The sequence below is a fragment of the Puerhibacterium sp. TATVAM-FAB25 genome (assembly GCF_046535855.1).
Taxonomy (GTDB): domain Bacteria; phylum Actinomycetota; class Actinomycetes; order Actinomycetales; family Cellulomonadaceae; genus Puerhibacterium; species Puerhibacterium variabilis_A.
In genome coordinates this window covers 452,773-499,238 of sequence record NZ_JAXUAK010000001.1, presented here as the reverse complement: position 1 = coordinate 499,238, position 46,466 = coordinate 452,773, and the positions used below count along the sequence as shown (strand labels likewise).

41 protein-coding genes (1 of these 41 running past the window's edge) are annotated in these 46,466 nt (G+C 76.2%); 25 read left to right on the top strand and 16 right to left on the bottom strand.

Annotated elements, in window-relative coordinates:
* Window positions 1-103: 103 nt before the first annotated feature.
* Together U5M74_RS02320 and U5M74_RS02315 are read right to left on the bottom strand one after the other, a co-directional pair.
* Window positions 104-1,204 (bottom strand): polyprenyl synthetase family protein, encoded by a 1,101-nt coding sequence (locus tag U5M74_RS02320; protein WP_410905748.1) that lies wholly within the window; start codon window positions 1,202-1,204, stop codon window positions 104-106.
* A gap of 50 nt (window positions 1,205-1,254) precedes the next feature.
* Complete coding sequence (locus tag U5M74_RS02315) at window positions 1,255-1,833, bottom strand: hypothetical protein (RefSeq protein WP_410905746.1); 579 nt, start codon at window positions 1,831-1,833, stop codon at window positions 1,255-1,257.
* A 155-nt stretch (window positions 1,834-1,988) separates the two neighbouring features.
* Between U5M74_RS02315 and U5M74_RS02310 the strand changes: the two genes are divergently transcribed.
* From U5M74_RS02310 to U5M74_RS02300, 3 genes are all read left to right on the top strand, one after another.
* Window positions 1,989-3,158, top strand: coding sequence for a DUF4192 family protein (locus tag U5M74_RS02310; protein ID WP_410905744.1), 1,170 nt, complete (start codon window positions 1,989-1,991; stop codon window positions 3,156-3,158).
* Window positions 3,159-3,168: 10 nt separating this feature from the next.
* Complete coding sequence (locus tag U5M74_RS02305; protein ID WP_410905742.1) at window positions 3,169-3,552, top strand: universal stress protein; 384 nt, start codon at window positions 3,169-3,171, stop codon at window positions 3,550-3,552.
* A gap of 369 nt (window positions 3,553-3,921) precedes the next feature.
* Window positions 3,922-5,607: an RNA polymerase sigma factor gene (locus U5M74_RS02300; RefSeq protein ID WP_410905740.1), complete on the top strand. Its 1,686-nt coding sequence runs from the start codon at window positions 3,922-3,924 to the stop codon at window positions 5,605-5,607.
* A gap of 253 nt (window positions 5,608-5,860) precedes the next feature.
* On the opposite strand, the gene U5M74_RS02295 is transcribed toward U5M74_RS02300, so the two are convergent.
* On the bottom strand, window positions 5,861-6,067 hold the full coding sequence (locus U5M74_RS02295; RefSeq protein WP_069982410.1) for a hypothetical protein: 207 nt from the start codon (window positions 6,065-6,067) through the stop codon (window positions 5,861-5,863).
* Window positions 6,068-6,242: 175 nt separating this feature from the next.
* Here U5M74_RS02295 and U5M74_RS02290 point away from each other — a divergent pair, with 175 nt between their 5' ends.
* The 4 genes from U5M74_RS02290 to U5M74_RS02275 all read left to right on the top strand — a co-directional run bounded on the left by U5M74_RS02290 (window position 6,243) and on the right by U5M74_RS02275 (window position 10,378).
* On the top strand, window positions 6,243-8,375 hold the full coding sequence (locus U5M74_RS02290) for a type IIA DNA topoisomerase subunit B (protein ID WP_410905738.1): 2,133 nt from the start codon (window positions 6,243-6,245) through the stop codon (window positions 8,373-8,375).
* A gap of 68 nt (window positions 8,376-8,443) precedes the next feature.
* The gene (locus tag U5M74_RS02285) at window positions 8,444-8,926 is read left to right on the top strand and encodes a DUF4430 domain-containing protein (RefSeq protein WP_410905737.1); all 483 of its coding nucleotides are present in this window, start codon (window positions 8,444-8,446) and stop codon (window positions 8,924-8,926) included.
* Window positions 8,926-9,531 carry a DUF6580 family putative transport protein gene (locus U5M74_RS02280; RefSeq protein ID WP_410905735.1) on the top strand — a complete coding sequence of 202 codons (606 nt, stop codon included), beginning with the start codon at window positions 8,926-8,928 and terminating at the stop codon, window positions 9,529-9,531. The genes U5M74_RS02285 and U5M74_RS02280 overlap by 1 nt, the downstream gene beginning before the upstream one ends.
* 61 nt (window positions 9,532-9,592) lie before the next feature.
* Window positions 9,593-10,378, top strand: coding sequence for a phosphatase PAP2 family protein (locus U5M74_RS02275; protein ID WP_410905786.1), 786 nt, complete (start codon window positions 9,593-9,595; stop codon window positions 10,376-10,378).
* Window positions 10,379-10,381: 3 nt separating this feature from the next.
* On the opposite strand, the gene metH is transcribed toward U5M74_RS02275, so the two are convergent.
* Window positions 10,382-13,978, bottom strand: a complete 3,597-nt coding sequence (metH, locus tag U5M74_RS02270; protein ID WP_410905733.1) for a methionine synthase — start codon at window positions 13,976-13,978, stop codon at window positions 10,382-10,384.
* Window positions 13,979-14,068: 90 nt separating this feature from the next.
* Between metH and U5M74_RS02265 the strand changes: the two genes are divergently transcribed.
* Window positions 14,069-15,208: a GNAT family N-acetyltransferase gene (locus U5M74_RS02265; RefSeq protein ID WP_410905731.1), complete on the top strand. Its 1,140-nt coding sequence runs from the start codon at window positions 14,069-14,071 to the stop codon at window positions 15,206-15,208.
* 78 nt (window positions 15,209-15,286) lie between these two features.
* Window positions 15,287-16,021 (top strand): alpha/beta fold hydrolase, encoded by a 735-nt coding sequence (locus U5M74_RS02260; RefSeq protein WP_410905729.1) that lies wholly within the window; start codon window positions 15,287-15,289, stop codon window positions 16,019-16,021.
* A 69-nt stretch (window positions 16,022-16,090) separates the two neighbouring features.
* Here U5M74_RS02260 and U5M74_RS02255 read toward each other — a convergent pair whose 3' ends face one another.
* The gene (locus U5M74_RS02255) at window positions 16,091-18,580 is read right to left on the bottom strand and encodes a DNA topoisomerase (ATP-hydrolyzing) subunit A (protein ID WP_410905727.1); all 2,490 of its coding nucleotides are present in this window, start codon (window positions 18,578-18,580) and stop codon (window positions 16,091-16,093) included.
* A 230-nt stretch (window positions 18,581-18,810) separates the two neighbouring features.
* Between U5M74_RS02255 and U5M74_RS02250 the strand changes: the two genes are divergently transcribed.
* The 4 genes from U5M74_RS02250 (at window position 18,811) to U5M74_RS02235 (ending at window position 24,202) form a co-directional block, all read left to right on the top strand.
* Window positions 18,811-21,546 (top strand): GNAT family N-acetyltransferase, encoded by a 2,736-nt coding sequence (locus U5M74_RS02250; protein ID WP_410905725.1) that lies wholly within the window; start codon window positions 18,811-18,813, stop codon window positions 21,544-21,546.
* Between the two features lie 123 nt (window positions 21,547-21,669).
* On the top strand, window positions 21,670-22,266 hold the full coding sequence (locus tag U5M74_RS02245; RefSeq protein WP_410905723.1) for a DUF5998 family protein: 597 nt from the start codon (window positions 21,670-21,672) through the stop codon (window positions 22,264-22,266).
* A complete protein-coding gene (locus U5M74_RS02240) occupies window positions 22,263-23,552 on the top strand; it encodes an alkaline phosphatase family protein (protein ID WP_410905721.1) in 1,290 nt (429 codons plus the stop codon). The genes U5M74_RS02245 and U5M74_RS02240 overlap by 4 nt, the downstream gene beginning before the upstream one ends.
* A 2-nt stretch (window positions 23,553-23,554) precedes the next feature.
* Window positions 23,555-24,202: a thymidine kinase gene (locus U5M74_RS02235; RefSeq protein WP_410905719.1), complete on the top strand. Its 648-nt coding sequence runs from the start codon at window positions 23,555-23,557 to the stop codon at window positions 24,200-24,202.
* Between the two features lie 59 nt (window positions 24,203-24,261).
* Here the strand turns inward: U5M74_RS02235 and sepH are convergent, their stop codons facing one another.
* Window positions 24,262-25,680 carry a septation protein SepH gene (sepH, locus tag U5M74_RS02230; RefSeq protein ID WP_410905717.1) on the bottom strand — a complete coding sequence of 473 codons (1,419 nt, stop codon included), beginning with the start codon at window positions 25,678-25,680 and terminating at the stop codon, window positions 24,262-24,264.
* Window positions 25,681-25,882: 202 nt separating this feature from the next.
* Between sepH and U5M74_RS02225 the strand changes: the two genes are divergently transcribed.
* The 3 genes from U5M74_RS02225 (at window position 25,883) to U5M74_RS02215 (ending at window position 28,013) form a co-directional block, all read left to right on the top strand.
* Window positions 25,883-26,557, top strand: coding sequence for a trimeric intracellular cation channel family protein (locus tag U5M74_RS02225; RefSeq protein WP_410905715.1), 675 nt, complete (start codon window positions 25,883-25,885; stop codon window positions 26,555-26,557).
* Complete coding sequence (locus U5M74_RS02220; RefSeq protein WP_410905713.1) at window positions 26,554-27,435, top strand: inositol monophosphatase family protein; 882 nt, start codon at window positions 26,554-26,556, stop codon at window positions 27,433-27,435. Before U5M74_RS02225 ends, U5M74_RS02220 begins: the two co-directional genes overlap by 4 nt.
* Before the next feature lie 278 nt (window positions 27,436-27,713).
* A complete protein-coding gene (locus tag U5M74_RS02215; RefSeq protein ID WP_069984273.1) occupies window positions 27,714-28,013 on the top strand; it encodes a DUF4193 domain-containing protein in 300 nt (99 codons plus the stop codon).
* Between the two features lie 109 nt (window positions 28,014-28,122).
* Here U5M74_RS02215 and U5M74_RS02210 read toward each other — a convergent pair whose 3' ends face one another.
* Window positions 28,123-28,590: a DUF3093 domain-containing protein gene (locus U5M74_RS02210; RefSeq protein WP_410905711.1), complete on the bottom strand. Its 468-nt coding sequence runs from the start codon at window positions 28,588-28,590 to the stop codon at window positions 28,123-28,125.
* A gap of 111 nt (window positions 28,591-28,701) precedes the next feature.
* Between U5M74_RS02210 and dut the strand changes: the two genes are divergently transcribed.
* From dut to U5M74_RS02190, 4 genes are all read left to right on the top strand, one after another.
* Window positions 28,702-29,184, top strand: coding sequence for a dUTP diphosphatase (gene dut, locus U5M74_RS02205; protein ID WP_253181410.1), 483 nt, complete (start codon window positions 28,702-28,704; stop codon window positions 29,182-29,184).
* 200 nt (window positions 29,185-29,384) lie between these two features.
* Window positions 29,385-30,128: a DUF3710 domain-containing protein gene (locus U5M74_RS02200; protein ID WP_410905709.1), complete on the top strand. Its 744-nt coding sequence runs from the start codon at window positions 29,385-29,387 to the stop codon at window positions 30,126-30,128.
* Window positions 30,129-30,144: 16 nt separating this feature from the next.
* The gene (locus U5M74_RS02195) at window positions 30,145-30,513 is read left to right on the top strand and encodes an OB-fold nucleic acid binding domain-containing protein (RefSeq protein WP_410905707.1); all 369 of its coding nucleotides are present in this window, start codon (window positions 30,145-30,147) and stop codon (window positions 30,511-30,513) included.
* Between the two features lie 17 nt (window positions 30,514-30,530).
* The gene (locus U5M74_RS02190; RefSeq protein ID WP_410905705.1) at window positions 30,531-31,268 is read left to right on the top strand and encodes a DUF3159 domain-containing protein; all 738 of its coding nucleotides are present in this window, start codon (window positions 30,531-30,533) and stop codon (window positions 31,266-31,268) included.
* Between the two features lie 26 nt (window positions 31,269-31,294).
* Here U5M74_RS02190 and U5M74_RS02185 read toward each other — a convergent pair whose 3' ends face one another.
* Together U5M74_RS02185 and U5M74_RS02180 are read right to left on the bottom strand one after the other, a co-directional pair.
* Window positions 31,295-32,059, bottom strand: a complete 765-nt coding sequence (locus U5M74_RS02185) for a potassium channel family protein (RefSeq protein ID WP_410905703.1) — start codon at window positions 32,057-32,059, stop codon at window positions 31,295-31,297.
* Window positions 32,059-32,712 (bottom strand): potassium channel family protein, encoded by a 654-nt coding sequence (locus tag U5M74_RS02180; RefSeq protein WP_410905784.1) that lies wholly within the window; start codon window positions 32,710-32,712, stop codon window positions 32,059-32,061. Before U5M74_RS02180 ends, U5M74_RS02185 begins: the two co-directional genes overlap by 1 nt.
* 83 nt (window positions 32,713-32,795) lie before the next feature.
* Between U5M74_RS02180 and U5M74_RS02175 the strand changes: the two genes are divergently transcribed.
* Together U5M74_RS02175 and U5M74_RS02170 are read left to right on the top strand one after the other, a co-directional pair.
* Entirely contained in the window at window positions 32,796-34,799 is a 2,004-nt protein-coding gene (locus tag U5M74_RS02175) for an APC family permease (protein WP_410905701.1), read from the top strand.
* 47 nt (window positions 34,800-34,846) lie between these two features.
* Window positions 34,847-36,154 carry a class I SAM-dependent RNA methyltransferase gene (locus tag U5M74_RS02170; protein WP_410905699.1) on the top strand — a complete coding sequence of 436 codons (1,308 nt, stop codon included), beginning with the start codon at window positions 34,847-34,849 and terminating at the stop codon, window positions 36,152-36,154.
* A gap of 49 nt (window positions 36,155-36,203) precedes the next feature.
* Here U5M74_RS02170 and U5M74_RS02165 read toward each other — a convergent pair whose 3' ends face one another.
* The 3 genes from U5M74_RS02165 to U5M74_RS02155 are packed head-to-tail and all read right to left on the bottom strand — an operon-like array spanning window position 36,204 to window position 37,866.
* Entirely contained in the window at window positions 36,204-36,407 is a 204-nt protein-coding gene (locus U5M74_RS02165) for a hypothetical protein (protein WP_069984111.1), read from the bottom strand.
* Window positions 36,408-36,457: 50 nt separating this feature from the next.
* Window positions 36,458-37,141, bottom strand: coding sequence for a hypothetical protein (locus U5M74_RS02160; protein WP_410905697.1), 684 nt, complete (start codon window positions 37,139-37,141; stop codon window positions 36,458-36,460).
* Window positions 37,138-37,866 carry a DUF5701 family protein gene (locus U5M74_RS02155; RefSeq protein WP_410905694.1) on the bottom strand — a complete coding sequence of 243 codons (729 nt, stop codon included), beginning with the start codon at window positions 37,864-37,866 and terminating at the stop codon, window positions 37,138-37,140. The genes U5M74_RS02160 and U5M74_RS02155 overlap by 4 nt, the downstream gene beginning before the upstream one ends.
* Window positions 37,867-38,088: 222 nt before the next feature.
* Here U5M74_RS02155 and U5M74_RS02150 point away from each other — a divergent pair, with 222 nt between their 5' ends.
* A complete protein-coding gene (locus tag U5M74_RS02150) occupies window positions 38,089-40,908 on the top strand; it encodes an aconitate hydratase (RefSeq protein WP_410905693.1) in 2,820 nt (939 codons plus the stop codon).
* A 176-nt stretch (window positions 40,909-41,084) separates the two neighbouring features.
* Here the strand turns inward: U5M74_RS02150 and U5M74_RS02145 are convergent, their stop codons facing one another.
* Window positions 41,085-41,534, bottom strand: a complete 450-nt coding sequence (locus tag U5M74_RS02145; RefSeq protein ID WP_410905691.1) for a DUF1801 domain-containing protein — start codon at window positions 41,532-41,534, stop codon at window positions 41,085-41,087.
* Between the two features lie 106 nt (window positions 41,535-41,640).
* Between U5M74_RS02145 and U5M74_RS02140 the strand changes: the two genes are divergently transcribed.
* A complete protein-coding gene (locus tag U5M74_RS02140) occupies window positions 41,641-41,994 on the top strand; it encodes a DsrE family protein (protein ID WP_410905689.1) in 354 nt (117 codons plus the stop codon).
* A gap of 60 nt (window positions 41,995-42,054) precedes the next feature.
* On the opposite strand, the gene U5M74_RS02135 is transcribed toward U5M74_RS02140, so the two are convergent.
* The 3 genes from U5M74_RS02135 to U5M74_RS02125 all read right to left on the bottom strand — a co-directional run bounded on the left by U5M74_RS02135 (window position 42,055) and on the right by U5M74_RS02125 (window position 45,280).
* Window positions 42,055-43,011 (bottom strand): phosphotransferase, encoded by a 957-nt coding sequence (locus tag U5M74_RS02135; protein WP_410905687.1) that lies wholly within the window; start codon window positions 43,009-43,011, stop codon window positions 42,055-42,057.
* 46 nt (window positions 43,012-43,057) lie between these two features.
* Window positions 43,058-43,759, bottom strand: coding sequence for an NUDIX hydrolase (locus U5M74_RS02130; RefSeq protein ID WP_410905685.1), 702 nt, complete (start codon window positions 43,757-43,759; stop codon window positions 43,058-43,060).
* Between the two features lie 72 nt (window positions 43,760-43,831).
* On the bottom strand, window positions 43,832-45,280 hold the full coding sequence (locus tag U5M74_RS02125; RefSeq protein ID WP_410905683.1) for a GuaB1 family IMP dehydrogenase-related protein: 1,449 nt from the start codon (window positions 45,278-45,280) through the stop codon (window positions 43,832-43,834).
* Window positions 45,281-45,530: 250 nt separating this feature from the next.
* Between U5M74_RS02125 and dxs the strand changes: the two genes are divergently transcribed.
* On the top strand, window positions 45,531-46,466 hold the 5' end (the start) of the coding sequence (gene dxs, locus U5M74_RS02120; protein ID WP_410905681.1) for a 1-deoxy-D-xylulose-5-phosphate synthase. Its footprint extends 957 nt past the window's final position; the window shows 936 of its 1,893 coding nt (coding positions 1-936); the start codon lies at window positions 45,531-45,533; its stop codon lies off the right edge, out of view.

Genomic DNA, 46,466 nt, shown 5'->3' with positions numbered 1-46,466 from the left:
ACCGGGAGCCGAGCCGGGCACCAGGGCCGTCCACCAGGGCCGTCCGCCAGGGCCGTCCACCAGGGCCGTCCGCCAGGGCCGTCCGCCAGGGTCGGGCCGGGTGTCAGGCGGCGCGGTCGACCGCGGCGCGGGCGAGCCCGAGCAGCACGCCGCGCCCCGGCTCCTGCAGCCCGGCCGACTCCAGCGCCGTCGTCGCGCTGCCGGCGAGCTCGTCGATGAGGCGCTCGACACCGGCGAGGGCGCCGGAGTCGACCACCACCGCGCGCAGGGCGGCGACCGCGGCGTCGTCGAGGTCGGGGTCGCCCAGCCGCTCGGACAGCAGGCGGCGCTGGGCGTCGTCGGCCCCCGCCATCGCGCGGGCCATGAGCACGGTGCGCTTGCCCTCGCGCAGGTCGTCGCCCGCCGGCTTGCCGGTGACGCCCGGGTCGCCGAACACGCCGAGCACGTCGTCGCGCAGCTGGAAGGCCTCCCCGAGCGGCAGCCCGGCGGCGCGGACGGCCCGCACCTGCTCGGGCGTGGCGCCGGCCAGGAGCGCACCGACGACGAGCGGCTTCTGCACCGAGTAGCTGGCCGACTTGGCCCGCAGCACGGCCCGCGCGCGCTCCTCGTCGGCGGCCGGGTCCTTGCCCCACGGCTCGGCCTGGACCAGCACGTCGAGGTACTGGCCCACGATGACCTCGCTCTGCATGCGGTCGAACTCGGCGCGCGCGGCGGGCGCCACCTCGGGGCCGGTCAGCTCGAGCGCCTGCGACAGCTCGCGCTGGCAGGCCACGAGGCACAGGTCGCCCAGGAGGATCGCGGCGGAGACGCCGAAGTGTCCCGCGTCGCCGGACCAGGCGCCGTCCGCGTGGCGGGCCTCGAACGCCCGGTGCGCGGTCGGGTGGCCCCGGCGGGTGTCGGAGTTGTCCATGACGTCGTCGTGCAGCAGCGCGGCGGCCTGGAAGAGCTCCAGCGCCGCGCCGGCGCGCACGGCCGCGTCGCGCCGCGGCCCGTCGGCGGGGCCGCCGTGGGCGCGGAAGGACCAGTACGCGAACGCGGCGCGCAGGCGCTTGCCGCCCGACAGCAGCACGGCGGCCTGGTCGGTCAGCGCCCGGGCGGCGTCGCCGTGGCCGGAGATCTCCGCGGCGAGGCCGTCGAGGTGGCGTCGTACCGCGGCGTCGACGTCGGAGCGGAGGTTCTCGAGGTCGACCAGCGGTGCAGGCATGTCCGCAGCCTACGCGGAAGCGGCCGCGCGCTCCCGGCCGGGACGCGCGCTCAGCCCTCCGGGACCACCACCGAGCCGCTGACCGTCACCAGGCGCCGGTCGCCGTCGTCGAGCACGCCCACCAGCAGCGTCTCGACGAGCGGGTCGCCCTCGCCCTCGGCCTCCTGGGTGCGCCGGGTGAACGCGGTCTGGGCGGTCAGGCCCGTCGGCACGCCGGGGTCGGCGCGCGCGAAGCCCTGCGCGTCGAGTTGGTCCTCGAGCTGGCCCAGGACCTCGTCGGCCGGGCGGGTGGAGGCAAGGTTGAGCGTGACGTCGGTGAGCGGCGCGGTGCCCGGCGCCGCGGAGCTCGCCACGACCGTGGCGTCGTCGGGTGCCGACAGCAGGTCCCGCGGGAACCCCGGCGCGTAGCCGGCGACCGCCGTGGCCGGGTCGAAGGACGGCAGCGGCGCGAGCGGGCCCGGCTCGGCCGTGGGCAGGTCCTCGTCGGTCGCGGTGCCGAGGCGTCCCGAGGGTGCGGGCGTGCACGCGAACGCCAGCCCGCCGGCCACCAGGGCGGCCACCGCGCTCGCGGCCAGCGCTCGCAGGCGCGGTCGCGGGGGACGTTCGACGAGGTCCGGGGCGTGACGCACGGGCACACGGTAGCGGCAGCGCGCGGTCCCCCCTGCCGCCGCCGTGCCGCCGCCGTGCGGTCGCGACGCTGCGCACAGGCGGGCGTACGGCGCCTCCCCGCACAGGACCCCGGAGGAAGGCGCCGCCCGCCCCGCGCCCGGGCTGGGATCGACGCATGACCACCGCCACGATGCGGGTGCGCGGCGCCCGCGAGCTGCTGTCCGCCGTCCCCTACGCGCTCGGCTACCGGCCCACCGCGTGCGTCGTCGTGGTGTGCGTGCGCGACGACGGCGCCCTGGGCCTGGTCGCGCGGGCCGGCCTCGACGACCTCGCCGACGCCCCGCGCCGGGACGCCGTCGCCGACCTGCTCGCGCACCGGGCCCACGAGGACGGCGCCCGGGTCGCCTTCGTCGTGGGCTACGCCGCCGAGACCGGGCCCGGCAGCGACGTCGTCGCCGCGGTCGACGTCCTCGCCGCCGCGGTCGGCGCGCTGGTGCCGGGCTGCGAGCGCTGGGTGGTGGGGGAGCGGAAGTACCGCAGCCTGGACTGCGCCGACCCGGCGTGCTGCCCGCCCGGTGGCTCGCCGACCCAGGAGCTGGAGTCCACCGCGGTGCGCGCGCGGCTGGTCGTCGACGGGTGGTCGCCCGCGGCGTCCCGCGACGACCTGTACCGCCTCGGGCGGGCCCCCGAGGCCGCGCGGAGCCTCGCGGGCAAGGCCGCCCGCCGCTGGGAGCGTGCCGCGGCCGAGGACCGGGTCGGGTGGCGCGGCGCGTCGTACGACGCCTGGGTCGGCGCGGCCCGCACCGGCGCCGACGCGCTCGGGCCCGCGGCGCTCGGACGCCTGGCCGCGGCGCTCGCGGACGTGCCCGTGCGCGACGCCGTGCTGCTGTGGTGCGTGCCCGGGCACGAGGACGCCGCACGGCGCACCGCCCGCGGCGACGCCGGGCCGGGGCTCGAGGACGCCACGGCCGCCGCGATCGCCTCGGTGGTGGACGCCGGCCGGGCGGCCGCGCCCGACCCGGAGCGGACCGCGGCGGCGGTCGCCGTGCTCGAGGCCGTGGCCGCGCACGCCCCGCGGCGGCTGGCCGCGCCCGCCCTCACGCTGCTCGCGTTCCTCGCGTGGTGGTCGGGCGACGGCGGGCGGGCCGGGTACCGGCTGGACGCGGCGCTCGCCGCCGAGCCGGGGCACCGGCTCGCGCGGCTCCTCGACGCAGCCCTGCGGGCGGGCCTGCCGCCCGGCTGGCTGCGGCGGCGCACCTCCGGCGCGGGTGGAGGAGGCCCGCACCACGCCGGTGGCGGGCGGCGGCGGACCTTTGACCAGGGCGAGGAGGCCGACCTCCGGTAGCGTGCGGTCCATGACGGTCGTGGTCAGCCATCTGAGCAACCCTGAGGGCCGGCAGGCCCTGGCGACGGCGATCGGCGAGGCCCGCTCCCGCGGCACCGGGCTCGTGGTCGTCGAGCCCCCGGCGACGAGCGCCGCGGCCGCCGGCGCGCCGGCCGGCGCCGAGGGCGGCGAGACGCTCGCCGAGCGCCTGGCCGCGGCCGGCGTGGAGCACGAGGTCGTGGTCTCCGACGGCGACCTGCCGGAGTCGATCGTGCAGACGGCCGCCCGCGTCGGTGCCGAGCTCATCGTCATCGGCCTGCGCCGGCGCAGCCCCGTCGGGAAGCTCATCCTGGGCGCCGGTGCCCAGCGGATCCTGCTGGAGTCGCCCTGCCCCGTGCTCGCGGTGAAGCCATGACGACCTGACCCCGGCGGCGCGTCCGGCGCCGGGCCTGCGACGGTGCGGCCCGGCCCGGCCCGCTCGCGCCGCGCGTCGGGGCCGGGCGGGCGCCGTGCCCGGTGCGCGTCCCGTGGCGTCGGCCACGCCCGCACGAGCGGGTGATTCGTGGGAATCCTGCGGCGCCGTGGTGCGTTGACCCATCAGTACGGGAGCGAACCGGCACACGACGTGCCGGTCCAGCCAGTGCCGGAGCACCCCCGACGTGGCGTGCGACGGTACAATATCCAGGTCCGCCGGAGCGACGACGGTCCGATGAAGCAAGGCCCTCGGGCCCGCACACCTCACCCCGGCGGGACACCGCCCCCTCGATTGCCGAAAGGTCGGTTTGTGGCGTCCACCACCCAGTCCACCGCACCGCAGAACATCACGCTGCCCCGTGAGTTCGAGCACCCTGCGCTGAAGGAGCTGCTCGCGCAGGGCACCGCCACGGGCCGCGTGGACGCCGAGGCGTTCCGCACGGCCTGCGAGACCGCCGGCGTCGGCGACGCCAAGCGGCTCAAGGCCGTGCTCAAGGGGCTCTCCGTCGCCGGTGTGGAGGTGGGCCTGCCGACGGCGACCAAGGTCGCCGCCGCCTCGTCCGCCACGCGCACCCGCGCCACCGCCAAGGCCCCCGCCGCGACCAAGCCGAAGGCCGCGCCGGTGACGACCACCCGCACCGCCGCCGCCGACGCGGTGGACGGCGAGGCCGCCGAGGAGACCGCCAAGCCCGCCCGCAAGGCCGCGAAGCCCGCCGCCAAGAAGGCCGCCGCCAAGCCCGCCGCGAAGGCGACCAGGGCCAAGGCGTCGAAGGCCACCGCGTCCGACGACGAGGAGAACCTCGACGACGACGAGGTGGAGATCGACGACGTCGAGATCGAGGTGACCGACGAGGGCGACGTCGCGGGCGTCGCGAGCGCGGACGACGACGGCGCCGAGGAGGCGTCCGAGGAGGCCGCGGGCGACGAGGAGGAGACGGTCGAGGCCGCCCCCGCCGCTGCCGCCGCCAAGCCCGCCAAGTCGGACGACGAGGACACCGGCTTCGTCGTGTCCGACACCGACGAGGACGACCAGCCCGCGCAGCAGGTCGTCACCGCCGGCGCCACGGCCGACCCGGTCAAGGACTACCTCAAGCAGATCGGCAAGGTCGCGCTGCTGAACGCCGAGCAGGAGGTCGAGCTCGCCAAGCGCATCGAGGCCGGCCTGTTCGCCGAGGAGAAGCTGGCCAAGGAGTTCCCCGGCTACGACCGCACCAAGGCCGACGCCGACACCCGCCGCCTGGTGCGCGACCTGCAGTGGATCGCGCACGACGGCAAGCGGGCCAAGAACCACCTGCTCGAGGCCAACCTGCGCCTGGTCGTCTCCCTGGCCAAGCGCTACACCGGCCGCGGCATGCTCTTCCTGGACCTCATCCAGGAGGGCAACCTCGGTCTGATCCGTGCGGTCGAGAAGTTCGACTACACCAAGGGCTACAAGTTCTCGACCTACGCCACGTGGTGGATCCGCCAGGCCATCACGCGCGCCATGGCCGACCAGGCCCGCACCATCCGCATCCCGGTGCACATGGTCGAGGTCATCAACAAGCTCGCTCGCGTGCAGCGCCAGATGCTCCAGGACCTGGGCCGCGAGCCCACGCCGGAGGAGCTGGCCAAGGAGCTCGACATGACCCCGGAGAAGGTCGTCGAGGTCCAGAAGTACGGCCGCGAGCCGATCTCGCTGCACACCCCGCTCGGCGAGGACGGCGACAGCGAGTTCGGTGACCTCATCGAGGACTCCGAGGCCGTGGTGCCGGCCGACGCGGTGTCGTTCACGCTCCTGCAGGAGCAGCTCCACCAGGTGCTCGACACCCTGTCGGAGCGCGAGGCCGGCGTGGTCTCGATGCGGTTCGGCCTGCAGGACGGCCAGCCCAAGACGCTCGACGAGATCGGCAAGGTCTACGGGGTGACGCGCGAGCGCATCCGCCAGATCGAGTCCAAGACGATGTCGAAGCTGCGTCACCCGTCGCGCTCCCAGGTGCTGCGCGACTACCTCGACTGACGTCGACCGCCCGCGGCCACCGGCCGCGGCACGACGAAGGGCCCGACCCCCGCGCGGGGGCCGGGCCCTTCGTCGTGCCGGGGAGGCCGTCCTGCGCCGCTCCGGCAGGCGCTCGGCGACCGCAGCTCGACGACGGCAGGCAGTCCGACGACGGCAGGCACCCGCAGGACGCACGAAGGCCCGCTCCGCGGTGGCGGGAGCGGGCCTTCGGGAGGGTGGAGGTCGCCGGCGCACCGCGCCGGCGACTGCGCGCTCAGCGCGCGCCGTGCTCGGCCAGCAGGCGGTCGGTCTCGTCCTGGACGTGGGTGGCGACGTCGGAGTAGGCGGGGGCGTGCTCGCGTGCGTGGTGACCGCAGAAGAGCAGCTCTCCGGCGGGCAGGACCACGCGAACGTACGCCTGGGCGCCGCAGCGGTCGCAGCGGTCGGCGGCGGTGAGGGGTGCGGTCGTCGTAGTGGTCACGTGATAATCCAACCATCACGCACCGACAGAATTCCCCAGGGGCGGGGGTGGTTCGCTCCCGGCATAGTCGCGGGCGGGGCGGCGAGGGCGGCCGTACCGTGCCGCGGCGTCGTGCGGCCGGACCGTCCCGCCGCGTCGGTGCGGCCGTGTCGGTACCGTCGTCTACCCTCGTTGCGTGACCGCCACCGCCTCCCCGGAATCGAGCTACACCGCACGGCACCTCTCCGTCCTGGAGGGGCTCGAGGCGGTCCGCAAGCGGCCCGGCATGTACATCGGGTCCACCGACTCGCGCGGTCTGATGCACTGCCTGTGGGAGATCATCGACAACGCGGTCGACGAGGCCCTCGGCGGGTTCGCCACGAAGATCGGCATCGTCCTGCACGCCGACACCTCGGTCACCGTGAGCGACGACGGGCGCGGCATCCCGGTCGACGTCGAGCCCAAGACGGGGCTGTCCGGCGTCGAGGTGGTCTTCACCAAGCTGCACGCCGGCGGCAAGTTCGGCGGCGGCTCCTACACCGCCTCGGGCGGCCTGCACGGCGTGGGCGCCTCCGTGGTCAACGCGCTGTCGTCGCGCCTCGACGTCGAGGTCGACCGCGGCGGCAAGACGCACCGGATGACGTTCCACCGCGGCGAGCCCGGCACGTTCGCCGACCCGGCGTCGGGCCCGTCGCCCGAGGCCGCCTTCACCCCGTTCACCGACCACAGCGAGCTCGCGGTGGTCGGGAAGACGAAGCGCGGCGTCACCGGCACGCGCGTGCGCTACTGGGCCGACCGGCAGGTCTTCCCGAAGAGCGCGGTGTTCAGCTACGACGAGCTAGTCACGCGCGTGCGCCAGACGACGTTCCTGGTGCCGGGGCTCGAGGTCACCGTCCGCGACGAGCGCGGGCTGCCCGGCACGCCCGGCGAGGCGGGCCCGCACGAGGAGGTCTTCAAGCACGACGGCGGCGCCGTCGACTTCGTCGAGTTCCTCGCCCCGGACACGCCGGTCACCGCGACGTGGACGCTGCGCGGCCAGGGCTCGTTCACCGAGACCGTGCCGGTGCTCGACGAGCGCGGCCACATGAGCCCGCAGGAGGTGCAGCGCGACTGCGAGGTCGACGTCGCCCTGCGCTGGGGCGTCGGGTACGAGACCGAGGTGCGCTCCTTCGTCAACATCATCGCCACGCCCAAGGGCGGCTCCCACCTGACCGGCTTCGAGCAGGGCCTGCTCAAGGTCGTGCGCAAGCAGGTGGAGGCCAACGCCCGTCGGCTGAAGATCTCCGCGAAGGACGGCGGCGAGCGCATCGAGAAGGACGACGTCACGGCGGGGCTCACCGCCGTCGTGACGGTCCGGCTGGCCGAGCCGCAGTTCGAGGGCCAGACCAAGGAGGTGCTCGGCACCGCCCCCGTGCGCGGCATCGTGGCGCGCGTGGTGGAGAAGGAGCTCGGCGCGCTGCTGACCTCCACCAAGCGCGACGACAAGGCGCAGGCCGCGCTGCTGCTCGACAAGGTCGTGGCGGAGATGCGGGCCCGCGTCACCGCGCGCAAGCAGAAGGAGATCTCCCGGCGCAAGAACGCCCTGGAGACCTCCTCGCTGCCGGCCAAGCTCGCCGACTGCCGCAGCGACGACGTCGAGCGCTCCGAGCTGTTCATCGTGGAGGGCGACTCGGCCCTGGGCACCGCCAAGCTGGCGCGCTCGAGCGACTTCCAGGCGCTGCTGCCGATCCGCGGCAAGATCCTCAACGTCCAGAAGGCCTCGATCGGCGACATGCTCCGCAACGCCGAGTGCGCGGCGATCATCCAGGTGCTCGGCGCCGGCTCGGGCCGGTCGTTCGACCTGGACGCCGCGCGCTACGGCAAGGTCATCCTGATGACCGACGCGGACGTCGACGGCGCGCACATCCGCACGCTGCTGCTGACGCTGTTCTACCGCTACATGCGACCTCTCGTGGAGGCCGGCCGGGTCTACGCGGCGGTGCCCCCGCTGCACCGCGTCGAGGTGGTCGGCGGCCGCGGCAAGCCCAACGAGTACGTCTACACGTACTCCGAGGCGGAGCTGCAGGCCACGCTCAAGAAGCTCGACCGGGCCGGCAAGCGCTACAAGGAGGACATCCAGCGCTACAAGGGCCTCGGCGAGATGGACGCCGACCAGCTGGCGGAGACCACCATGGACCCCCGCCACCGGACCCTGCGCCGCGTCCGGGCGTCCGACGCCGAGGCCGCCGAGCGCGTCTTCGAGCTGCTCATGGGCTCCGACGTCGCGCCGCGCAAGGACTTCATCGTGGCCGGCGCGCACGCGTTCGACCGGTCGCAGATCGACGCCTGACCGGCGGTCCGCGGACGGGCGCGCGGTCCCACGGGCGGGGGAGCGGCGCCCTCCCTAGACTCGCAGCCGTGACCCGCTCCACGAACGCCCGCCGCCCCCTCGTCCGCCGTCTCGCGGCGCTGTCCGCCGCGGGCGTCCTCGCGGCGAGCCTCGCCGCCTGCTCCGCCGTCGGCGACGACGCGCCGTCCCAGGCGGAGACCGTGCCGTCGGACGTCGCGTCCATGCGGTCGGAGTCCGCCTCGCCGTCGGAGTCCGCCTCGGCGCCGGCCTCGGAGTCCGCCTCGCCGGACGCGAGCGCGGCGACCGAGCTCAGCTACCCCGGCGCGGACGGCAGGACCGCGCTCGACCTCCTGCTGGAGAACGACCCCGACGCCGAGGTGGAGGGCGAGGGCGAGCAGGCGATGGTCGTCGGCATCCAGGGCCGCAGGGCGGACGAGAACAAGGACGAGTTCTGGGCGCTGTACGTCGACGGCGAGCAGGCGCAGGTCGGCGCCGGCTCCCTGGAGACCAGCGACGGGCAGACCATCACCTGGAAGCTGGAGACCTACTGATGCCACGGCGGCGGCAGGGCGGGCGGCTCGACGCCCGCGACCTGCTGCACCGCTGGTGGCGCCCCGCGCTCGTCGTGCTCGCCGCGGCGCTCGCGGTCGTGTGGCGCCTGGTCAAGGACGACCTGGGCGCGCCGCCCAACCTCGAGCTGTCCACCGCGGCGGCGTTCCTGGCGGCCGGGCTGCTGCGCCACCGCGTCGCAGCGCTCGTGCCGCTGGCCGTCGTGGCGGCCAGCGACCTGCTGCTGGGCAACTCCGCCGTGCTGGCGTTCACGTGGAGCGCCTGGGCGGTGATCGGCGTGGCGTCGCTGGTGACGCCGCGCGCCGGCGCCGGCTGGCGGCGCTACGCCGCCGCCGTCGGCTTCGGCCTCGGTGGGACCCTGCTCTTCTACCTCTGGACGAACCTCGGCGTGTGGTGGCTGGGCCGCGGCACGTTCTACCCGGCCGGGCTCGACGGGCTCCTGGCGAGCTACGTGGCCGGGCTGCCGTTCCTGCGCCCCATGCTGCTGGGCAACCTCGTGCTGGTGCCGGCCGCGGCGGCCGTCGTCGGCCTCGTGGAGCGGCTTGAGCGGCGCGCCGCGCTGCCCGCGGCGGCACCCGCCCGCTGAGCGAGCCGGGCGCCCGACGGGACGGCGGTCCGAGGGCGCGGCAGGAGGGGGGGGACGGGTGATGCAGCAGGATCGCAGGCGGCCGCCGGCGGTGGCGACGAAGGTGGTCACGACGGTGGCCACGGCGGTGGCGACCGTCGCCGCGGGCCGGACGGTGCTCGTGGTGACCGCCCTGGTCGGGGCGGTGCTGGTGACCGGGCTGACCGCGGCCGGGGCGCAGGTGTACGAGGCGGTCGAGGAGGGGGACGGGATCGCCGGCCTGGACCGGCCCGTGCTGGACGAGGCGCTGGCGGTCCGCACGCCTGCCGCGGCGCGGCTCGTCACGGCCTTCACCCAGCTCGGCGGCCCGGTCGGCATGACCGTCATCGCGCTGGCCCTGACCTCCGTGCTGGTGTGGCGGCGACGGAGCCGGACGCCGCTGCTGCTGATGGTGCTCGCGGCCGCCGGCTCCCTGGTGTTCACCACAGTGGGGAAGGCGGTCGTCGGGCGGCCCCGGCCGCCGCTGAGCGATGCGGTGCCGCCGTACGAGCACGCCTTCTCCTTCCCCTCCGGGCACGCTCTGAACAGCACCGTCATCGCCGGCATGGTGGCGTACCTGGCGTTCCCGCTGCTGCGGCAGCGGTGGTCGCGGGTCCTGTCCGTGGCCACCGCCGTGGCCTGGGCGGTGGCGATGGGCCTGAGCCGGGTCTACCTCGGGCACCACTGGCTGACCGACGTGTGCTTCGCCTGGCTGCTCGGGCTGGCCTGGCTCGCGCTGCTGATCACCGCGCACCGGGTGTTCCTGCTCACCCACCGCGCCCACCCCGGCGGTCCACCGGGCTCGCGTCGCCGCCGGCGGACGCCCTAGGCCTCACACCGAGAAGTACTTCGCCTCCGGGTGGTGGAGGACGAACGCGTCCGTCGACTGCTCCGGGTGCAGCTGCAGCTCGTCCGACAGTGTCACCCCCACGCGCTCGGGTCGCAGCAGCTCCACGACCTTGCGCCGGTCCTCCATGTCCGGGCACGCGGGGTAGCCGAGCGAGAACCGCGCGCCGCGGTACTCCAGCTTGAACAACCCCTCGACGTCGCGGGGCTCCTCGTCCGCGAACCCCAGCTCGGCGCGCACCCGGGCGTGCCAGTACTCCGCCAGCGCCTCGGTGAGCTGCACCGACAGGCCGTGCAGCTCGAGGTACTCGCGGTACCGGTCGGCGGCGAACAGCCGGGCGGTGTGCTCGGCCACCGAGGCGCCCACGGTGACGAGCTGGACGGGCAGCACGTCGTACCGGCCGGTCTCCTCGACCCACGCCCGCGGCCGGACGAAGTCGGCCAGGCACAGGTGCCGGTCGCGCCGCTGGCGCGGGAAGGTGAACCGCAGGCGCTCCGTGCCGGGCTCGCCGCCCGACCCGCCGTCCGGGCCGTCGTGGTGGGCCACGACGACGTCGTCGCCCTCCGACCACACCGGGAAGTACCCGTAGACCACCGAGGGGTCGAGGATCCGCTCGGTGCGCACCCGCTCGAGCCACTCCGCGAGCCGCGGGCGCCCCTCGGTCTCGACGAGCTCCTCGTAGGTGGCCCCGGCGCCGGCGGGCGCGTCGGCACCCGCCCCGCCGCCGCGTCCGGGCTTGAGCCCCCACTGGCCCATGAACGTGGCGCGCTCGTCCAGGAAGGCCGCGTACTCGGCCAGCGGCACGCCCTTGACGGTCCGCGTGCCCCAGAAGGGCGGCTCCGGCACGGGGTTGTCGGCGGCGACGTCGGACCGCGCCGGCATCGCGTCGTCGGGCGTCTCGGCCACCGTGACCACGCCGTGGCGCCGCCGCCGCAGCGGCGGCAGGCCGACGTCGTCGGGCGACGCGCCGCGGGCGACGCGCACGAGCGGCTCCATGAGCCGCAGCCCCTCGAAGGCGTCGCGGGCGTACCGCACGACGCCGGGGAACGTCGAGGCGAGGTCGTCCTCGACGTAGGTGCGCGTGAGGGCGGCGCCGCCGAGCAGGACGGGCCAGCGCTTCTCCAGCCCGCGCGAGACCAGCTCGGCGAGGTTCTCCTTCATCACGGCCGTGGACTTCACGAGCAGCCCGGACATGCCGATGACGTCGGCGTCGTGCTCCTGGGCGGCGTCGATCATGGCCGAGACCGGCTGCTTGATCCCGAGGTTGACGACCCGGTAGCCGTTGTTGGTGAGGATGATGTCCACGAGGTTCTTGCCGATGTCGTGCACGTCGCCGCGCACGGTGGCCAGCACGATCGTGCCCTTGGTCGGCCCGCCCTCGACGCGCTCCATGTGCGGCTCGAGCAGCGCCACGGCCGCCTTCATCACCTCGGCGGACTGCAGCACGAACGGCAGCTGCATCTGCCCCGAGCCGAACAGCTCGCCCACGGTCTGCATCCCGGCCAGCAGGTGGTCGTTGACGATGTCGAGCGCCTTCATGCCCGCGCCCAGCGCCTCGGCGACGTCGTCCTCGAGCCCCTTGCGCGCCCCGTCGACCACGCGGCGCCCGAGCCGCTCGCCGACCGGCAGCGCGGCCATCTCGGCGGCCCGCGCGTCCTGAAGCGCGGCCGAGTCGACGCCGGAGAACAGGTCGAGCAGGTGGGCCAGCGGGTCGTGCACGAGCGCGCCGGACTCGTCGTACCGGCGCCGGTCCCACACGAGGTCCTCGGCGGCGGCCCACTGCTCGTCCGGCACGGCGGTGCGGGGCAGGATCTTTGCGGCGTGCACGATGGCGGAGTCCAGCCCGGCCTCGACCGCCTCGTGCAGGAACACCGAGTTCAGCACGGCGCGCGCCGCGGGCGACAGCCCGAAGGACACGTTGGACACGCCGAGGGTGGTGTGCACGCCGGGGTAGCGCCGGGTGATCTCGCGGATCGCCTCGATGGTCTCGATCGCGTCGCGCCGGGTCTCCTCCTGCCCGGTGGCGATCGGGAACGTCAGCATGTCCACGATCACGTCGTCGAGCCGCATGCCCCAGGTGCCGGTGAGGGTGTCGAGGAGCCGGGAGGCGACGGAGACCTTCGTCGCCGTCGTGCGCGCCTGGCCCTCCTCGTCGATGGTGAGCGCGACGACGGCGGCGCCGTGCTCCTTGACCAGCGGCATGACGCGGGCGAACCGGGACGTCGGCCCGTCGCCGTCCTCGAAGTTCACGGAGTTCACGACGGCGCGCCCGCCGACGAGCTCCAGGCCGGCCTGGATCACCGCCGGCTCGGTGGAGTCGATGACCAGCGGCAGGGTGGACGCCGACGCCAGCCGCGAGACCACCTCGCGCACGTCGGCGACGCCGTCGCGTCCCACGTAGTCGACGCACACGTCGAGCAGGTGCGCGCCGTCGCGGGTCTGGGCGCGGGCGATCTCGACGACGTCGTCCCACCGGGCCGCCAGCAGGGCGTCGCGGAAGGCCTTCGACCCGTTGGCGTTGGTGCGCTCGCCGATGGCCAGGTAGGAGGTCTCCTGCCGCAGCTCGGTGGGGGAGTACAGCGACGCGACCGCGTTCTCCCGGCGGGGCCGGCGCTCGGACAGCTCGGCGCCGCGCACGGCCTCGACGACCGCGCGCAGGTGCTCCGGCGTCGTGCCGCAGCAGCCGCCCACCAGCCCGACGCCGAACTCCCGGACGAACTGCCGGTGCGCCGCGGCGAGCTCGGCGGGCGTCAGCGGGTAGGTGGCGCCGTCCGGGCCGAGCTCCGGCAGCCCCGCGTTCGGCATGCAGGTCATCGGCACGGGGGAGTGCTGGGCGAGGTAGCGCAGGTGCTCGCTCATCCGGTCCGGGCCGGTGGCGCAGTTGAGGCCGATGGCGTCGACGTCGAGCGCCTGCAGCGTCGCCAGCGCGGCGCCGATCTCCGAGCCCATGAGCATGGTGCCGGTGGTCTCGACGGTCACGGACACGACGAGCGGCACCGTGCGACCGACCTCGGCCATCGCGCGGCGTGCCCCGGCCACGGCGGCCTTGGCCTGCAGCAGGTCCTGGCTCGTCTCCACGAGCACGGCGTCCGCGCCGCCCTCGAGCAGGCCGGCGACCTGCTCGGCGAACGTGGCGCGCAGGTGGGCGTACGTGACGTGCCCCAGGGAGGGCAGCTTGGTGCCGGGGCCCACCGAGCCGAGCACCCAGCGCGGCCGGTCGGGCGTGGCGTGGGCGTCGGCCCGCTCGCGCGCGATCGCCGCCCCGGCGCGGGCGAGCTCGCGGATCCGGTGCTCGATGCCGTAGTCGGCGAGGTTGGACCAGTTGGCGCCGAAGGTGTTCGTCTCGACGGCGTCGACGCCGACGGCGAGGAACGCGTCGTGCACGCCGGCGACCAGGTCCGGCCGGGTGACGTTGAGGATCTCGTTGCAGCCCTCGTGGCCGGCGAAGTCCTCGAGGGTCGGCCCCGCGGCCTGCAGCATCGTGCCCATGGCGCCGTCGGCGACGACGACGCGCGTGCGCACGGCGGTGCGCAGGGCGTCCGCGCGGGCGGAGGCGGCGTCGTCGTCCGGGATCAGGCCCACGGGGGCAGCCTAGGCGCCCGGCCCCGCGCGGGCGACGCCCGGGGCGCAATTGCGCGGCCGCGGGCCGCGGCTGCCCCTAGCGTGGCCGACATGCCTGCCACGCCCGACCCCGCGCCCGACCCCGCGCCGCACCTCGTGCCGCAGCCGGTGCCCCTCGCCGTCCGCGCCGCCGCCCCGGACGCGCTGCCCGTGCCCACCGCCGGCGGCCTGACCTACCGCGGGGCCGGCGCGGCGGATGCCGCGGCCGTCGCGGCGCTGCAGAACGCCGTGCTCGAGGCCGACGGCGCCCCGCACCGCACGTCGGAGGCGGAGGTCCGCGACGAGCTCACCGCCCCGTGGACCGACCCGGCGGCGGACTGGCTGCTCGGCGTCGACGCCGCGGGCGAGCCGCGCGCCTGGATGCACGCGTTCACCCCGCCCGGGGACGTGCGCCTCGCGCGCGGCCTCCTGCACGGCGGGGTGCACCCCGGGTGGCGCGGGCGCGGCGTCGGGCGCGAGGTCCTGGCGTGGGGGCTGGCCCGCGCGCGCCAGCTCCTCGCCGCCTCCGGCAAGGACCTGCCTGCGCGCCTGCAGACGTGGGCGGAGGACGACGCCCCGGCGGCCGAGCACCGCCTGCTCGAGCGGGCGGGGCTGGCGCCGGTGCGCTACTGGCACGAGCTGCGCCGCGACCTCGCCGAGCCCGTGACGGAGGTGACGCCGGCCGACGGCCTGCGGCTCGTGCCGTGGGCGCCCGACCTCGACGAGGCGACCCGGCTCGCCCACAACGACGCCTTCCGCGACCACTGGGGCAGCGAGCCGCAGACCGCAGAGCAGTGGCGGCGCGGGGCGACGCACCACGAGCCCGGCTGGTCGTTCCTCGTGCTCGACGAGCACCCCGACGTCGCGGCGCTGCTCGCGGACCCCGACACCGACGAGGCCACCGCCGCGGCGCTGCGCGCCGGCGAGCCGCTGGTCGTCGGCTACCACATGGCCAGCCGCTACCCGGACTCGATCGCCGCGCGCGGATACCCGTTCGGCTACTCCGACCTGCTCGGGGCCCGGCGGGCCTACCGCGGCCGCCGCGCGGCGGTGGCGGCGCTCGCCGCCGGCCTGCGGGCCATGGCCGCCGACGGCATGCGGGAGGCCAGCCTCGACGTGGACACCGCCAACCCGAGCGGGGCGACCGGCCTGTACGCGAGCCTCGGGTACGTCAAGGCGTCGGGCTCGCGGACGTACGCGCTCGACCTCTGACGCGCCGCGCCGGCGCGCACCTGTCGCCGCGGGCCGCGGGTGTGGGACGTGTCACACCTGCGCCGTAGGGTCTGCGGCATGGACATCGTGATGATCCCCGGGGCGTGGCTCGACGCCTCCGCGTGGGACGGCGTGCGCCCCGTCCTCGAGGCCGCCGGCCACACCGTGCACGCCCTCACCCTGCCCGGCAAGGAGTCGCGGGACGCCGACCGCGCGGGCATCGGGCTGGAGGACCACGTCGCCGCCGTCGTCGACGTGCTCGACCGGCTCACCGCGGAGGGGCGCACGGTGGTGCTCGTCGGGCACTCGGCCGGCGGCACGATCGCGTTCGCCGCCAGCGACCGCCGCCCGGACGCGGTCGCGCGGCTCGTGTACGTCGACGCCGGCCCGGCCGTCGAGGGCTCGGCGGTCAACGAGGAGGTACCCGTGGTCGGCGACGAGGTGCCGCTGCCCGCGTGGGACTTCTTCGAGGCGCCGGAGCTGGAGGGCCTGGACGACGCGCTGCGCGAGCAGTTCCGCGCGCGTGCGGTGCCGGAGCCGCGGGGCGTCTTCCTCGACCCGCTGCGCCTCACCGACGAGCGGCGCCACGACGTGCCGACGACCGTCATCGCGTGCGAGCGCTGGGACGGGTTCGAGAGCGCGTCGGCGATGTACCGGTCGTTCCTCGACCAGGGCGTGCCCTGGATGGCGGAGCTGGCCGCCCTGCGCGACCACGAGCTGGTCGACCTGCCCACCGGGCACTGGCCGATGTTCAGCCGGCCCGACGACCTGGCGCAGCTCCTCCTGGCGGCCGTGGAGAAGGCCGCGGCCTGACCGCCCGCCACGACGGGTCCGGGGACGCCCCGGCCCGGGCCCGTCGTGCGGGGCGAGCCGCCTGGTCGCTCAGCCGATCGCCGCGACCGGGGCAAGCGCCGGCACGCCGGAGCCGTCGCGCCGCATGTCGTCGGCCGGCAGCTCGACGGGCTGGCCGCCCGTGCCGACCGCGCGGGCCGGTCCCTCGCCGACCCAGGCGAGCACGAGCTCGTCCTCGCCCTTGAGGAACCGGTGCGAGCGCACGCCGCCGGTGGCCCGGCCCTTGCCGGGGTACAGCTCATAGGGCGTCACCTTGACCGAGCCGCCCGCGACGCCCGGCAGCTGCCCCGACGAGCCCGCGACGGTGACGACCGTGTGCAGGTCCCGGGTGGCCGCGCGGGCCACGCCGAAGAACACCACCCGCGCGCCGGCCGCCAGCTTGATGCCGGCCATGCCGCCCGCGGCGCGCCCCTGCGGGCGCACCGCCGAGGCGGCGAAATGCAGCAGGCTCGCGTCGGACGAGACGAGCACCAGCTCGTCCTCGTCGCCCGCCGCCGCGGCGCCGACCACGCGGTCGCCGTCCTTGAGCGCGATCACGTCCCACCCGTCCTTGTTGGCCGGGACGTCGCCGCCGGCGACGCGCTTGACCACGCCCTGGGTGGTGCCCAGCGCGAGCGTCGGGGCGTCGGGCGCCAGCGACACCACGGCGAGCACCTCCTCGCCGGCCGGCAGGGCGAGCAGCTCGCTCACCGGGATGCCGCCGGACAGGGACGGCGCGCCGTCGGTCGGCGGCAGCGCGGGCAGGTCGAGCACGGAGACCTTGTGCAGGCGCCCGGCGGTGGTCACGAGGCCGACGTGGCCGCGGGTGGTCGCCGGGGCGTCGCCGCGCAGCGCGTCGTGCGCGTGCCGGCGCCCGGACCGCTCCACCGCCGCGGCGGCCTGCTCGCCCGAGGTCCGCGCGAGCAGGCCCGTGGCGGACAGCAGCACGCGGGTCGGGGCGTCGGCGATCTCCAGCGAGATCGGCGCGGCGCGGCGCCCGCGCCCGCCGGGGCTCACTGCCGCCGACGACGTCGCGGTGCCGCCGGCGGAGTCGAGCAGCACCGTGCGCCGCGGCGTGCCGTAGGTGCGCGCGACCTCGCCCATCTCCTCGGAGACGACCCCGTGCAGCACCTCCTGGGAGCCGAGGATCTCCTCGAGCTCGGCGATCTCGCGCTCGAGGTCGCTCTGCTCCTTCTCCAGCTCGAGGCGGGAGAACTTCGTCAGCCGGCGCAGCTGCAGGTCGAGGATGTAGTTCGCCTGCGGCTCCGACAGGTCGAAGACGCTGCGCAGGCGCTCGCGGGCGGCCGTGGCGTCGTCGGAGGACCGGATCACCTGGATGACCTCGTCGATGTCGACGATCGCCAGGAGCAGGCCCTCGACCAGGTGCAGGCGCTCCTTGCGCTTGCCCAGGCGGAACGCCGACCGGCGGCGCACCACGTCCGTGCGGTGGTCCACCCACACCCGCAGCAGCTCGAGCAGCCCCAGCGTGCGCGGCCGCCCCTCGACCAGCGCCACGTTGTTGATGCCGAACGACTCCTCGAGCGGCGTCGCCCGGTACAGCTGCTCCAGCACGGCGTCGGGGTCGAAGCCGGTCTTGACCTCCACGACCAGGCGCAGCCCGTGCTCGCGGTCGGTGAGGTCCTGGACGTTGGCGACGCCCTGGATCTTCTTGCTCTTGACGCCGTCGGCGATCTTCTCGACCACCTTCTCCGGGCCCACCGTGTACGGCAGCTCGGTGACGACGATGCCCTTGCGCCGCGGGGTGATGTTCTCCACCCGGGCGGTGGCGCGGGTGCGGAACGAGCCGCGGCCGGTGCGGTAGGCGTCCCGCACGCCCTCGAGGCCCACGATCTTGCCGCCGCTCGGCAGGTCCGGGCCGGGCACGAACCGCATGACGTCCTCGAGCGTGGCGTCGGGGTGCGCCAGCAGGTGCTGGGCCGCGGCGACCACCTCGACGAGGTTGTGCGGCGGCATGTTCGTGGCCATGCCGACGGCGATGCCCGAGGCGCCGTTGACCAGCAGGTTGGGGATCGCGGCCGGCAGCACGGACGGCTGCGTGAGCTTGTTGTCGTAGTTCGGCTCGTAGTCGACGACGTCCTCGTCCAGGCCGGCGGTCATCGCCATCGACGGCGGCGCCAGGCGCGCCTCGGTGTAGCGCGGGGCCGCGGGGCCGTCGTCCAGCGAGCCGAAGTTGCCGTGGCCGTCGACGAGCGGCAGGCGCAGGGAGAAGTCCTGGGCCAGGCGCACGAGCGCGTCGTAGATCGCCGCGTCGCCGTGCGGGTGCAGCTTGCCCATCACCTCGCCGACCACGCGCGAGGACTTCACGTGCGCGCGGTCCGGGCGCAGGCCCATGTCCGACATCATGTAGAGGATGCGCCGCTGGACCGGCTTGAGGCCGTCGCGGGCGTCGGGCAGCGCCCGCGCGTAGATGACGGAGTACGCGTACTCGAGGAACGACGTCTCCATCTCCGAGGCGACGTCGACGTCGACGATCTTCTCGTCGACCGGCTCGGGCGGGACGGCGGCGGTCTTGCGCGCCATGGGCGTTCGGGCTCCCGGAGGGTGGGGGACTGCAGGGACGTCGGCGTGGGAAGGCCCCGCCGGGGTACCCCACGGTACCGCGCAGCCACCGACATCCCGCGGAACCGCGGCACCCGGCCGCCACCGCCCGCGACTCCCGTCCGGCTCCCGGCCGGCTCCCGTCCGGCTCCTGTCCCGGCTCGCTCCCCGGCCCCGTCCGCGGCTGCCGGGCCGGCCGCTAACCTGGCCCCGTGGCAGCGGACGGCACGGCGGCGTACCCGGTGGGTTGGGAGGCGGACGTCGTCCTGCGCGACGGCAGCACGACGCACGTGCGGCCCATCCGCCCCGAGGACGCCGACGCCCTGCAGCGCTTCCAGCAGGGCCAGTCGGAGCGCTCGGCCTACCTGCGGTTCTTCGCCCCCGTCACGCGGCTGACCGAGCGGGAGCTGCGGCTGTTCACGCACGTGGACCACGTGGAGCGCGCCGCGCTGGTGGCGGTGCGCCCGGCCGAGGACGCGGGCGGCGTGGGCGCCGGCGAGGACATCATCGGCGTCGCCCGCTACGACGTCGTCGAGCCGGGCCTGGCCGAGGTCGCCTTCAACATCGCCGACTCCGTGCAGGGCAAGGGCCTGGGGTCGGTGCTGCTCGAGCACCTCGCCGCGGCCGCGCGCGAGCGCGGCGTGCGCCGCTTCACCGCCGACGTGCTGCCGCAGAACGGGTCGATGCTCGCCGTCTTCCGGGCCGCCGGGTACGGCGTGCACCAGCAGCTCGACGACGGCGTGGTCACGGTGTCGGTGGACCTCGACCCCACCGAGCGCTCCCGCGAGGTCATGGCCGACCGCGAGCACCGGGCCGAGGCGCGCAGCATGCAGGGCCTGCTCGCCGCGCGGCGGGTGCTGCTGGTCGGCCCGGGCGCCGACGCGGCGCCGAGCACGGTCGAGGCGCTCATGGCCCGCCGCGTGGTCGACGCCGCCCTGGCCGACCCCGGCGACACCGAGCTGGCCGTGCTCGGCGTGCCCGGCCCCGTCGAGGCGGCGCCCGGGGTCACGCCGCTCGCGTCGTGGGCCGAGGTGGCGCAGGTCGACCTCGCCGTGCTGGCCCTGCCGCCGCAGGAGGCCGTCGAGGCGGTGCGCCGCCTGGCGGGGCACGGGGCGCGCGGCGTCGTCGTGCTGTCCGCCGGCTACGCCGAGACCGGCCAGCGCGGGCTGGACCGTCAGCGCGCGCTCGTGCGGACCGCGCACGCCCACGGGATGCGCGTCGTCGGGCCGGCGTCCTACGGCCTGCTCACCACCACGCCGGGCGCCCGGCTGCACGCCAGCCTCGCGCCGCGCCCGCCCGCGCCGGGCGTCGTCGGGCTGTTCTGCCAGTCAGCGCCGGCCGCGGTGACCCTGTCGGCCACGCTCGAGCGCCGCGGCCTCGGCGTCTCCTCGCTCGTGTCCGCCGGGCACCGCGCCGACGTGTCCGGCAACGACCTCATGCAGTACTGGCTCCAGGACCCCGCCACCCAGGTGGTGTGCCTGTACCTGGAGTCGATCGGCAACCCGCGCAAGTTCTCGCGCATCGCCCGCCGGGTGGCGGCCGAGAAGCCGGTCGTCGTGGTGGTCGCCGGGCGCTCCGGCCAGGTGGTGCCGCCCGGGCACGCCGTGCGCGCCACCCGCGCGCCGCGGCGGATGCTCGACGAGCTGCTGCGCCAGGCCGGCGTCATCCGCGCCGAGAACGCCCACCAGCTCATGGACGTGGCGCAGGTGGTCGCCCACCAGCCGCTGCCGGGCGGGCGACGGGTGGGCATCCTGGCCAGCTCCGCGGCGCTCGCGGCGCTCGTGGCGGAGGCCGCGGCGGCCAACGACCTCGTCGTCGCCACCTCGAGCGACTTCCTGTCGGCCGACATGTCCGACGAGGACGTGGAGCGCACGGTGGAGGCGCTCTACGCCCCCGGCGCGTGCGACGTCGTCGTCGCGGTCGACGTGCCGGTCGTGATGCCGCGCAGCGGCACGGTGGCGCGGGCCGTCGCCCGGGCCGCGGCCCGCACCGGCCGTCCGACGGTGGCGTCGATGCTCGGCCTGCACGGCATGCCGGAGGAGCTCGTGGCGACGGCGCCCGACGGCCGCGAGGTCCGCGTGCCCGCGTTCTCCACCCCCGAGGACGCCGTCGCCGCCCTCGCCAAGGTGGTCGGCCACGCCGCCTGGCGCGACCGCGACCACGGCACGACGGCGCGCCCCGCGGGCGTGCAGCAGGCCCGGGCCCGGAGGCTGGTCGAGGCGCACCTGCGCCAGGCCGCCGCGGCGGGCGACGGCGAGGTGCACCTCGACGAGGACGCCGCCGCCGAGCTGCTCGCCTGCTACGGCCTGATGCTGCACCGCTCGCGGCGCGTGCGCACCGCCGCCGAGGCGGTCGCCGCGGCGGACGGCCTGGGCTGGCCCGTCGCGCTGAAGTCGACCGCGCGCACGCTGCGGCACCGCGCCGACCTCGGCGGGGTCCGGCTGGACCTCGCCGACGCCGAGGAGCTCGGCGAGGCCGTGGAGCGGATGCGGGCGGTCGCCGCCGCGTTCGCGCCCGACCGCGAGCCGGTGCTCGAGGTGCAGGCGATGGTCCCGTCGGGCGTGGCGTGCGTGGTGCGCTCGACGGAGGACCCGCTGTTCGGCCCGGTCGTGTCGTTCGGGCTGTCCGGCGACGCCACCGAGCTGCTCGACGACGTGGCCTACGGCATCGCGCCGCTGACCGACGTCGACGTGCACGAGCTCGTGCGCTCGGTGCGGGCCGCGCCGCGGCTCTTCGGCTACCAGGGCGCCCCGCCGGCCGACGTGGCGGCGCTGGAGGACGTGGTGGCGCGCGTGGCGGTGCTGGCCGACGACCTGCCGGAGGTGGCGCGCCTCGAGCTGTACCCCGTGGTCGTCGCGCAGGAGTGCGCGCGCGTGCTGCACGCCAGCGTGCGGCTCCGGCCGGCCGAGCAGCGCGCCGACGGGCTGCGGCGCGCGCTGCCCGCCTGACGGCGCCGCGCGCTGCCCGCCGACGGCGAGGCGGCCCGCCGGGGGCGTCCGCGCGGCGGCGTGCGCACGGGGGCCCGTGACCGCCTGCAGCGGGACGGTCCGCGGCGGTGGAACAATGTGCGGGTGCCGCACGCCGAGCCCTACACCGGACCGCTGACTGCCGACCTGCACGCCGACATCGTCCGTGCCGGCTACTACCCCCAGCTCGTCGAGGACGTGCTCGACGTCGCGCTGGCGGGGGAGGAGGTGGTCGCCCACCTCGTGCAGGCCGAGACCACCTTCGACAACGAGGTGCGCCGCCACCTCACCGTGCTGGTCCTGACGCCGAGCCGGCTGGTCGCCGCGCACGTCGACGACCACGAGGGCGACAAGGACGCGCCGGCGTCGGCCGCCGCGACCACCGAGGCGGTGCCGCTGGCCGAGATCCGGTCGGTCACCCTGACGCACGTGGTCGCCCGGCCCGCCGAGTACACCTCGGGGGGCGAGTCCGCGAGCGAGATCAACCTCGTCGTCGGCTGGGGCGCGGTCTCCCGGCTCGAGCTGGAGCCCGCCTCCTGCGGCGACCCGGGCTGCGACGCCGACCACGGCCTGACCGGCCAGCTGCTGCCGGACGACGTCGTCGTGCGCGTGTCGAGCACGGCCGAGGGCCGCCCGGCCGTGCGCCGGGCGGTGGCGTTCGCCCGCACCCTGTCCGCCGCCACCGCCGGCCGGGCCCGGTGAGCGCCGCCGCGGCCCTGCTGCCCGCCGGGCTCGTCGCGCCCACCTACGGGACCGACTCCCTCGCCGCCGTGCTGCCCGGCGCGGCCGGCGCCCTCGGCGTCGACCTCACCACCGCGACGGGGCTGACCTCGCGGGACTGCGCGGCCGCGCTGGGCCTGCCCGCCGTCGAGCGGGTCGTGGTCGTGCTGTGCGACGGGCTCGGCCACCTCAACCTCGCCGAGCGCGCCGGCCACGCGCCGTTCCTGCGCGGGCTGCTGCCCGGGACGCGCACGCTGACCACCACGTTCCCCTCCACCACGGCCGCGGCCGTGAGCACCTTCGGCACGGGCACGGCGCCGGGGTGCAGCGGCATGCTCGGCTACACCCAGCGCAACCCCGCCACCGGCGGCCTGGCCAACATGGTGTCCTGGACCGAGCAGCCCGACCCCTACCGGCCCGTGCCGGGGGCGGGCGCACTGCCGGTGCCGGCGCACGAGCTGCAGCGCGAGCCCACGGTGTTCGAGCGGCTGACGGCGGCCGGCGTCGCCGTGACGTCGGTCGGCCCGGCACGGTTCGCCGGGTCCGGCATGACCCTGGCGGCGCTGCGCGGCGGCGCGTACGTGGCGGCCGAGTCGCTCGAGGACCGCGTCGACGGCGTCGTGCGCGCGCTGCGGCCGGGCGGGCCGGCGCTCGTCTACCTGTACTGGGGCGACGTCGACAAGACCGGCCACCACCACGGCTGGCAGTCGTGGCAGTGGGGCGACGAGCTGGAGGCGTTCGACCGCGAGGTCGCGCGGCTCGTGCGCTCGGTGCCGCCGGGGACGCTCGTGCTCGTCACGGCCGACCACGGACAGGTCGAGGTGGACCGGGCGGCCCGGCTCGACGTCGCGGCCACCCCGGCGCTCGCCGAGGGCGTGGCCCTGGTCGGCGGCGAGCCGCGCGCGCTGCACCTGTACGTCGACGGCCCGGACGGCGTCGACGGCACCCACGGCGCGGACGGCACCCAGCGGGCGGCAGGTGCCGACGGCCGCGCCGCCGCCGTCGCCGAGCGCTGGCGGGACGTGCTGGGGGACGGCGCCGTCGTCGCCCTGCGCGAGGAGGCGACCGCCGCGGGCTGGTTCGGCCCCGTGACCGACCACGTGCTGCCGTGGGTCGGCGACGTGCTGGTGGCGCCGCGCGAGCGGCTGACCGTCGTCGACTCCCGCACCCAGACGCCGGCGTCGCTGGAGCTGGCCGGCGTGCACGGCTCGTTCACCCCGCACGAGATGACGGTGCCGCTGGTGGCGGCCGTCGCGGGGAAGGGCTGACCGTGGCCGAGCTGGTCTTCTTCACCGGCACCATGGACTCCGGCAAGTCGACGCTCGCGCTGCAGCTCGACTTCAACCACGCGGCACGCGGGCGCACCGGGGTGATCTTCACCCGGCACGACCGCGCCGGGGCCGCACGGGTCTCGTCCCGCCTGGGCCTGGAGGTCGCCGCGCGCGAGGTCGACGACGCCACCGACTTCTGGGAGGTCGTGGCGGCCGAGCAGCGCCAGGGGCGCTACGTCGACTACGTCGTGTGCGACGAGGCGCAGTTCTACTCCCCGCAGCAGGTCGAGCAGCTCGCGCGGCTCGTCGACGAGGTCGAGATCGACGTCTTCGCCTTCGGGATCACCACGGACTTCCGCACCTGCCTGTTCCCCGGGTCGGCGCGCCTGCTCGAGCTGGCCGACCGCACGGAGGTGCTGCAGGTGCAGTCCCTGTGCTGGTGCGGCCGCCGCGCCACGCACAACGCGCGCACGGTGGACGGGGTCATGGTGGTCGAGGGTCAGCAGGTCGTCGTCGGGGACACCGCGGCCGGCACGTTCGAGGTGGCCTACGAGGTGCTCTGCCGGCGCCACCACATGCGGCGCATGACGGCGGCCTCGGCCCGCCTGCTCGCCGAGGCCGGCGAGGGGATGCTCGACCTCGGCTGAGGCCGGCCCGGCCGGGACCAGCCTCGAGGCGGGTGCTGAGAAAGTGAGCCCCGGAGGGGTCAGCTCTCGGGGCGGGCCCCGAAGACGATCTCGTCCCAGCTCGGCACCTGCGGGCGGCCCTTGCGGCTGCGCCGCGTCGCCGGCACGCCGCGCGCCGACGTCGCGGGCCTCGCGCCGGCCGCCACCGGGGTCGCCCCGGTCGCCGGTGCGGCCGCGCCGCCCGGTGCGGCGCCCTCGTCGTCCCGCACCGCGGCCGCGGGCTCCACGGGACGCTCCGGTGCCGGTCGCTCGGGCACGGACCGCTCGGGCACGGATCGTTCGGGCACGGACCGCTCGGGCACGGATCGTTCGGGCACGCCGCGCTCCGCCGCAGGCTCGTCGGTCGCGTCCCGGTCCGCCGCACCCGGGTGCGCGGCGTCCGGCGAGCCGTCGACGGCGCGCTCCTCCGCGGCCCGCTCGGCCGCGGCGCGCACCGCGGGGTGGGCCGGGGGGAGCGCGGACGGGTGCGCCGACGGGTGCGCCGACGGGTGCGTGGAGCGGGCCTCCTGGCGGCGCCGGGGGTTCCAGCGGCCGAGGTCCACGACGCTCGCGCCGGGGTGGTCGGCCTCCGGGCCGTCGCCGGGCTCGGCGTCCGCGCCTCGCACCGTGCCGTCCGGCACGTCGTGCTCGCGGGGGTGCGCCGCCGCGCCGGCGTCGCCGCCGTCGGGCGCGCGGTCCGCCCGCGCGGCGGGCCCCGGTGCGGGCCGTCCGGCGTCGGCGTCGGACGCCGAGGGCGGGAACGGGCGCGCCGCGGGGCGCTGCCCACGGCGCCCGGCCAGGTCGTCGAGCAGCAGGGTGGTGTCGTCGTCCAGCGTCGCGGGGCCGCGGCGCGTGGACAGCGACGGCACGCCGCGCAGGTCGGGGGTCAGCGGGTCGTCGGGCTGGCCGAGCCAGCGGGCCTCGTCGTCCAGCGGCGTCACGACGCGGCCGCGCAGGTCGAAGGTCCAGCGGGCCGAGCGCTCGCGGTCGCCGGCGGCGAAGCGGACCTCCACCACCCACGGCGCGGTGCCCTCGCGGCGCGCGCTCCACGTCGCCTCGTCGGCCGGGACGCCGCGGGCGGCCAGGCGCGCGTCGGCGATCGTGCCCAGCTCCGACGCGCCGTCGAGACCCTGCACCTGGTGGGCGCGCACGAGCCCGACGACGTGGTCGCGCTCGGCGACCACGGGGTGCTCGAACCGGCGCACGTGCTCGACGTCGACGCCGGCCTCGGCGGCGAGCTCCTCGGCCGACGCCCCGGCCCGCATCCGCGCCTGCAGCACGCGCGGGCTCAGGCCCGACGTCGGGGGCTCGGGCGCGGGGGCGGCCGGGTCGCGCCGCCGGCGCGCGACGGCGGTGCGCAGGGCGTCGGTGACCGCGAGGACGTGCTCGGTGCCGTGGCCGTCGGCCAGCACGAGCTGCTCGCCGTCCTCGCGGACCCTCACGAGCTGGAGCTCCGCCATGCTTCCTCCCTCGGCAGGATCGTCGACCACCCTGCGCCCTGCTGACATGTCTCCCCGAGCGTGCCACCGCGGCGGCGCCCGGCGGCGCAACCGCGCCGGTGTGCCGCCGATCGGCGATGGGGCGAACAGGTGCTCGTCGGCCCGGCGGGCGCGTCCGTGGGCGTGCGGGCGGCGGGGCCGGTCGGCGGGGGAGGATGGCGCCGTGGACCTGCTGCACGACCTGCCCGTGAACGCCGCCATCGAGCTCGCCGCCGTCTTCGTGGCCGCCCTGTCCGGCGGCCTCGCGGCGGTGCGCAAGAACTTCGACGTCTTCGGCGTGCTCGTGCTCGGCTGGGCCACCGGGCTCGGCGGCGGGATCCTGCGCGACGTGCTCATCGGCGCCACGCCGCCGGTGGGGATCGCGCACTGGCCGCTGGTCGTCGCGGCCCTCGCCGCCGGCCTGGTGATCTTCTTCCTCCACCCGCGCCTGGAGCGCATGCGCCGGGCCGTCATCGTGCTCGACGCGGCCGCGCTGGCGCTCTTCGTGCTGCTGGGCACCACCAAGGGCCTGGAGTACGACGTCGGCCTGCTCGCGGCCGTCGTCGTCGGGGTGCTGACCGGCATCGGCGGCGGCATCGTGCGCGACCTGCTGGTCGGGGAGGTGCCGCTCGTGCTCGCCGACCGCCAGCTGTACGCGGTCCCGGCGCTGATCGGCGCGGGCGCGACGGCGGCGCTGTGGCACGCGGACGCGCTGAACGTCGTCACGCAGGCGCTGGTCGTCGTCGGCATCCTCGGCTTCCGGCTGCTGTCGCTGCGGCTCGGCTGGGTCGTGCCCGGCGCCGACTCCCGCTGGTCGGGGCGCTGGGGCAGCCGGGGGCAGGGCAGGATGGGCGCGTGAGCTCGCCCGCCCCGCGCCCGAACCCGTCCGACGTCGTCCCGCCGCTGCCCGCGGGCACCACCGTCGCCGGCCTGCGCGACCTCGCCGTGCGCCTGGCCACCGAGGCCGGCGAGCTCGTGCGCACCGGGCGGCCGGCCCGGGTCACGGTGGCCGCCACCAAGTCCTCCGACGTCGACCCCGTCACCGCGATGGACCGCGCCTCGGAGGCGCTGCTGCGCCGCCGCCTGGCGCAGGAGCGGCCCGAGGACGGCATCCTGGGCGAGGAGGGCGACGACGTCGTCGGCACGAGCGGGCTCACCTGGGTGCTCGACCCGGTCGACGGCACCGTGAACTACCTGTACGGCGTCGCCTCCTACGCCGTGTCCGTGGCCGTCGTGGCCGGGCCGCCCGAACCCGAGCGCTGGACGGCGCTGGCCGGCGCCGTGCACTCCGTGGTCGACGGGCGCACGTGGTCCGCCGGCCTCGGCGAGGGCGCCGCGCGCGACGGCGAGCCGCTGGCCGCCGGCGGCGCCGCCAGCCTCGCCACCTCCCTGGTGGGCACCGGGTTCGGCTACGCCGCCGAGCGCCGCGCCGCCCAGGCGCGGGTGCTCGCCACCGTGCTGCCGCGGGTGCGCGACATCCGGCGGCTGGGGTCGGCCGCGATCGACCTGTGCCTCGTCGCCGACGGCGCGCTCGACCTGTACTACGAGCGCGGGCTCAACCCGTGGGACATGGCCGCCGGGGCGCTCGTGGCCGCCGAGTCCGGCGCCGTCGTCACCGGGCTGCGCGGGCGCCGCGCCGGCACGGCCATGACCGTCGTCGGCGCCGCGCCGGTCGTCCACGACCTCGTGGCCCTCCTGGAGGAGGCGGACGCCGACGGCGCCGCGGAGGGGGCCTGACCCGGGCCCGACCTGGGGCCGACCTGAGCCAGGCCCGGGCGCGGCGGGGCCCGCCGGTTGCTGACACGCCGCCGCGGAGGATGCTCCGGGCGACCGTTCTGAGACGCGTCTCACACCGGTGTCGCCGCAGGTGAGGGGGGTGTGACGCACCACGCCGGACGGGGCCTCGCGTACGTGACGCGAATGGGGCACAATCCGTGCGCCGACCGGGAACAAAACCGGGTCGCCGAGCATTGACTGCGCGTACGGACACCGAGACACGGAGCGTGACCCCACAGATGGCAACCGACTACGACGCCCCCCGCAAGAACGACGAGGACGTGGAGCAGGACTCCATCCAGGAGCTCCAGGCCCGCCGTTCCGACAAGTCGTCGGGTGTCGTCGACGAGGACGAGACGGAGGCCGCGGAAGGCTTCGAGCTTCCCGGCGCCGACCTGTCCGGCGAGGAGCTCACCGTGCGCGTCCTGCCGCGACAGGCGGACGAGTTCACCTGCTCGAGCTGCTTCCTCGTCCACCACCGCAGCCAGCTGGCCTACGAGAAGAACGGCCAGATGATCTGCACCGAGTGCGCCGCCTGACGACACCCTGACCTGACCGGCCGCGACTGCCGGGTCGGGAGGCCGCCGCGCCCTGGGCGCGGCGGCCTCCTGCGTTCCCGGGCGGTCCTGCCGGCGGTCAGGCGGTCGGTCAGGCCGGCGCCGCGTCCCGCGCCGCGACGAGGGCCTCGGCCAGCCGCTCGGGGTGACGCGTCGAGACCAGCCAGTACGGCGTCGGGTCCGCGGGGTCCTCGAGCGTCACCCGCACCCCCGTGCGTGCCCACGAGCGCAGGCACACGTGGGCCCGGGCGTCCAGGAGCGGCCCGAGCTCGGCGCGCATCCGCTCGGCGGTCAGCGGCACGACGTCGCCCAGCAGCCGGGCGGGCACGTGCGCCCGCCCCGCGCGCAGCTCGCCCTCGCGCACCTCGACCACCGGCGAGCCGGCGACCAGCGCGGCGACGCCGGCGGCCGCGACCACGACGCCGACCACGACGGCGGCCGGCACGCCCAGCGGCACGGCGACGAGGCCGATGACCAGGCCGAGGCCGAGCGCGCCCCCGAGGGCGGCCGGGCCCGGGTGCAGGCGCTCGCGGTGGGCGGGGGCGGGGGCGTCGCTCATGGGCACGATCATCCCAGGCCGCGCGGCCGGAGCGCCGCGGCCCCGGGACGCGGCCCCGGGACGCGGCCCTAGGACGCGGACCGCGCGGTGCCGGGCGGCTAGGCTGCCCGCGTGCCGCAGACCGACCTGCCCGACGGGACCACCGTCGACGTCCTCATCCGCCTGCTCGACGACGCCGTCCCGGTGCCCGCGTACGCCCACCCGGGCGACGCCGGCGCCGACCTCGTGACCACCGTCGACGTGGAGATCCCGCCGCAGGGCCGCGTGGTGGTGCCCACCGGCGTCGCGATCGCGCTGCCCGACGGCTACGCCGCCTTCGTCCACCCGCGCTCCGGCCTCGCGGCCCGGCACGGGCTGACGATCGTCAACGCCCCCGGCACCGTGGACGCCGGCTACCGCGGCGAGATCAAGGTCACGCTGCTCAACACCGACGCCGCCGAGCCCGTGCGGCTGCAGCGCGGCGACCGCGTGGCCCAGCTCGTGGTGCAGAAGGTGGAGCGGGCCCGGTTCCTGCGCGCCGAGACCCTGCCGGGCTCGCACCGCGGCGAGGGCGGGTTCGGCTCCAGCGGCGGCTGGGCGGCGGCGCAGGCCTGAGCCTGCGCCCGAACCCGAGCTCGGACCCGGGCCCCGACCGGGCCCGAACCCGGGCCAGGGTCGGTCCAGGGTCGGTCCGGGCGGGGACGACCGGGGCCCCGGGTGGCGTTCAATCTCTGTCCTGACCCCGGGCTACTGTGGACACGTACGGCCTGCCGGGCGCGCGCCCGGCAGGGGTGAGAGAGCGAAGGAGGCCCTCCGTGGGTCTGTTCCGGCGCACCGCGTCGAAGGGGACGCCGCAGGCGTCCGAGCCCGCCGAGCCGCCGCAGGAGGCCGCGGCCGGCGGCGAGCCCGCCGAGGAGGCCGGCGGGCCGGCCGAGCCGACCCGCGGCCCGTTCGACGCCTCGCAGGTGTCGAGCATGGGCCCGCGAGTCGACCTCGGCGCGATCTGGCTGCCCGTGCTGCCCGGCCTCGAGCTGCGCATGGAGATCGACAAGCGCACCCAGAAGGTCACCGGCGTCTCGGCGACGCTCGGCGGCTCCGGCCTGCAGGTCCAGGCGTTCGCCGCGCCGCGCACCGCGGGCATCTGGGACGAGGTCCGCGAGGAGATCGCCGGGTCCGTGGCCAAGCAGGGCGGCACCGTCGACGACGTGCCCGGTCCCTTCGGCCGCGAGCTCATCGCCCGCATCCCCGCCACCACGTCCGACGGCCGGCAGGCCGTGCGGCCCGCGCGCTTCGTCGGCGTCGACGGCCCGCGCTGGTTCCTGCGCGGCGTGCTGACCGGCAAGGCCGCCGTCGACGCCGAGGCGGCCCGGGCGCTGGAGTCGGTGTTCGCGGGCGTCGTGGTGGTGCGCGACGGAGCGCCGCGCCCGCCCCGCGACCTGCTGACGCTCACGCTGCCCAACCAGGGCCGCAGGCCCGAGACGGCGACCGAGGGCACCGAGCCCCGCACGCCCACGTTCGACCCGCTCACCCGCGGGCCCGAGATCACCGAGATCCGCTGAGGAACCGAGCACACCGATGTCACTGCGCACCGCCGTCCAGCACGTGCTGGCGTCCGCCGACGACGTCGCGGCCGTCGAGGAGCGCGACGAGGCCGCGAAGCAGCTCGGCTGCAAGGCCGTGTCCGACCTGGCGCCCCGCGCCCGGGGCAAGGCGGCGGGCGTGCTGCGCTCCGTCGTCCTGCGTCCTCGCGAGGGCGTGCCCGCCGTGGAGGCGGAGCTCTACGACGGCTCCGGCTCGGTCGACCTCGTGTGGCTCGGCCGCCGCGCCATCGCCGGCATCGAGCCCGGCCGCCGGGTGAAGGTCGAGGGCATGGTCTGCGACGTCGAGGGGCGGCGCACCATGTTCAACCCCCGCTACGAGCTGCGGCCGCGGGCGGGCGAGTGAGCGACCAGCGGCCCCTCGTGCCCCCGTCCGTCCCGCAGGACCCGCCCGCCGCGGCGGGCGGCGGCGGGCTGCGCGCCGTGACGGCCGAGCACTTCTCGTTCGCCGACGCCGTCGGCGGCGTGCGCGGCGTCGTGGAGGCGGTGCTGCCGGGGCTGGTGTTCGTCGCCGTCTTCGTGGCGTCGTCGAACCTCGCGTGGTCCCTCGGCGCCGCGGTCGCCGCGGCCCTGGTGGCCGTCGTCGCGCGCCTGGTGCAGCGCGCCCCGGCGACGCAGGCGCTCGGCGGCCTGCTGGGCATCGGCGTCGGCGTGGTGTGGGCCTGGCGCTCGGGGGAGGCCGAGGACTTCTACGTCTGGGGCCTGGTGACCAACGCCGCCTACCTCGTGGCCGTGCTCGCCTCGATCCTGCTGCGCTGGCCCGTCGTGGGCTTCGTCGTGGAGGCGCTGCGGGCGGGCTTCGGCGCCGACCAGGCGCGCGCCCGCGCGGCCGAGGGCGGCAGCCCGCTCGCCGGGGCCACGGCCTGGCGCCGCGACCCGGAGCTGATGCGCCGGTACACGCTCGCCACGTGGTTCTGGGTGGGGCTGTTCGCCGTCCGCCTGGCGGTGAAGGTCCCGCTGTACCTCTCGGACGAGGTCGGCTGGCTCGGCACGGCGCACCTCGTGCTAGGCGTGCCCCTGTGGGGCCTGGTGCTGTGGCTCACCTGGGCGGTCGTGCGGCGGCCGCACCCCACCCCGACGGTCACGCCCGCCGCCGGCTGAGCACCGCGGCGTCGCCGCCGTCGTGCTCAGCGGGCGGCGTCGTCGCCGGGCTGCGCGGCCTGCGGCTGCAGCGCCACCCCGGCGTCCGCGGCGTCCTCCGGCCCGGCGGCCTCGGGGAGGACGTCCGTCCGGCCGCGCACGAGCAGCTCCTGCAGCGCCGCCTCGTCGGCCTCGCGGCCGGTGACGATGAGCAGCTCGTCGCCCGCCTCGAGGGTGTCGTCGACGGATGGCGCGATGGGGGAGGTGCCGCGCACGATCGCCGCGAGCACCGTGTCGGCCGGCCACTGCACGGCGCCCACGCGGGTGCCGACCAGGGGCGAGGTCTCCGGCAGCGTGAGCTCGAGGATGTCCGCGCCGGACTGGTGGAAGGTGAAGATCCGCACCAGGTCGCCGACGGCGACGGCCTCCTCGACCATCGCCGTCATGATCCGCGGCGTGGAGACGGCGACGTCCACGCCCCACGAGGCGTCGAACATCCACTCGTTCTTCGGGTTGTTCACGCGCGCCACCGTGCGCGGCACCCCGAACTCCGTCTTGCACAGCAGCGAGAAGACGAGGTTGGCCTTGTCGTCGCCGGTGGCGCCGACGACGACGTCGGCCTCGGCGACCTGCGCGGTCTCCAGCGTGGGCAGCTCGCACGCGTCGGCGAGCAGCCAGTCGGCGTCGGGCACCTGGGCCACGCGCATCGCGGCGGGCGACTTGTCGACGAGGACCACCTGGTGGTCGTGGGCGAGCAGCTCGCGGGCGATGGACCGGCCCACCGAGCCGGCGCCGGCGATGACGACGCGCATCAGTCCTCCCTCAGGTCCGGCGCGTGGGCGAGCAGCCGCTCGACCGTGGCGGCGTCCTCGTCCCGCATGAGCACGTGCAGCACGTCGCTCTCCTGGAGCACGGTGTCGCCGGTGACCAGCACGCCGTCGGTGTAGCGGGACAGGAAGGCGACCCGCGCGCCCGTCAGGGCCTCGATGCGGCGCACGCTGTGGCCCGTCCAGCCCGGGTGGTAGTCGACCTGGGCCAGGCGCACCTGCCCGGACGGGTCGCGGTACTCGTCGGTGACGCCCAGGGGCAGCATGCGGCGCAGCACCTGGTCCGCCGTCCAGCGCACGGTGGCCACGGTGGGGATGCCGAGGCGCTGGTAGATCTCGGCGCGCTGCGGGTCGTAGATCCGCGCCACGACCTTGTCGACGCCGAACGTCTCCCGGGCGACGCGGGCGGCCAGGACGTTGGAGTTGTCGCCGTCGGAGACGGCGGCGAACGCGTACGTGTCCTCGATGCCGGCCTGGCGCAGGGTGTCGCGGTCGAAGCCGACGCCGGTCACCTTCTGCCCCTCGAACTCGGCGGGCAGCCGGCGGAACGCGTCGGGGTTCTGGTCGATGATCGCCACCGAGTGGCCGCGGCCCTCGATGCCCTGCGCGAGCGAGGCGCCCACGCGGCCGCAGCCCATGATCACGAAGTGCACGGACGGAACGCTACAGCGCCTGCGGCCGGGCGCAGCGCGGGGCCCGGCGCGTGCCTACAGTTCTACTCGTGTCAGACATCGCGGACGTCGCCAAGCGGCTCCTCCTCGGGCGCCCGGTGCGCAGCGAGAAGCTCGGCCACACCCTCCTGCCGAAGCGCATCGCCCTGCCGGTCTTCGCGTCCGACGCGCTGTCGTCGGTCGCGTACGCGCCGGACGAGATCCTGCTGACGCTCGCCGTCGCCGGGCTCGCGGCCACGGCGATCTCGCCGTGGGTCGGCCTGGCCGTCGTGTTCGTGCTGCTGGTCGTCGTGGCCTCCTACCGCCAGAACGTGCACGCCTACCCGTCCGGCGGCGGCGACTACGAGGTCGCCACCGTCAACCTCGGCCCCGCGGCGGGGCTCGGCGTCGCCTCGGCGCTGCTGGTCGACTACGTGCTCACGGTCGCGGTGTCGATCTCCTCGGCCGCCCAGTACGCGGCGTCGGCCGTCCCGGCGCTGCGCGGCCACGAGGCGAGCGCGGCGGTGGTCGCCGTCGTCCTGCTGACGGTGATGAACCTGCGCGGCGTGCGCGAGTCCGGCACGTTCTTCGCCGTCCCTACGTACCTGTTCATGGCCCTCATCGGCATCATGGTGGTCACCGGGGCGGTGCGGTACCTGGCCGGCGACCTGCCCGCCGCGGAGTCGGCGCAGTTCGAGCTCGTGCCCACGGCCGCCTACGACCAGGGCCTCATCGGCCTGGCCGGCGCGTTCCTGCTGGCCCGCGCGTTCGCCTCCGGCTGTGCCGCGCTGACCGGCGTCGAGGCGATCAGCAACGGCGTGCCCGCCTTCCGCAAGCCCAAGTCGCGCAACGCCGCCACGACGCTGCTGCTGCTCGGCACCATCTCGGCCACGATGGTGGTCTCCATCCTCATGCTCGCCCAGGCCACGGGCGTGCACTACGCGGCCGACCCCCAGTCGCAGCTGCGGCTCGACGGCGGCCCCATCCCGGCCGACTACGAGCAGCACCCGACGATCGGCCAGCTCGCCGAGGCGATCTTCACCGGCTTCCCGCCGGCGTTCTACGCCGTCTCGGCCATCACGGGCCTCATCCTCGTGCTGGCGGCCAACACCGCGTTCAACGGCTTCCCGGTGCTCGGCTCGATCCTGGCCAAGGACGGCTTCCTGCCCCGCCAGCTGCACACCCGCGGCGACCGGCTCGCGTTCTCCAACGGCATCATCGCGCTGGCCGCCGCGGCGGTCGTGCTCATCGTCGCGTTCGACGCCGAGGTGACGCGGCTGATCGAGCTGTACATCGTGGGCGTCTTCGTCTCGTTCACCCTGAGCCAGCTCGGCATGATCCGGCACTGGACCCGCGAGCTGAAGCGCGAGCCGGACCCGCGCACCCGGTCGCGGATGAAGCGCTCGCGCGTCGTCAACGCCGTCGGCCTCGCCTGCACCGGCTCCGTGCTGGTCATCGTGCTGCTCACCAAGTTCACCCACGGGGCGTGGATCACCCTCCTCGCCATGGCCGTGCTCTTCGTCCTCATGCGCGGCATCCGGGCGCACTACGACCGGGTGCGCGACGAGCTGTCGCTCGACGACGTCGCCGCGGCGCGCGCCCTGCCGAGCCGCGTGCACGCCCTCGTGCTGGTGTCGAAGCTGCACAAGCCGACGATGCGGGCCGTGGCGTACGCCCGTGCCTCGCGCCCGTCGGTGCTCGAGGCCGTGACGGTGGGCGTCGACCCGGACGAGGTGGCCGACCTCACCCGCCAGTGGGAGTCGCTCGACCTGCCGGTGCCGCTGCGGGTGCTCGACTCGCCGTACCGCGAAATCGGCCGCCCGATCCTCAAGTACGTGCGCTCCATCCGGCGCGAGTCCCCCCGCGACCTCGTCGTCGTGTACATCCCCGAGTACGTCGTCGGCCACTGGTGGGAGCAGCTGCTGCACAACCAGTCGGCGCTGCGCCTCAAGGGCCGGCTGCTGTTCACGCCGGGCGTCGTGGTGGCATCCGTGCCGTGGCAGCTGGCCTCCTCGGCGGGGCACACCGGGCTCGAGGGCGAGGACTACGTGGAGGGCCGGCTGCGCCGGTACTGACGCGCCCGGCGTGCGGCCGGGCCCCTGCGGCGGGAGAGAATGGTGCGGTGCCCCGACCCCACCGCTCCGCGCCCCGCCCCCGCACCGCCGACCCCGAGGCGGGCCGCGAGCTCGACCTCGTCGTCGGCCCCGTCGCCCACGGCGGGCACTGCGTCGCCCGCCACGAGGGCCGCGTCGTGTTCGTGCGGCACGCGCTGCCGGGCGAGCGGGTCCGCGCCGTCGTCACCGAGGGCGGCACGCGGTTCTGGCGCGCCGACGCCGTGGAGGTGCTCGACGCGTCGCCGGAGCGGGTGACGCCCGCCTGGCCCGGTGCGGGTCCCGGCGGCGTGGGCGGCGGCGAGCTGTCCCACGTGGCGCTGCCCGCGCAGCGGCGCTGGAAGGCCGCCGTGCTGGCCGAGCAGCTCGCGCGGCTGGCGCGCCTGGAGCGCGAGGTGGTGGTGGAGGCCGCGCCCGGCGACGAGGAGCGCGGCGGCCTCGGCTATCGCACCCGCATCGACCTGGTCGCCGACGGTGAGGGTCGCGCCGGCATGCGCCGGTTCCGCTCGCACGACGTCGTGCCGCTGGACGGCATGCCGCTGGCGACCGAAGCGGTCGCCGCCCTGGCGGACGCCGAGGGCGTGTGGACGCGCCGCTGGCGCCCGGGCGCCGAGCTCGAGCTGGTCGCGCCCGCCGGCGGCGCCGACCCGGTGCTGCTGGTCGACGGCGCGCCGTGGCACCGCGGCCGTGCGGACACCCGCCCCAACGCCCGCCGCGCCGTCGCCGAGGCCGTCACGGTCACGGCCGGGGCCGTGGCCGGGCAGGAGTTCCGCTTCCGCGTGGCGGCCGACGGGTTCTGGCAGGTGCACCGCGCGGCGCCCGGCGTGCTCGCGGACGCGGTGCTCGCCGCGGTCGGCGACGTGAGCGGCGCCCGGATCCTCGACCTGTACTCCGGCGCGGGCCTGTTCACGCTGCCGCTCGCCGTCGCGGCGGGGGAGTCCGGCCGGGTCGTGGCCGTGGAGGGCGACGCGCGCGCCGTGAAGGACGCGCGCCGCAACGCCCACGCGCTGCCCCAGGTGACGCTGCACCTCGGCGCCGTGGACCGCGTGCTCGCGGGCACGGACGCGGCCGGGGCCGACGTCGGCGGGGCCGACGTCGTCGTCCTCGACCCGCCGCGGGCCGGCGCCGGGCGCGCCGTCGTCGCGACGATCGCCGACCGCGGCCCGCACACCGTCGTCTACGTGGCCTGCGACCCGGCCGCGCTGGCCCGGGACCTGGCGTACTTCGGCGACCACGGGTACGAGCTGCGCGACCTGCGCGGGTTCGACCTGTTCCCGCACACCCACCACGTGGAGGCCGTGGCGGTCCTGCGGCGGTGACGCCGCCGCGCGGCGGTGCGCGGTGGCGGGCGCGAGGACCGGGACCCGGTCAGGCGTAGTAGCGCGTGTCGAGCTGGCGCCGGCCGCCGTCGTCGTCGGTGACCTGGACGATGTACTGGTCGATCGGCGGGAGCCGGCCCTCGCGCCGCTCGCCGGCCAGGACGACCGCGGCGTCGTCGTCGCTGCCGGCGCGGAACGAGTGCACGTCGTCCGGGCCGTCCGTGCGCAGGGCCTCGACGCGGTAGGTAGCCATGACCCACCGTAGGCACGGACGCGCCGGGCTCGCCTCGGCGGACGCCGCCGTCAGATCCGCGCCAGCAGGGCCGCGATCGCGCCCGCGACGGCGTCGGGGTCCACGAGCATGTGCAGGTGGCCGCCGGCGAGCTCGTCGGTGGGCCAGCCCGCGGCGCGCGCCTGCTCCAGCTCCTCCGCGTACGTGCCGCCGAACGCCAGGTAGGCGTTGCGCCCGGACGCCCACCCGGCGGTCACCGGCAGCGTGGCGTCGAGATAGGTCGCCGGCAGCCGCCGCGCCTGGGCCTGGACGCGCTCGAGCGTCGCGTCGTCCGGCACCAGGGCCCGCACGTCGCCGCGCGGCCACCAGCCGGTCCACGGCGGCAGCAGGCCCGCGCCGTCGGCCCGGCCGCGCAGCTCGTCGCGCAGCGCGGGCGGCACCAGCGCCGCCTCCCCGGACGACGGCGGCAGCGCGGCGTCGACGAACACCGTGCCCGCCGGCGGCAGCACCGCCGCGATCGCCGGCACGTACAGCCCGGCGTTGGAGTGCGGCACGAGGACCGGCGGCTCGTCGTCCGGCAGGGCCTCCTCGAAGCCGTCGAGCACCTCGGCGGGCGCGGTGCCGCGCACGGGCGCCACCCGGGTGCGCCAGCCGTGCGACTGCAGGCGCTCGGCGACCGGCTCCCAGACCGCCGGGCCGAGGAACGGGCTCGGCAGGAACGTCACGGGCGGGCGCTGCACCGACGCCGCGGTCACGGGACCACCCGCCGGGTCGTGGAGGCGAAGCCGAGCCAGGTGTGCCGGTTGTTCCACCAGCACCAGCCCACCTTGGGCGCGCCGCGGCGCTCGCGGCCGTCGCGCCCCGTGCCGCCGGAGATCCACAGCGCCGGCGTGCGGGCGTCGTACCGCCCGCCGGCCCGGCGCAGGCGCGAGCCGATCGTCATGTAGCAGACGTTCCGGTCCAGCACCGCCGGTGCCTGCAGCGCCCAGTGCACGCCCTCGGCCAGGGTCAGCGGCGTGCGGCCGCGCGCGGCGAGCTCCGCCGCGGCCTCGGCGGGGGACCAGCCGCGCAGGTCGTCGCCGCGGTCGGGCGGCGCGACGGCGTACACGGGGGCGTCGGGCACCTCGGCGACCGGGCCGAAGGCGTCGACGTCGGTCATGTCGGCGACGACGAAGCCGGCGCGCTCGCCGGCCTGCCGCCCCGGCGCGGGCAGGCGCAGCAGCGGCGCGAGCCGCGACGGCGGCGCGACGGCGGGCGCGAGGACGAGCAGCGCGCCGGGCGGGGCCGTGGCGGCGAGCCGCGCGGCGGCCTCGCGCAGCGCCGCCGGGGCCAGCGGACCGTCGTCGGGCACCGCGCCGAGGGCGAGCAGGCGCTCGGCCTGGGCGGGCAGCGGGGCCAGCGGCGGCGGGGGAGCGGGTGTCGCCGCGGTCTCGGCGGTGGTGCTGGGCGCGGGCGGAGCGGTCGGGCGGAGCGCGGGCATCGGTGTCCTTCCGGTCGGCCGTCGGCGGCCATGGTGCAACGACCGGCGCGGCCGGAAGATTCCCGTGCGGGTGAGGGCACCCTCAGTATCTTGACGTCAAGATATGTGGGATATGCTGGACGCAGTGCCCGGCCCGGCCGGGTGAGCCCCGAAGCCAGCGTCGGTGTCCCGCGTGCGCGAGCGCACGGCCCGGCGCGCGTCAGCCCCGTTGGAGGAGCCGTAGTGAGCAGCGTGGACACGTTCGGATCGAAGGGAACGCTGGAGGTCGGCGGCAAGGCCTACGAGATCTTCCGCCTCGCGGCGGTCGAGGGCCTGGAGCGGCTGCCCTACTCCCTGAAGATCCTCGCCGAGAACCTCCTGCGGACCGAGGACGGCGCGAACATCACCGCCGACCACGTGCGCGCCCTCGCGTCGTGGGACCCGGACGCCCAGCCCGACACCGAGATCCAGTTCACGCCGGCCCGCGTGATCATGCAGGACTTCACCGGCGTGCCCTGCGTCGTGGACCTGGCCACCATGCGCGAGGCCGTCGCGGCCCTCGGCGGCGACCCGGCCCGCATCAACCCGCTGGCCCCGGCCGAGATGGTCATCGACCACTCGGTGCAGATCGACGTCGCCGGCCGCGCCGACGCGTTCCAGCGCAACGTCGAGCTGGAGTACCAGCGCAACCACGAGCGCTACCAGTTCCTGCGCTGGGGCCAGACGGCGTTCGACGACTTCAAGGTGGTGCCCCCGGGCACCGGCATCGTGCACCAGGTCAACATCGAGTACCTGGCCCGCACGGTCATGACCCGCGAGGTGGACGGTGCGCTGCGCGCCTACCCCGACACCTGCGTGGGCACCGACTCGCACACCACGATGGTCAACGGCCTGGGCGTGCTGGGCTGGGGCGTCGGCGGCATCGAGGCCGAGGCCGCCATGCTGGGCCAGCCGGTGTCGATGCTCATCCCGCGCGTCGTCGGCTTCAGGCTGTCGGGCTCCATCCCGGCCGGCGTGACCGCCACCGACGTCGTGCTCACCATCACCCAGATGCTGCGCCAGCACGGCGTGGTGGGGAAGTTCGTCGAGTTCTACGGCGAGGGCGTCGCCCAGGTGCCGCTGGCCAACCGCGCCACCATCGGCAACATGTCGCCGGAGTTCGGCTCCACGGCCGCCATCTTCCCGATCGACTCGGTCACCGTCGACTACCTGCGCCTGACCGGCCGCAGCGACGAGCAGCTCGCGCTCGTCGAGGCGTACGCCAAGGAGCAGGGCCTGTGGCTCGACCCGAGCGCCGAGGGCTACACCGAGCCGGTGTTCTCCGAGTACCTCGAGCTCGACCTGTCCACCGTCGTGCCGTCGATCGCCGGCCCGAAGCGCCCGCAGGACCGCATCGAGCTGTCCGAGGCCAAGGAGTCGTTCGCCTCGGCGATCCTCGACTACGTCAGCGCCGACGAGGCCGCGCCGTTCACCGGCCTGGACGAGTCGGTCGACGAGACCTTCCCGGCCTCGGACCCGATCGCCGCCTCGGCCCACGACAACCCGTCGGACCAGCCGGTCGCGCCCGGCCACGGCGACTCCGCCGCGCGCCCGCACAAGGTCGTCGACGTCACGCTCGCCGACGGCACGACGACGCAGCTCGACCACGGCCACGTCGTGATCGCCTCGATCACCTCGTGCACCAACACCTCGAACCCGTCGGTCATGCTCGCCGCCGCGCTGCTGGCCAAGAACGCCGTCGACAAGGGCCTGGCCTCCAAGCCGTGGGTCAAGACGTCGATGGCCCCGGGCTCGCAGGTCGTCACCGACTACTACGAGAAGGCCGGCCTGTGGCCGTACCTCGAGAAGCTCGGCTTCCACCTGGTCGGCTACGGCTGCGCCACCTGCATCGGCAACTCCGGCCCGCTGTCGGACGAGATCTCGGCGTCGGTCAACGAGCACGACCTGTCGGTCGTCTCGGTGCTGTCCGGCAACCGCAACTTCGAGGGCCGGATCAACCCGGACGTCAAGATGAACTACCTGGCGTCGCCGCCGCTGGTCATCGCCTACGCCCTGGCCGGCACGATGGACTTCGACTTCGACGGCCAGCCGCTCGGCACCGACACCGAGGGCAACCCGGTGTTCCTCCGGGACATCTGGCCGTCCCCGGAGGAGGTCCAGGCGACGATCGACGCGTCGATCGACCGCGACATGTTCACCAAGGACTACGCGGACGTCTTCGCCGGCGACGAGCGGTGGCGCGCGCTGGAGACCCCCGAGGGCGACACCTTCGCCTGGGACGCGGAGTCGACCTACGTGCGCAAGCCCCCGTACTTCGAGGGCATGGGCGCGACGCCGGAGCCGGTCGCCGACATCTCCGGCGCCCGCGTGCTGGCCAAGCTGGGCGACTCGGTCACCACCGACCACATCTCGCCCGCCGGCGCCATCAAGCCGGACAGCCCGGCCGGCCGCTACCTGGCCGAGCACGGCGTCGAGCGTCGCGACTTCAACTCCTACGGCTCGCGCCGCGGCAACCACGAGGTGATGATCCGCGGCACGTTCGCGAACATCCGCCTGAAGAACCAGCTCCTGGACGGCGTCGAGGGTGGCTTCACCTTCAACTTCGTCAAGGGCGCCCAGGACACGATCTACGACGCGGCGCAGGACTACGCGGCGCAGGGCACCCCGCTGGTCGTGCTGGGCGGCAAGGAGTACGGCTCGGGCTCGTCGCGCGACTGGGCCGCCAAGGGCACCGCGCTGCTGGGCGTCAAGGCCGTCATCACCGAGTCGTTCGAGCGCATCCACCGCTCCAACCTCATCGGCATGGGCGTGCTGCCGCTGCAGTTCCCGGCCGGCGAGAGCGCCGCGTCGCTCGGCCTGGACGGCACCGAGACGTTCGACATCGCCGGCATCACGGCGCTCAACGAGGGCACCACGCCCTCCACGGTGCACGTGACCGCCACGAAGGAGGACGGCTCGACGGTCGAGTTCGACGCGGTCGTCCGCATCGACACGCCCGGCGAGGCCGACTACTACCGCAACGGCGGCATCCTGCAGTACGTGCTGCGCTCGCTGGTGGGCTGAGCCCCCGGCCTCACGCACGACGACGGCGCCCCGTCGCTCCAGGTGGAGCGGCGGGGCGCCGTCGTGCTGCCGGACGCTGGACCTGAGCCGCGCCGAGCGTCGCGCTCTCCCGGCTTCCGAGGCCCGGAAGCCGGGGAACGACGACGCTCGACGGCAGGCGGGTGACCGCGGACGCCTCAGCCGGCGGCGCCGTCGCGGGCGCGCTGCCCGAACGTGCTCGCCGTGACCGTGGCGTACGAGCGCCGCACCACGTCCTCGAGCACCTCGAGGTCCACCGCGCCGAGGTCCTTGAGGTACAGGCAGCCGACGCCGGTGGTGTGCGGGCCGAGCCGCTCCAGCGCCGGGGCGTGCGCGTCGACGCCGTCGGGCAGGTACACCGTCGTCGCGGCCTTGCGCGGGGAGAACGCGGCGGCGGGCGCGTCGCCCTCGTGGCCGCTCGCGTACCGGTAGTGGTACTCGCCGAACCCGATCATCGAGGCGCCGAACATCCGCGGCTCCTGCCCGGTGGCCCGGGCCATCAGCCCGAGCAGCGTCTCGGCGTCCCGCCGGCGGACCGGGTGCGCGACGGCGGCGACGTGCTCCCGCGGGTCGGAGTCCGTCCAGGTCGTGGTGGGCTTCTTCGCCATGGTCCCAGTCTGCGACATCGGCCCGCCGCGCGAGGAGGACGCGCGCTACGGTCCGGGCCGGCGGCGCACCCGGGCCGTCGAGACGACGTTGACGAGGGAGCGCGACGTGCCGAAGACCGTCATCCACCTGTTCCACGACGACCCCGACTCGCTGGCGACCGGCAGCCGCGTGGCGCAGCGCGTGCTGGAGGCCGCCGGCGACCACGGCGTCGACGTGGAGGTGTTCTGCTTCGGCCCGGCGCAGCGGCGGCTGGGCGCGGGCGCCTCGGAGGCCGAGCGCACGTTCGACCGGCAGCTCGACGAGCTGGTCGCCGCCGGGGTCCGTGTCGGGGCGTGCGTGAACGCGGCCCGCGCCGAGGGCACCGAGGGCGCGCTGCTGGCCCGCGGCTTCCAGCTGCACGTGGCCCGGGACGAGCTGCTCCGCTTCACGCTCGAGGGCGCGACGGTCGTCACCTTCTGAAGGCTTCTGACCACTTCTGGGGCCGGGGCACCCGGCCGGGACGCCCCGACCACTCCTCGGTCACGCCTCGGCGGCCAGCTCGCGCAGCGCGTGCTCGCCGATCGGCACGAGGCGCGGGTGCTCGTCCGGGTGGGCGACCATGCTCGCCGCGTACAGCGCGGCCCAGCCGCCGGCCCGCGCCCACGTCGCGGCGTCCCAGCCGCGCCCGCCGTCCGCGCGGGCGTCGACGACCGCCCGGCACCGGGCCCGGCCCGCGGCGTCGAACGCGAGCCACAGCCCGCCGAGGTCCGAGGCGGGGTCGCCGGCGGTGACGTCGCCGAAGTCGACGGCGGCGACCAGCCGGTCCGGCGCGCCGCCGGCCGTGCCGCGCCCGCCCGGTGCCACGACGAGGTTGGCCGGGTGCGGGTCGCCGTGCAGCCACACCGGCGGGCCGGCGTGCGGCGGGGCCGCGAGGGCCGTGCGCCACGCGCGCAGGGCGCCGGCGCGCCACCGGGCCGGCACCGCCGCGAGCCGCTCGGCCAGCCGGTGCGGGTCGCGCGCCTCCGGCCGCTCGGCCAGCGCGACCCCGCGGAACGGGTTGGCCGGGGCGCCGGCGGCGCCGTCGGGCACGTGCAGCGCGGCCAGGAACGCCCCGAGGGCCGGCGCCCACGCCGTGCGAGCGGCCACCGGCGTGGCCTCGGCGGCGACGCCGTCGAGCCACGGGACCACGCTCCAGGCCCACGGGTAGCCGAGCGCCGCGCTGGGCCGCCCCACCCGCACGGGCGCGGGCACGGCGACGCCGGTGGGCGCCAGGCGTGCGGCCAGGGCGGGCAGCGCCCGCTGCTCGTGCTCCACGAGGTGCGCGGCGGCGGCGCGGCGCGGCAGGCGCAGGGCCAGGTGCTCGCCGAGCCGCAGCATCACGTTGTCCCACCCGTGCGCGGCGACGCTCAGCCCGCCGCGCTCCAGCAGGTCGGGGTGCTGCTCGGCCAGCAGCGCACGGCCCAGCCCCACGGTGACGTCGAGGTCGGCGGTGACCATCAGCGCCGCCCCGCTGCCGCGCGACCGGCGGCGGCGGACGTCGCGCTCACGGGATCTCGAGCTCGCGGGCGGCGTCCCACGGCTCGGTCCAGCCCAGGTGCTCGAACAGCGAGTCGAGGATCCCGGCGGTGAACCCCCACACCAGGCGCTCGGCGCCGTCGGCCTCCACGACGAACGCCGGGCCGCGCCAGGTGCGCCCGCCGCGGTGCAGCACCGAGGTGTACCGGCGGGCGGGGTCCAGGAGGTCGGCCACGGGGACGCGGAACACCGCCGCGGACTCCGCGACGTCGACGACGCCCACCGGCGTGGGCCGGGCCCACCAGCCGAGCACCGGGGTCACCCGGTGGTTGCTGCCCGGCATCGGGATCTCGGGCAGCACGCCGAGCACCTCGACGCCGGCCGGGTCGAGGCCGGTCTCCTCGACGGCCTCGCGCAGCGCGGCCGCGACGGTGCCCTCGCCCGGGTCCAGGCGCCCGCCGGGGAACGCGACCTGCCCGGCGTGCGAGCGCAGCGTCGCCGCGCGGGCCAGCAGCAGCACGTCCAGGTCGGCCGCGACGGCCTCCGCCTGGGCCTCGTGGTCGGCGGGCAGCCCGTCGAGCACGCCGAACAGCACCAGCACGGCGGCGGCCCGCGCGGCGGCGGGGTCGGCCAGCGCGCCGCGCGCGTGCGGCCACGGCCCGGGGAACGCCGGGTCGTGGGCGAGCGCGAGGAGCTGGGCGCGGGCGGAGCCGGCCTCGACGGTGGTCACCCGTCGAGGCTAGCCCGCCCGCGCGCCGTCACGGCGCGGGCGGCGACGCGCGGGGCGCCGCCGGGAGCGGGCTCACCAGCTCGTCGGCAGCGGCATGCCCTCCTGGTAGCCGGCGGCCGACTGGATGCCGACCAGGGCCCGCTCGTGGAACTCCGCCAGGGTGCGCGCCCCGGCGTAGGTGCACGAGGAGCGCAGGCCCGAGGTGATCTCGTCGAGGAGGTCCTCGACGCCGGGCCGCTGCGGGTCGAGGTACATCTTCCCGGTGGAGATGCCCTCCTCGTACAGGGCCTTGCGGGCGCGGTCGAACGCCGTGCCGGCGCCGGCCGTCCGGGCCGCGACGGCGCGGGCGGAGGCCATGCCGAAGCTCTCCTTGTAGAGCCGGCCGGTGCCGTCGTCGTGCAGGTCGCCGGGCGACTCGTACGTGCCGGCGAACCAGGAGCCGATCATGACCTGCGACGCGCCGGCCGCCAGGGCCAGGGCCACGTCGCGCGGGTGGCGCACGCCGCCGTCGGCCCACACGTGCTTGCCGAGCCCGCGGGCGGCCTCGGCGCACTCGAGCACGGCGGAGAACTGCGGGCGCCCGACGGCGGTCTGCATGCGGGTGGTGCACATCGCGCCCGGGCCGACGCCCACCTTGAGGATGTCGGCGCCCGCGGCGACGAGGTCGCGCACGCCGGCGGCGGTCACCACGTTGCCGGCCACGACCGGCACGTCCGGAGCGACCGAGCGCACGGCCTCCAGCGCCTGCAGCATCTTGGTCTGGTGCCCGTGGGCGGTGTCGACGACGAGGACGTCGACGCCCGCGGCGAGCAGGTCCTTGGCCTTCGCCGCGACGTCGCCGTTGATGCCCACGGCCGCGCCGACCCGCAGCCGGCCGTCGGCGTCGAGGGCCGGCCGGTACACGTGCGAGCGCACGACGCCCTTGCGGGTGAGCACGCCCGCGAGCACGCCGTCGCGCACCACCGGCGCCAGGTGCACCTTGGCGGCGTGCAGGCGCTCGTACGTGGCCTCGAGGCCCTCGCGCTCGACGTCGGCGGCGTCCAGGGCGAACAGCTCGCCCGACATCACGCGGCCCACCTGCGCGAACCGGTCGACGCCGGCGCAGTCGGCCTCGGTGACGACGCCGACGGGGCGGCCGTCCTCGACCACCACGGCGGCGCCGTGGGCGCGCTTGCCGAGCAGGGTCAGCACGGTGGCGACGGTCTCGGTGGGCGCGACCACGACCGGCGTCTCGACGACGGGGTCCTTGGCCTTGACGCCCGCGACGACGTCGGCGACCACGTCGGCCGGGATGTCCTGGGGGATGACGGCGATGCCGCCGCGGCGGGCGACCGTCTCGGCCATCCGGCGGCCGGAGACCGCGGTCATGTTCGCCACGACGACCGGGATGGTGGCCCCGGTGCCGTCGGCGGCGGAGAGGTCGACGTCGAAGCGGCTGGTCACGTCCGAGCGGGACGGGACGAGGAAGACGTCGCCGTAGGTGAGGTCGGTGGTGGGCTGCTGCCCGTCGAGGAAGCGCACTGGTGGTCCCCAGAGGTCTCGGCGCGGCCGGCCTCGGCCGCGCTCGCGTGCCGACGGTGTGGTTTTCCCGTCGGCACCTTGAAACGTACCGCCTCGGCGCGCCGGGCGGTGTGTCGGGGCGCACAGGGCCCCGGCCGGGCGGTGTGGGCGGCGTGCAGATCGCGTGAGCGGCGCCGTCGCGGCCCGCTCCCCGTGCGGGTGGAGGGCCCCGAGCGCCTACAGTGGTACGGCCACGATCGAAGGAGTGTTCATGGGTCTGCTGGCCGGCATCCGGTCGCCCGAGGACGTGCGACGGCTCACCGCCGCGGAGACCACCGCGCTGGCGGCCGAGATCCGCCGCTTCCTCGTCCAGGAGGTCTCCCGCACCGGCGGGCACCTCGGGCCGAACCTCGGCGTCGTCGAGCTGACCATCGCGCTGCACCGGGTCTTCGCCTCGCCGCGCGACGCGATCGTCTTCGACACCGGCCACCAGTCGTACGTGCACAAGCTGCTCACCGGCCGCCAGGACTTCTCGGCGCTGCGCAAGCGCGGCGGGCTGTCCGGCTACCCGTCGCGTGCCGAGTCCGAGCACGACGTCGTCGAGAACTCGCACGCGTCCACGGCGCTGTCCTGGGCCGACGGCATCGCCAAGGCCAACCGCGTCAAGGGCGAGACGGACCGCACGGCCGTGGCCGTGATCGGCGACGGCGCCCTCACCGGCGGCATGGCGTGGGAGGCCCTGAACAACATCGCGGCCTCCGACCGCCGCCTGGTCATCGTGGTCAACGACAACGGGCGGTCCTACTCGCCGACCATCGGCGGCCTGGCCAACCACCTCGACACACTGCGCACCACCCGCGGGTACGAGCAGTTCCTCGAGTGGGGCAAGCGCGCGCTGTACCGCACCGGCGCCCCGGGCCGCTTCGCGTACGACTGGCTGCACGGGCTCAAGAAGGGCCTCAAGGACGTCGTCGCGCCGCAGGGCATGTTCGAGGACCTCGGCATCAAGTACATCGGCCCGGTCGACGGGCACGACGTCGTGGCGATGGAGCACGCGCTGCGCCGGGCCAAGGCCTACGGCGCGCCCGTCATCGTGCACGCCATCACCGAGAAGGGCCGCGGCTACACGCCCGCCGAGCAGGACGTCGCCGACCGCTTCCACGCCGTCGGGCAGATCCACCCGGAGACCGGCCTGCCGGTCGCGCCG

What these genes read in the sequence shown, in the direction of transcription:
- sepH (WP_410905717.1), bottom strand. Translation starts at nt 25,680, where the DNA reads ATGGCGGAGCTCCAGCTCGTGAGGGTCCGCGAGGACGGCGAGCAGCTC.
- U5M74_RS02155 (WP_410905694.1), bottom strand. Translation starts at nt 37,866, where the DNA reads ATGCCCGCGCTCCGCCCGACCGCTCCGCCCGCGCCCAGCACCACCGCC.
- U5M74_RS02135 (WP_410905687.1), bottom strand. Translation starts at nt 43,011, where the DNA reads ATGGTCACCGCCGACCTCGACGTCACCGTGGGGCTGGGCCGTGCGCTG.
- U5M74_RS02265 (WP_410905731.1), top strand. Translation starts at nt 14,069, where the DNA reads ATGCCTGCCACGCCCGACCCCGCGCCCGACCCCGCGCCGCACCTCGTG.
- U5M74_RS02210 (WP_410905711.1), bottom strand. Translation starts at nt 28,590, where the DNA reads ATGAGCGACGCCCCCGCCCCCGCCCACCGCGAGCGCCTGCACCCGGGC.
- U5M74_RS02185 (WP_410905703.1), bottom strand. Translation starts at nt 32,059, where the DNA reads ATGCGCGTCGTCATCGCCGGCGCCGGCTCGGTGGGCCGGTCCATCGCC.
- U5M74_RS02215 (WP_069984273.1), top strand. Translation starts at nt 27,714, where the DNA reads ATGGCAACCGACTACGACGCCCCCCGCAAGAACGACGAGGACGTGGAG.
- U5M74_RS02180 (WP_410905784.1), bottom strand. Translation starts at nt 32,712, where the DNA reads ATGGGCTGCGGCCGCGTGGGCGCCTCGCTCGCGCAGGGCATCGAGGGC.
- U5M74_RS02255 (WP_410905727.1), bottom strand. Translation starts at nt 18,580, where the DNA reads ATGGCGCGCAAGACCGCCGCCGTCCCGCCCGAGCCGGTCGACGAGAAG.
- U5M74_RS02165 (WP_069984111.1), bottom strand. Translation starts at nt 36,407, where the DNA reads ATGGCTACCTACCGCGTCGAGGCCCTGCGCACGGACGGCCCGGACGAC.
- U5M74_RS02275 (WP_410905786.1), top strand. Translation starts at nt 9,593, where the DNA reads ATGCAGCAGGATCGCAGGCGGCCGCCGGCGGTGGCGACGAAGGTGGTC.
- U5M74_RS02145 (WP_410905691.1), bottom strand. Translation starts at nt 41,534, where the DNA reads ATGGCGAAGAAGCCCACCACGACCTGGACGGACTCCGACCCGCGGGAG.
- U5M74_RS02310 (WP_410905744.1), top strand. Translation starts at nt 1,989, where the DNA reads ATGACCACCGCCACGATGCGGGTGCGCGGCGCCCGCGAGCTGCTGTCC.
- U5M74_RS02320 (WP_410905748.1), bottom strand. Translation starts at nt 1,204, where the DNA reads ATGCCTGCACCGCTGGTCGACCTCGAGAACCTCCGCTCCGACGTCGAC.
- U5M74_RS02195 (WP_410905707.1), top strand. Translation starts at nt 30,145, where the DNA reads ATGTCACTGCGCACCGCCGTCCAGCACGTGCTGGCGTCCGCCGACGAC.
- U5M74_RS02260 (WP_410905729.1), top strand. Translation starts at nt 15,287, where the DNA reads ATGGACATCGTGATGATCCCCGGGGCGTGGCTCGACGCCTCCGCGTGG.
- U5M74_RS02280 (WP_410905735.1), top strand. Translation starts at nt 8,926, where the DNA reads ATGCCACGGCGGCGGCAGGGCGGGCGGCTCGACGCCCGCGACCTGCTG.
- U5M74_RS02305 (WP_410905742.1), top strand. Translation starts at nt 3,169, where the DNA reads ATGACGGTCGTGGTCAGCCATCTGAGCAACCCTGAGGGCCGGCAGGCC.